The organism is Acidovorax temperans (genome assembly GCF_006716905.1).
Classification (GTDB): Bacteria; Pseudomonadota; Gammaproteobacteria; order Burkholderiales; family Burkholderiaceae_C; genus Acidovorax; species Acidovorax temperans.
On the sequence record NZ_VFPV01000002.1, the window covers coordinates 1,001,816 to 1,057,848 of the forward strand.

The 56,033-nt window shown below is 61.1% G+C and carries 55 protein-coding genes (1 of these 55 cut by a window edge); 25 read left to right on the forward strand and 30 right to left on the reverse strand.

From position 1 onward, the window contains the following. Nucleotides 1-190: 190 nt before the first annotated feature. The 13 genes from rpoE to nagZ all read left to right on the forward strand — a co-directional run bounded on the left by rpoE (nt 191) and on the right by nagZ (nt 12,827). The gene (rpoE, locus tag BDD18_RS12830) at nt 191-817 is read left to right on the forward strand and encodes an RNA polymerase sigma factor RpoE (RefSeq protein ID WP_044397888.1); all 627 of its coding nucleotides are present in this window, start codon (nt 191-193) and stop codon (nt 815-817) included. Nucleotides 818-883: 66 nt separating this feature from the next. Continuing rightward, on the forward strand, nt 884-1,483 hold the full coding sequence (locus BDD18_RS12835; protein WP_044397889.1) for a sigma-E factor negative regulatory protein: 600 nt from the start codon (nt 884-886) through the stop codon (nt 1,481-1,483). Further along, a complete protein-coding gene (locus BDD18_RS12840; RefSeq protein WP_244939081.1) occupies nt 1,464-2,567 on the forward strand; it encodes a MucB/RseB C-terminal domain-containing protein in 1,104 nt (367 codons plus the stop codon). The genes BDD18_RS12835 and BDD18_RS12840 overlap by 20 nt, the downstream gene beginning before the upstream one ends. A 181-nt stretch (nt 2,568-2,748) precedes the next feature. Beyond that, nucleotides 2,749-4,212, forward strand: coding sequence for a DegQ family serine endoprotease (locus tag BDD18_RS12845; RefSeq protein WP_142084085.1), 1,464 nt, complete (start codon nt 2,749-2,751; stop codon nt 4,210-4,212). A gap of 417 nt (nt 4,213-4,629) precedes the next feature. After that, complete coding sequence (gene lepA, locus BDD18_RS12850; protein ID WP_066696428.1) at nt 4,630-6,438, forward strand: translation elongation factor 4; 1,809 nt, start codon at nt 4,630-4,632, stop codon at nt 6,436-6,438. Further along, nucleotides 6,438-7,412, forward strand: a complete 975-nt coding sequence (gene lepB / locus BDD18_RS12855; protein ID WP_142083597.1) for a signal peptidase I — start codon at nt 6,438-6,440, stop codon at nt 7,410-7,412. The genes lepA and lepB overlap by 1 nt, the downstream gene beginning before the upstream one ends. A 39-nt stretch (nt 7,413-7,451) precedes the next feature. Continuing rightward, a complete protein-coding gene (locus BDD18_RS12860; protein ID WP_066696431.1) occupies nt 7,452-7,817 on the forward strand; it encodes a DUF4845 domain-containing protein in 366 nt (121 codons plus the stop codon). 3 nt (nt 7,818-7,820) lie between these two features. Beyond that, nucleotides 7,821-8,504, forward strand: coding sequence for a ribonuclease III (gene rnc, locus BDD18_RS12865; protein ID WP_044397894.1), 684 nt, complete (start codon nt 7,821-7,823; stop codon nt 8,502-8,504). Further along, the gene (era, locus tag BDD18_RS12870; RefSeq protein WP_066696434.1) at nt 8,501-9,538 is read left to right on the forward strand and encodes a GTPase Era; all 1,038 of its coding nucleotides are present in this window, start codon (nt 8,501-8,503) and stop codon (nt 9,536-9,538) included. Before rnc ends, era begins: the two co-directional genes overlap by 4 nt. Before the next feature lie 115 nt (nt 9,539-9,653). Next, nucleotides 9,654-10,418 carry a DNA repair protein RecO gene (recO, locus tag BDD18_RS12875; protein WP_142083599.1) on the forward strand — a complete coding sequence of 255 codons (765 nt, stop codon included), beginning with the start codon at nt 9,654-9,656 and terminating at the stop codon, nt 10,416-10,418. Further along, a complete protein-coding gene (locus BDD18_RS12880; RefSeq protein WP_142083600.1) occupies nt 10,415-11,200 on the forward strand; it encodes a pyridoxine 5'-phosphate synthase in 786 nt (261 codons plus the stop codon). The genes recO and BDD18_RS12880 overlap by 4 nt, the downstream gene beginning before the upstream one ends. 64 nt (nt 11,201-11,264) lie before the next feature. Then, a complete protein-coding gene (gene acpS, locus BDD18_RS12885; protein ID WP_142083602.1) occupies nt 11,265-11,687 on the forward strand; it encodes a holo-ACP synthase in 423 nt (140 codons plus the stop codon). Nucleotides 11,688-11,735: 48 nt separating this feature from the next. Beyond that, nucleotides 11,736-12,827 carry a beta-N-acetylhexosaminidase gene (nagZ, locus tag BDD18_RS12890; RefSeq protein ID WP_142083604.1) on the forward strand — a complete coding sequence of 364 codons (1,092 nt, stop codon included), beginning with the start codon at nt 11,736-11,738 and terminating at the stop codon, nt 12,825-12,827. A 34-nt stretch (nt 12,828-12,861) separates the two neighbouring features. On the opposite strand, the gene BDD18_RS12895 is transcribed toward nagZ, so the two are convergent. The 8 genes from BDD18_RS12895 to BDD18_RS12930 all read right to left on the reverse strand — a co-directional run bounded on the left by BDD18_RS12895 (nt 12,862) and on the right by BDD18_RS12930 (nt 21,559). After that, on the reverse strand, nt 12,862-13,500 hold the full coding sequence (locus tag BDD18_RS12895; protein ID WP_142083607.1) for a mechanosensitive ion channel family protein: 639 nt from the start codon (nt 13,498-13,500) through the stop codon (nt 12,862-12,864). A gap of 19 nt (nt 13,501-13,519) precedes the next feature. Further along, entirely contained in the window at nt 13,520-15,076 is a 1,557-nt protein-coding gene (gene lysS / locus BDD18_RS12900; RefSeq protein ID WP_066696452.1) for a lysine--tRNA ligase, read from the reverse strand. Between the two features lie 148 nt (nt 15,077-15,224). Next, nucleotides 15,225-16,445, reverse strand: a complete 1,221-nt coding sequence (locus BDD18_RS12905; protein WP_244939082.1) for a hypothetical protein — start codon at nt 16,443-16,445, stop codon at nt 15,225-15,227. Further along, nucleotides 16,442-17,362: a glycosyltransferase gene (locus tag BDD18_RS12910; protein WP_142083609.1), complete on the reverse strand. Its 921-nt coding sequence runs from the start codon at nt 17,360-17,362 to the stop codon at nt 16,442-16,444. Before BDD18_RS12910 ends, BDD18_RS12905 begins: the two co-directional genes overlap by 4 nt. Beyond that, nucleotides 17,362-18,384, reverse strand: coding sequence for a glycosyltransferase family 4 protein (locus BDD18_RS12915; RefSeq protein WP_142083611.1), 1,023 nt, complete (start codon nt 18,382-18,384; stop codon nt 17,362-17,364). Before BDD18_RS12915 ends, BDD18_RS12910 begins: the two co-directional genes overlap by 1 nt. A 49-nt stretch (nt 18,385-18,433) precedes the next feature. Beyond that, entirely contained in the window at nt 18,434-19,756 is a 1,323-nt protein-coding gene (locus BDD18_RS12920) for an exopolysaccharide biosynthesis polyprenyl glycosylphosphotransferase (RefSeq protein WP_142083613.1), read from the reverse strand. Beyond that, nucleotides 19,753-20,883, reverse strand: a complete 1,131-nt coding sequence (locus BDD18_RS12925; RefSeq protein ID WP_142083615.1) for a glycosyltransferase — start codon at nt 20,881-20,883, stop codon at nt 19,753-19,755. The genes BDD18_RS12920 and BDD18_RS12925 overlap by 4 nt, the downstream gene beginning before the upstream one ends. A gap of 40 nt (nt 20,884-20,923) precedes the next feature. Beyond that, the gene (locus tag BDD18_RS12930; protein WP_142083617.1) at nt 20,924-21,559 is read right to left on the reverse strand and encodes an LON peptidase substrate-binding domain-containing protein; all 636 of its coding nucleotides are present in this window, start codon (nt 21,557-21,559) and stop codon (nt 20,924-20,926) included. 192 nt (nt 21,560-21,751) lie between these two features. Here BDD18_RS12930 and BDD18_RS12935 point away from each other — a divergent pair, with 192 nt between their 5' ends. Then, nucleotides 21,752-22,315 (forward strand): YggT family protein, encoded by a 564-nt coding sequence (locus BDD18_RS12935; RefSeq protein ID WP_142083618.1) that lies wholly within the window; start codon nt 21,752-21,754, stop codon nt 22,313-22,315. Nucleotides 22,316-22,534: 219 nt separating this feature from the next. Here BDD18_RS12935 and accD read toward each other — a convergent pair whose 3' ends face one another. The 18 genes from accD to grpE form a co-directional block, all read right to left on the reverse strand. Further along, the gene (accD, locus tag BDD18_RS12940) at nt 22,535-23,407 is read right to left on the reverse strand and encodes an acetyl-CoA carboxylase, carboxyltransferase subunit beta (RefSeq protein ID WP_044397915.1); all 873 of its coding nucleotides are present in this window, start codon (nt 23,405-23,407) and stop codon (nt 22,535-22,537) included. A 171-nt stretch (nt 23,408-23,578) separates the two neighbouring features. Continuing rightward, entirely contained in the window at nt 23,579-24,403 is an 825-nt protein-coding gene (gene trpA, locus BDD18_RS12945) for a tryptophan synthase subunit alpha (RefSeq protein WP_142083620.1), read from the reverse strand. Continuing rightward, on the reverse strand, nt 24,400-25,683 hold the full coding sequence (gene trpB / locus BDD18_RS12950; protein WP_142083622.1) for a tryptophan synthase subunit beta: 1,284 nt from the start codon (nt 25,681-25,683) through the stop codon (nt 24,400-24,402). Before trpB ends, trpA begins: the two co-directional genes overlap by 4 nt. Continuing rightward, nucleotides 25,661-26,389: a phosphoribosylanthranilate isomerase gene (locus BDD18_RS12955; RefSeq protein WP_142084089.1), complete on the reverse strand. Its 729-nt coding sequence runs from the start codon at nt 26,387-26,389 to the stop codon at nt 25,661-25,663. Before BDD18_RS12955 ends, trpB begins: the two co-directional genes overlap by 23 nt. Nucleotides 26,390-26,457: 68 nt before the next feature. Next, nucleotides 26,458-27,276, reverse strand: a complete 819-nt coding sequence (truA, locus tag BDD18_RS12960; RefSeq protein WP_142084091.1) for a tRNA pseudouridine(38-40) synthase TruA — start codon at nt 27,274-27,276, stop codon at nt 26,458-26,460. A gap of 56 nt (nt 27,277-27,332) precedes the next feature. Further along, nucleotides 27,333-29,879, reverse strand: coding sequence for a motility hub landmark protein FimV (locus BDD18_RS12965; protein ID WP_244939083.1), 2,547 nt, complete (start codon nt 29,877-29,879; stop codon nt 27,333-27,335). Nucleotides 29,880-30,166: 287 nt separating this feature from the next. Further along, nucleotides 30,167-31,297, reverse strand: a complete 1,131-nt coding sequence (gene asd, locus BDD18_RS12970) for an aspartate-semialdehyde dehydrogenase (RefSeq protein WP_142083625.1) — start codon at nt 31,295-31,297, stop codon at nt 30,167-30,169. Nucleotides 31,298-31,611: 314 nt separating this feature from the next. Next, nucleotides 31,612-32,682 carry a 3-isopropylmalate dehydrogenase gene (gene leuB, locus BDD18_RS12975; RefSeq protein WP_142083627.1) on the reverse strand — a complete coding sequence of 357 codons (1,071 nt, stop codon included), beginning with the start codon at nt 32,680-32,682 and terminating at the stop codon, nt 31,612-31,614. Nucleotides 32,683-32,751: 69 nt separating this feature from the next. Beyond that, nucleotides 32,752-33,567, reverse strand: coding sequence for a PDZ domain-containing protein (locus tag BDD18_RS12980; protein ID WP_142083629.1), 816 nt, complete (start codon nt 33,565-33,567; stop codon nt 32,752-32,754). Nucleotides 33,568-33,637: 70 nt separating this feature from the next. Then, entirely contained in the window at nt 33,638-34,114 is a 477-nt protein-coding gene (locus BDD18_RS12985) for a hypothetical protein (RefSeq protein WP_142083631.1), read from the reverse strand. A 266-nt stretch (nt 34,115-34,380) separates the two neighbouring features. Beyond that, nucleotides 34,381-35,031: a 3-isopropylmalate dehydratase small subunit gene (gene leuD, locus BDD18_RS12990; RefSeq protein ID WP_142083633.1), complete on the reverse strand. Its 651-nt coding sequence runs from the start codon at nt 35,029-35,031 to the stop codon at nt 34,381-34,383. A gap of 12 nt (nt 35,032-35,043) precedes the next feature. After that, nucleotides 35,044-35,169: an entericidin A/B family lipoprotein gene (locus tag BDD18_RS12995; protein WP_044397931.1), complete on the reverse strand. Its 126-nt coding sequence runs from the start codon at nt 35,167-35,169 to the stop codon at nt 35,044-35,046. 21 nt (nt 35,170-35,190) lie between these two features. After that, complete coding sequence (gene leuC / locus BDD18_RS13000; RefSeq protein WP_142083634.1) at nt 35,191-36,612, reverse strand: 3-isopropylmalate dehydratase large subunit; 1,422 nt, start codon at nt 36,610-36,612, stop codon at nt 35,191-35,193. Nucleotides 36,613-36,644: 32 nt separating this feature from the next. Then, nucleotides 36,645-37,619, reverse strand: coding sequence for a LysR family transcriptional regulator (locus BDD18_RS13005; protein ID WP_044397933.1), 975 nt, complete (start codon nt 37,617-37,619; stop codon nt 36,645-36,647). Between the two features lie 254 nt (nt 37,620-37,873). Further along, nucleotides 37,874-39,238, reverse strand: coding sequence for an MBL fold metallo-hydrolase RNA specificity domain-containing protein (locus BDD18_RS13010; RefSeq protein WP_142083636.1), 1,365 nt, complete (start codon nt 39,236-39,238; stop codon nt 37,874-37,876). Nucleotides 39,239-39,476: 238 nt separating this feature from the next. After that, complete coding sequence (gene dnaJ / locus BDD18_RS13015; RefSeq protein ID WP_142083637.1) at nt 39,477-40,616, reverse strand: molecular chaperone DnaJ; 1,140 nt, start codon at nt 40,614-40,616, stop codon at nt 39,477-39,479. 106 nt (nt 40,617-40,722) lie between these two features. Continuing rightward, nucleotides 40,723-42,660 carry a molecular chaperone DnaK gene (gene dnaK, locus BDD18_RS13020; RefSeq protein WP_142083639.1) on the reverse strand — a complete coding sequence of 646 codons (1,938 nt, stop codon included), beginning with the start codon at nt 42,658-42,660 and terminating at the stop codon, nt 40,723-40,725. A gap of 96 nt (nt 42,661-42,756) precedes the next feature. Beyond that, the gene (gene grpE, locus BDD18_RS13025) at nt 42,757-43,308 is read right to left on the reverse strand and encodes a nucleotide exchange factor GrpE (RefSeq protein ID WP_066690788.1); all 552 of its coding nucleotides are present in this window, start codon (nt 43,306-43,308) and stop codon (nt 42,757-42,759) included. Nucleotides 43,309-43,570: 262 nt separating this feature from the next. Here grpE and rpsF point away from each other — a divergent pair, with 262 nt between their 5' ends. The 6 genes from rpsF (at nt 43,571) to tnpA (ending at nt 47,201) form a co-directional block, all read left to right on the forward strand. After that, nucleotides 43,571-43,948, forward strand: a complete 378-nt coding sequence (gene rpsF / locus BDD18_RS13030; RefSeq protein ID WP_142083640.1) for a 30S ribosomal protein S6 — start codon at nt 43,571-43,573, stop codon at nt 43,946-43,948. A 15-nt stretch (nt 43,949-43,963) separates the two neighbouring features. Next, nucleotides 43,964-44,254, forward strand: a complete 291-nt coding sequence (priB, locus tag BDD18_RS13035; RefSeq protein WP_044397944.1) for a primosomal replication protein N — start codon at nt 43,964-43,966, stop codon at nt 44,252-44,254. 17 nt (nt 44,255-44,271) lie between these two features. Further along, entirely contained in the window at nt 44,272-44,553 is a 282-nt protein-coding gene (gene rpsR, locus BDD18_RS13040) for a 30S ribosomal protein S18 (RefSeq protein ID WP_044397946.1), read from the forward strand. A 12-nt stretch (nt 44,554-44,565) separates the two neighbouring features. Further along, a complete protein-coding gene (gene rplI, locus BDD18_RS13045; RefSeq protein WP_066690791.1) occupies nt 44,566-45,018 on the forward strand; it encodes a 50S ribosomal protein L9 in 453 nt (150 codons plus the stop codon). Between the two features lie 171 nt (nt 45,019-45,189). Further along, the gene (gene dnaB / locus BDD18_RS13050) at nt 45,190-46,611 is read left to right on the forward strand and encodes a replicative DNA helicase (RefSeq protein ID WP_142083642.1); all 1,422 of its coding nucleotides are present in this window, start codon (nt 45,190-45,192) and stop codon (nt 46,609-46,611) included. Nucleotides 46,612-46,769: 158 nt separating this feature from the next. Continuing rightward, nucleotides 46,770-47,201, forward strand: a complete 432-nt coding sequence (gene tnpA / locus BDD18_RS13055) for an IS200/IS605 family transposase (protein WP_026437438.1) — start codon at nt 46,770-46,772, stop codon at nt 47,199-47,201. 167 nt (nt 47,202-47,368) lie between these two features. Here the strand turns inward: tnpA and BDD18_RS13060 are convergent, their stop codons facing one another. From BDD18_RS13060 to BDD18_RS13070, 3 genes are all read right to left on the reverse strand, one after another. Then, nucleotides 47,369-47,743, reverse strand: a complete 375-nt coding sequence (locus BDD18_RS13060) for a hypothetical protein (protein ID WP_338071816.1) — start codon at nt 47,741-47,743, stop codon at nt 47,369-47,371. A gap of 14 nt (nt 47,744-47,757) precedes the next feature. Continuing rightward, entirely contained in the window at nt 47,758-49,503 is a 1,746-nt protein-coding gene (locus BDD18_RS13065) for a PhoH family protein (protein ID WP_066690798.1), read from the reverse strand. Nucleotides 49,504-49,686: 183 nt separating this feature from the next. Further along, nucleotides 49,687-50,172 (reverse strand): peroxiredoxin, encoded by a 486-nt coding sequence (locus BDD18_RS13070; RefSeq protein ID WP_044397955.1) that lies wholly within the window; start codon nt 50,170-50,172, stop codon nt 49,687-49,689. Between the two features lie 181 nt (nt 50,173-50,353). On the opposite strand from BDD18_RS13070, the gene BDD18_RS13075 reads away from it, so the two are divergent. Beyond that, nucleotides 50,354-51,355, forward strand: a complete 1,002-nt coding sequence (locus tag BDD18_RS13075; protein WP_011805960.1) for an IS1595-like element ISCsp2 family transposase — start codon at nt 50,354-50,356, stop codon at nt 51,353-51,355. A gap of 123 nt (nt 51,356-51,478) precedes the next feature. Here BDD18_RS13075 and BDD18_RS13080 read toward each other — a convergent pair whose 3' ends face one another. Beyond that, nucleotides 51,479-51,856 carry an Mth938-like domain-containing protein gene (locus BDD18_RS13080; RefSeq protein ID WP_066691971.1) on the reverse strand — a complete coding sequence of 126 codons (378 nt, stop codon included), beginning with the start codon at nt 51,854-51,856 and terminating at the stop codon, nt 51,479-51,481. Nucleotides 51,857-52,002: 146 nt separating this feature from the next. Here BDD18_RS13080 and BDD18_RS13085 point away from each other — a divergent pair, with 146 nt between their 5' ends. From BDD18_RS13085 to thrC, 4 genes are all read left to right on the forward strand, one after another. Then, a complete protein-coding gene (locus BDD18_RS13085; RefSeq protein ID WP_142083643.1) occupies nt 52,003-53,238 on the forward strand; it encodes a pyridoxal phosphate-dependent aminotransferase in 1,236 nt (411 codons plus the stop codon). Nucleotides 53,239-53,336: 98 nt separating this feature from the next. Then, nucleotides 53,337-54,671 carry a homoserine dehydrogenase gene (locus BDD18_RS13090; RefSeq protein WP_066691974.1) on the forward strand — a complete coding sequence of 445 codons (1,335 nt, stop codon included), beginning with the start codon at nt 53,337-53,339 and terminating at the stop codon, nt 54,669-54,671. A 73-nt stretch (nt 54,672-54,744) separates the two neighbouring features. After that, complete coding sequence (locus BDD18_RS13095; protein ID WP_066785402.1) at nt 54,745-55,059, forward strand: response regulator; 315 nt, start codon at nt 54,745-54,747, stop codon at nt 55,057-55,059. Between the two features lie 19 nt (nt 55,060-55,078). Continuing rightward, on the forward strand, nt 55,079-56,033 hold the 5' portion of the coding sequence (thrC, locus tag BDD18_RS13100; RefSeq protein WP_044397961.1) for a threonine synthase. It continues 491 nt past the right edge of the window; the window shows 955 of its 1,446 coding nt (coding positions 1-955); the start codon lies at nt 55,079-55,081; its stop codon lies off the right edge, out of view.

Here is a 56,033-nt window from a genome sequence, read left to right on the forward strand (position 1 = left end):
GGCTCTGGGTCATGGCGGTGCATGGCGACTTGCGCCGCTCTTGGATCTGGCTTGAGCGTTCTCGTCAAACCGAGCGCTGGGGTGATTTACGGCGTGCGGTATATTCGCCCGCCATGCAGGCAGCCGCCCCGGCTTCCCTATTCCATCCGGCCCAAGGCCGGGAGCCCTGAGGCGTGATTCCTGAGTGTCCATGACTGCAACCCCGCCTTCTTCCTCTACTGACAGCGATCTCCAACTGGTGGAGCGCACAGTTGCAGGCGATCAGCGAGCATATGAGCTGTTGGTCATCAAATACCAACGGCGCATTGAGCGCCTGATCGGACGGATGGTGCGTGATGTTGACCTGGTGCAGGACATTGCCCAGGAAACCTTCATTCGCGCCTATCGCGCCCTTCACCAGTTTCGGGGTGATGCCCAGTTCTACACCTGGCTTTATCGGATCGCTGTCAACACGGCCAAAAAGGCGTTGATGGACATGAAGCGCAATCCGGTCGTTTCTGAGAACGCTCTGCGCGGTGGTGACGAAGAAGATGAAACTTCCCGTGTGGATCATGAACTAACCACACAAGAGACCCCGGAAACCGTTTTGGCGGCCCAGGAGATTGCCCATGTGGTGAACGCCGCCATGGAAGCTCTGCCTGAGGATTTGCGACAGGCGGTCACCCTTCGTGAAATCGAAGGTCTCAGTTACGAAGAAATCGCCAGTGCCATGAATTGCCCTATCGGAACCGTACGATCCCGCATCTTTCGGGCGCGAGAGGCAATCTCGGCGAAGGTACGCCCCTTGCTGGAGAATCAATCTGGCAAGCGGTGGTAGTGCTCGTGAGTGAGCAGGCCCTAGAACGTATTTTGTGTGGTTGCTGGTTGTTTGACAGGTGAAATCATGGACAGAGATTTGACGCAGGATGAACAGTTGTCGGCGCTGATGGACGGAGAGCTTGACGATGCTTCGTTGGCGGAGGCGCTGTCTTTCGCTGCAGACAAAGGGCAAGCTACTTGGGAGCTTTACCATTTGGTTGGTGATGTGTTGCGCTCGCCTGAACTGGCTGCCCACGCCACCAGCCCGTTGCTCGGCCGTCTGCGTGAGCAAATAGCGCAAGAACCCCGGTTCCCGGTGCAAAAACCTGAAGAAGCAGTGGTTGTAACGCACAGCGCTGTCGTCAACACGGAGCGTCCTGCTGCCAATTCCTCCGTATTTCGTTGGAAGATGGTCGCCGGTTTCGCGTCATTGGCTGCCGTGGCAGCCATTGGCTGGAATTCTCTCAGCGCTCTGCAAGGGCAGGGCAAGCAGCTTGCAGCGGCCCCGGTACCGCAACCGACGGAGGTGTTGGCTGTGTCCGAGGGCGCAGGTCAGCCTGTGATGTTGCGTGATCCCCGTCTGGATGAGTTGCTGCAGGCTCATAAGCAGTTCGGCAGCACCTCCGCTTTGCAGATGCCTGCTGGCTTCCTGCGCAATGCCACCTTTGAAGAGCCTTCCCGATAAGTTGCTCATGGTATTCGGCCAGCAAAAACGTTTGGTCGCAGACCGCCCATCGGCCAGTTTTTTACTCACCTTAGCCTCTCGCATGCGAGGCTTGGTGCTGGTAGCGGGTGTGGTCATCGGAGCGCATGCCCACGCATCCAGTGAGGGAGCATCTGCCCCTGCGCAGCCCAACCGCGATGTGTCTCAATGGGTCGAGCACATGCGAGGGGCGGTGTGTCAAAGCCCTTACTCCGGGACGTTCGTGGTGATGTCTGCCTCAGGGGCCATGTCCAGTTCGCGCATCACCCAGGCTTGCGATGGCGGTGTGCAAATTGAGAAGGTAGAGAGCCTGACGGGCGCCCCGCGAACGGTGTACCGGCGCAACGGCGAGATGAGAACCTTTTTCGGCTCCACCCGCACTGTGCGTACCGACCGTGCAGATACCCTGGCGGTCTTTCCACAGCCTTCCGTAGTGCCTGGGGCTCAGCTATCGCAGTATTACTCTGCCAAGCGGCTCGGCTCAGAGCGGGTTGCGGGCCGGATGGCTGATGTACTCTGGTTCAAACCGCAGGATGACTTGCGCCTGGGCTATCGCATCTGGTCTGATCAAGCCACGGGCTTGGTGATGAAGCTGCAAACTCTGGCGGTTGATGGCCGAGTGGTGGAGCAGGCGGCATTTTCTGAGATAGATTGGAATGCACCAGTGCGGGCTGAGGATCTTTCTCGCTCCATGGATGCGATCGCCGGCTTCCAAGTAGTTACCGTCAATGTGCGAAAAACCTCTGCACAGTCTGAGGGATGGGGGCTGCGCCAGCCGGTCGAAGGATTTGTGCCTGTGCAATGTTATCGCCGCACTTTGGCGACTCAGGCCGATACGCGAAGTGTTTTGCAGTGCTCGTACTCTGATGGGCTGGCTTCCGTTTCGCTGTTTCTGGAGCCACTCGATGCGGTTCGGCATGCCGACCTGCAATCGCAGGAAGTGAGCATGGGGGCGACCCAGTTGCTTGGCCGCAAAGTGGGTGAAGATGCCTGGCTCACCGTGGTCGGCGAAGTGCCCCGTAAAACGCTGTACAGGTTCTCTCAGGCTTGGGTAAGGTTGCGCTGACGAGCGGGGCGGCGGCTGTTCCATACAGGTGCTCACTTTTTTGAGCGAGATGGTGGTGAGTCAAACGTCGCCGCCAGCTGGGTTAACGCGAAAACTTGCGTACATCAAGGGAACCAATCGCTGCCCATGCCTTTCACAGCATCATTCGTATAACGCCCTGTCACCTTTTTTTGAAAGGCCAATGATGTCCGTTTTGAATTGGAAATTGCTCCGTTCTGTCGCTCTGGCGGGAGTGTTCACCAGCATTGCGGGATGGACCGCTGTCTCTCCCTCGGTGGCCCTGGCGCAAACTGCGGTGGTTCGAAATCTGCCCGACTTCACCGATTTGGTGGAGCAGGTCGGCCCTTCGGTGGTCAATATTCGTACCACTGAGAAGTCACTGGGCCGCGCAGGTGGCGCAGCCATGGACGAAGAGATGGCTGACTTCTTTCGTCGCTTTGGTGTTCCCATCCCGAACATGCCTCGTCAGCAGCGGCCTCAGCAACAGCCAGAAGATCAGCCCCGAGGGGTGGGATCCGGGTTCATTCTTACACCCGATGGTTTGGTGATGACCAATGCGCACGTGGTGGAAGGCGCTGATGAGGTGATCGTCACCCTGACCGACAAGCGTGAGTTCAAGGCCAAGATTGTGGGCTCCGATAAGCGAACCGATGTGGCGCTGGTGAAAATCGACGCTACGGGTTTGCCGGCAGTCAAAGTGGGTGATGTCAGCCGCCTCAAGGCAGGTGAGTGGGTGATGGCGATTGGCTCGCCCTTCGGTCTGGAGAACACCGTCACTGCAGGGATTGTCAGTGCCAAACAGCGTGATACGGGGGACTACCTTCCGTTCATCCAGACTGATGTGGCAATCAACCCTGGAAACTCAGGGGGGCCACTGATCAACATGCGTGGCGAGGTGGTCGGGATCAATAGCCAGATCTATTCCCGCTCGGGTGGGTTCATGGGAATTTCATTCGCCATTCCGATGGACGAAGCCATGCGTGTGAGCGAGCAGTTGAGGACTGCCGGGCGCGTGACACGTGGTCGGATCGGTGTGCAGATCGGCCCGGTGACCAAGGATGTGGCGGAGTCCTTGGGGTTGGGCAAAGCCCAGGGCGCGCTCGTCACTGGGGTGGAGTCTGGCTCGCCCGCTGAAAAGGCAGGGGTGGAGGCCGGTGACATCATCACCAAGTTTGAAGGCAAGCCCATCGAAAAGGTGGCTGATTTGCCTCGGTTGGTAGGGAATGCCAAGCCTGGCAGCAAGAGCAGCTTGACGGTGTTCCGTCGTGGTCAAAGTAAGGATCTGGCTGTCACCATCGCCGAGATTGAGCCTGACAAGGTCGCGACGAAAACGGCTGACAAAGAAGAGCGCGCCAAGTCATCCAATGCGGGGCAACATGTGGGCTTGGCGGTGAGGGATCTGACCGATGCGCAAAAGCGTGAGCTCAAGCTCAAGGGGGGCGTGGTGGTCACGGCTGCGTCGGAAGGTGCTGCGCGCGCGGGTTTGCGCGAGGGAGACATCATTCTGGCTTTGGCGAACTCTGAAGTGCTGAGCGTCAAAGACTTTGAAGCGGTGTTGGGCAAGGTGGATAAAAGCAAAACCCTGAGCGTGCTGTTCCGCCGGGGGGAATGGGCCCAGTACGCCTTGATCCGTCCTGTTCGCTGAAGCTGGGATATCCAAGTCACTGCAGGGTCGCGGAGCCTTGTGGTGACTTGAAAGTTAGTGTGTGCACACCTGTAATTTATGCATCGGCCGATTTCGATAGAATACAGACCGACCACCGGCTACTGCAATCATCGAGTTGGGTAGCCGGTTTTGTGCGCAGCAGCTCCAAGTTCCACCACATCTTGTCCACTCAGGCAGTGTTGCTCTGTGAATAAGTTGTGCATAAGCGATCTGTTGCACTGCGGCAACGACCCCAGAGTGCATTGGTGCGGAGTCTGTAGCGAAGGCTTTTTGCCTACAATGCAGGTCCAGCCATCGCAGTTGCCAATGATTGTTGGTTCAGGGCGCGTCGCCATTCGACGCGCCCTTTTTTCTTGTGCGGGCCGTTCTCCTTCAATTAATTGACGCTTTTCGTTGATGAATCACATCAGAAATTTCTCCATCATTGCGCACATCGACCACGGTAAGTCGACACTGGCAGACCGACTCATCCAGCGTTGTGGTGGCCTTGCTGACCGGGATATGGAAGCCCAGGTGCTTGACTCGATGGACATCGAGAAAGAGCGGGGCATCACCATCAAGGCACAAACAGCGGCGCTGCAATACAAGGCCAAGGATGGTCAGGTCTACAACCTCAACCTCATCGACACGCCCGGGCATGTGGACTTCTCGTATGAAGTGAGTCGCTCGTTGTCTGCTTGCGAAGGTGCATTGCTGGTGGTGGATGCATCCCAGGGTGTGGAAGCCCAGACGGTGGCCAACTGCTACACCGCGCTGGACTTGGGCGTCGAGGTTTTGCCTGTGCTCAACAAGATGGATCTGCCCAATGCCGATCCCGATAACGCCAAAGCAGAGATCGAGGATGTGATCGGCATTGATGCCGCTGATGCCATTCCTTGCTCTGCCAAAACCGGCATGGGCATTGATGACATCCTGGAGCTGATCGTGGCCAAGGTGCCGGCACCCAAGGGCAATCCCGATGCGCCGCTGCGAGCGATGATCATTGACAGCTGGTTCGACACCTACGTGGGTGTGGTGATGCTGGTGCGTGTCGTGGATGGGCGCCTGGCCAAGGGCGAGCGTTTCAAGATGATGGCGACCAATGCCACTTACAACGCCGATAACCTGGGCGTCTTTACACCTGCCAACCTGCCGCGCGAATCGTTGGAGGCGGGCGAGGTGGGTTACATCATTGCAGGCATCAAGGAGTTGCAGGCTGCCAAGGTGGGCGACACCATCACCCTGGAAAAGAAGCTGCCCAACAATCTCGGCCCTGCCAGTGAGCCGTTGCCTGGTTTCAAGGAAATACAACCCCAGGTGTTTGCAGGTCTGTACCCCACAGAGGCTAATCAGTACGACTCGTTGCGTGATGCACTGGAAAAACTCAAGCTCAATGATGCAGCGCTGCATTACGAGCCGGAGGTGTCGCAAGCGCTGGGCTTTGGCTTCCGCTGCGGCTTCCTGGGTCTGCTGCACATGGAGATCGTGCAGGAGCGTCTGGAGCGCGAGTTTGACCAGGACCTGATCACCACCGCGCCGAGTGTGGTGTACGAAGTGGTCAAGGGCGATGGCGAAGTCATCATGGTGGAGAACCCCTCCAAGATGCCCGATCAGGGCAAGATGCAGGAGATTCGCGAGCCCATCGTCACCGTGCACCTGTACATGCCCCAGGACTATGTGGGCCCGGTGATGACACTGGCCAACCAGAAGCGGGGCGTGCAGATCAATATGGCCTACCACGGTCGCCAGGTGATGCTCACTTACGAGTTGCCCCTGGGCGAAATCGTTCTCGACTTCTTTGACAAGCTCAAATCTGTATCGCGTGGCTATGCCTCCATGGACTATGAGTTCAAGGAATACCGCGCCTCGGACGTGGTGAAGGTGGACATCCTGCTCAACGGCGAAAAGGTGGACGCGCTTTCCATCATCGTTCACCGCACCCAGGCTGCCTACCGCGGGCGTGCCGTGGCGGCGAAGATGCGCGAGATCATCTCTCGCCAGATGTTCGACGTGGCGATTCAGGCTGCGATTGGCGCCAACATCATTGCGCGTGAGACCATCAAGGCGCTGCGCAAAAACGTGCTCGCCAAGTGCTACGGCGGTGACATCACCCGCAAACGCAAGCTGCTCGAAAAGCAGAAGGCCGGCAAGAAGCGGATGAAGCAGATTGGCTCGGTGGAAGTGCCGCAAGAAGCGTTTCTTGCGATTTTGCAGGTGGAAGATTGATGCAGTTCATGCAAGTGATCACGTCGTTGCTGCTGGCGGCGTTTGCCGGGTACATCGGTGCCTGGTACTTTGGTGCTCTGGAGGGCAATTTCGCACTCCTGCTGTTCCTTGCCACCGTGGTGACGGGGGTTTATTGGCTGGGTGAGCGTTTTTACTTCCTGCCGCAGCGGCGCAAAGCTGCCCAGGCACTGGAAGACGCTGCTGTCGAGCGGCGTGCTGAGCTGGATCGCATGGGCATCCAAAAAGTGGATGTGGATGCCCAGGAAGCCAAAAGCCGCATCCTCATGCAGCCTTGGTGGCTGGATTGGACGGCGGGCCTCTTTCCCGTGATCGCGGCTGTGTTCGTGCTGCGCTCATTCCTCTTTGAACCCTTCAAGATTCCTTCGGGCTCGATGGTCCCGACGCTGCGGGTCGGTGACTTGATCCTGGTGAACAAGTTCACCTACGGGGTGCGCCTGCCCGTCATCCACACCAAAATCATCGAAGGCAACAAGCCTGCGCGCGGGGATGTGTTGGTGTTTCGCTACCCACCACAGCCGAGCCTGGACTACATCAAGCGGGTGGTGGGTGTGCCGGGGGATGAAGTGGCGTACCTGAACAAGCGCCTCATCATCAATGGCAAGCCGGTGCCAATCTCTGCGCAGCCCGACTTTCTGGAACAAGAAAGTATGCGGTACTTCAAGCAATTTGAAGAAACCCTGGGTGAGCATTCCCACCGGCTGCTGAACAACGCTGACGCCCCCGCATTTGTCCAGGGCGTGACCAATTTTCCCTACCGGGAAAACTGTCGCTACAGTGTCGAAGGGGTCGTTTGCAAAGTGCCCGAAGGCCACTATTTCATGATGGGCGACAACCGGGACAATTCCCTCGATTCTCGTTACTGGGGCTTTGTGCCCGAAGGGAATATCGTGGGCAAGGCTTTCTTTGTCTGGATGAACTTTGGCGATTTCAAACGCATTGGGCCATTCAACTGAATGGCCAGTAGCAATCTATAAAACAGGAGGGTGCGAACCATGAAGTTGCAACGCACAACATTTCGCTCGCGGCAGCGTGGCCTGTCGTTTATCAGCTTGATTTTTGTTGGTTTTCTGGCGGTGGCTACCTTTGCCATTGGCGGGCAATCGATTCCGATCTTTCTGGAATACCAGGCCATTCGCAAGGCGGCGCTGAAGGCTTCCAAAGAGGGCTCTACCGTGGGTGAAATTCAAGCGGCTTTTGATCGCGCAGGTGCTATCGACAACATCAGTTCCATTTCTGGCAAGGACCTGGAGATCACCAAACGCGGAGACAAAACCATCGTGAGTCTGAAATACTCTCGCGAGATTGAATTGGCAGGGCCCGCCTTCCTTGTTTACCGTTTCCAATACCAGACCAATTAATTAGTGCATCCCAGTCTCTCTTCGCTGCAAACCCGTCTGCAGCATGTCTTTTCGAATCCCGCTCTCTTGCAGCGGGCTGTGACCCACCGCAGTTTTTCAGCCGACCACAACGAGCGGCTGGAATTCCTGGGGGATTCTGTGTTGAACCTGGCGGTGGCCAGTCTGCTGTACGAGCGGCTGGCGCAGTTGCCAGAGGGTGATTTGTCACGCGTGCGGGCCAATCTGGTCAAGCAAGACACCTTGCACCAACTGGCGCTGCGTTTGAAGGTGTCGGAAGTTTTGCGCTTGGGCGAGGGTGAGTCCAAGTCCGGGGGGCAGCAGCGTCCGTCCATCCTGGCCGATGCCCTGGAAGCCTTGATCGGCGCTGTGTACCTCGATGCCGGTTACGAACAGGCCGAGGCACTGGTGCACCGGCTGTTCCAGGAAGTGGAGATCAACCCCCACATGCAGGCTGTGGCCAAGGATCCCAAGACGGCTTTGCAGGAATGGTTGCAGGGCCGCAAAATGAAGCTGCCGCAGTACCGCGTGGTGGGCACCGTGGGCGAAGCCCATCGCCAGACCTTTGACGTGGAATGCGATATTGCAGAGTTGGGGCTGACCGAGCGTGGCATCGGTGGCTCCCGCAGGGCGGGTGAACAGGCCGCTGCTGCTGCCATGCTGGCCACACTGAAAGCGAAAAAACTATGAATGATGCTACCAAAAATGTAGCTGGTAGCGCTGATTCAGCAAGCGCTCAAGGCCAAAATGATCTGGATGCGATGCTTGCGGCAGCGCGCACGGCAGGCGCTGTCAAGGCGGCGGGGGCTAACCCTTCTGTGCCGGTAGAAGGCCAGCGCTGCGGCGTGATCGCCATCGTGGGCAAGCCCAATGTGGGCAAGTCCACGCTGATGAATGCACTGGTGGGGCAGAAGATCAGCATCACCTCGCGCAAGGCGCAGACCACGCGCCACCGCATCACCGGCATCCGCACGCTGGGAGCCACGCAGTTTGTGTTTGTGGATACGCCTGGTTTCCAGACCAAGCACAGCACCGCATTGAACAAGTCGCTCAACAAGACCGTGATGGGCGCGATTGGTGATGTGGACCTGATCCTGTTTGTGGTGGAAGCAGGCAGCTTCACCCTGGCCGATGCCAAGGTGCTGTCGCTGTTTAAATCCGGCATTCCCACGCTGCTGGTGGCCAACAAGCTGGACATGGTCAACCGCCGCGCTGAGCTGGCCCCCTGGCTCAAGAGCATGCAGGAGCGCCACCCGTTTGCCGAATTCGTACCCATGTCGGCCAAGAACAAGGGCGATATTGAGCGCCTGTTCGGCATCTGCGAAAAATACCTGCCCGAGCAGCCCTGGTGGTACTCGGAGGACGAGCTGACCGACCGCAGCGAGAAATTCCTGGCTGGTGAGACCGTGCGTGAAAAGCTGTTCCGCTTCACTGGCGACGAGTTGCCCTACACCTCCACCGTCGTCATCGACAAGTTCGACGAAGAGCCCAGCAAGACCCACAAGCGCTTTGTGCGCGTGGCTGCCACCATCGTGGTGGAGCGCGACGGGCACAAGGCCATGGTGATTGGCGAGAAGGGCGAGCGCCTCAAGCGCATCAGCACCGATGCGCGGCAGGAGCTGGAAAAGCTGCTGGATGCCAAGGTCTTCCTCGAAGTGTGGGTGAAGGTGCGTTCCGGCTGGGCCGACGACGAAGCCCGCGTGCGTTCTTTCGGCTACGAGTAAACGGCGGCAGGGCTGTTGCGCGCTGCACCAGCCCGTTCATCGCCGGGCCCCCACAGGGCTTGGCTTGCGCGCTCAAAGTCACATACCCCGCTCAACCCCTCACCGCTTTCCTGCCGTGGCCGCCGCCAAGCGCATCTCTGACGAACCCGCCTACGTGCTGCACAGCTACGACTGGAGCGAGTCCAGTCTGATCCTGGAGGTGTTCTGCCGCCGCCAGGGCCGCGTGGCGCTGGTGGCCAAGGGGGCCAAAAAGCCCAGTTCCAACTTCAGGCCCGTGCTGCTGCCCCTGCAGCCGCTGCTACTCACCTACACCCTGGCGGGCGATGGGGCGGGCGATATCCACACCCTCAAAGGCGCCGAGTGGGTGGGCGGGCATGTGATGCCCACGGGCGACGCGCTGCTGTCGGGTCTGTACCTCAACGAACTGCTGCTGCGCCTGCTGGCGCGGGCCGATGCCCATGCGGGGCTGTTTGACGTGTACGCCGGTGTGGTACGTGTGCTGGCCAGCGAGCATGGCGACGCCCTGGAGCCGGTTTTGCGCAGCTTTGAACTGCTGTTGCTGCGCGACCTGGGCCTGCTGCCTACGCTGGGTGCCGAAACCGCCACGCTGGCCAATCTGCGCCCCGAGGGCCGCTACACGCTGGTGGCCGAAGGCGGTTTGCGCACCGCCTCGCAGGCCGACCGTGCCAGCCTGTCGGGCAGCCAATGGCGTGCGCTGCAAAAGGCGCTGGACGAAGCCGCCAGCTACACCGCCACGCTGCGTGCCTGCGCCCCCGTGGCGGCCGAACTCAAACCCCAGCTGCGGGCGGTGCTGCAATACCATTGCGGCAGCCCGGTGCTGCGCACCCGCCAGCTCATGATGGACTTGCAAAGCCTATGACCACCCGACTCCATTCCCGTACCGCCCTGTCCGTCAACGTCAACAAGGTCGCCCTGGTGCGCAACACGCGCCACCTGGGCATCCCCAGCGTGACCCGCGCCGCCACCCTGTGCCTGCAGGCTGGGGCGCAGGGCATTACCGTGCATCCCCGGCCTGATGAGCGCCACATCCGCGCGCACGATGTGTACGAACTGGCCGAGCTGATGAAGGCCTGGCCGGACCGCGAATTCAACATCGAGGGCAACCCCTCGCAGAACCTGATGGAGTTCATTCGCGAGCTTGCGGGCCAGGGCATGCGCCCTCACCAAGCCACCTTTGTGCCCGACAGCGAAGACCAGTTCACCAGCGACCACGGCTGGAGCTTTCCGCAAGACGCGGAGCGCCTGGCCCCGCTGATTGCAGAGTGCAAGGCCCTGGGCGTGCGCGTGAGCCTGTTCATGGACCCGGTGCCCGAGCAAATGGCCGCCGCCAAGGCTGTGGGCGCAGACCGCGTGGAGCTGTACACCGAACCCTACGCCGCTGCCTGGGGCACCGCGCAGCAGGCCGAGCAACTGGCCCGCTATGCCGAAGCAGCCCAGGCTGCGCTGGATGCCGGCCTGGGCGTGAATGCCGGGCACGACCTGAACCGCGACAACCTCGCCGCTTTTGTGCGCGAGGTGCCCGGTGTGCTCGAAGTCTCCATCGGCCACGCGCTGATTGCCGACGCGCTGGAACTGGGCTATGCCGCCACGGTGCAGGCCTACCAGGCATGCATCGATGCAGGCTTTGCAGGCAATCGGTAACTCCTGATTTGATAGCTGCTTGCGCTGATCCATCAAGCGCTAGAGGCCTATTTCACTCAAAACCATGATCTACGGCATTGGCACCGACATCTGCGATGTGCGCCGCATCCGCGAAAGCCTGGAGCGACACGGCGACCGCTTTGCCGAAAAGGTGCTGGCGGCGGGCGAGCTGGCTGTGTGGCGCGAGCGCACCGAGCGCTGGCCCGACCGCGGCCTGCGCTACCTGGCCACTCGCTTCTCTGCCAAAGAGGCCTTCAGCAAGGCCGTAGGGCTGGGCATGCGCATGCCCATGACCTGGCGGCACTGTGAGGTAGCCAAGCTGCCCAGTGGCCAGCCCGTCATCGTGCTGCACGGGGCCCTGAAAGCCTGGTTTGAAGAACGCAGCCTGCGCGCCCACCTGAGCGTGACCGACGAGACCGACTACGCCGCCAGCTTCTGCGTGGTGGAGCGTTTGGAGGCAAATCAGCCTCCAGCGCTTACCCCATAAGCGCAAGCAGCTCTTGATTTGATAGCAATTTATCCCCTCCGATCTTCCATGACCGAACACGCCCCCCTCATCATCGACATCGCTGGCACCGAACTCACCGCCACCGACCGCCGCCGCCTGGTCCACCCACTGGTGGGCGGCATCATCCTGTTTGCCCGCAACTGGGTGGACCGCGCCCAGTTGCTGCAGCTCACCAGCAGCATCAAGGCGGTGCGTGACGACCTGCTGATCTGCGTGGACCACGAAGGCGGCCGCGTGCAGCGTTTTCGCACCGATGGCTTCACCCACCTGCCGCCCATGCGCGCGCTGGGCGAGATGTGGATGGATGACGGCAAGGGGGCTAAAGCCGTGCCCGGCAGCGGTGCACTGCGGGCCACCAATGCGGCCACCGCAGCGGGCTATGTGCTGGGCACCGAGTTGCGTGCGTGTGGGGTGGATTTCAGCTTCACGCCGGTGCTTGATTTGGATTGGGGCGAAAGCGGCGTGATTGGCGACCGTGCCTTCCACCGTGACCCGCGCGTGGTGGCCCTGCTGGCCAAGAGCCTGATGCACGGCCTGCTGCAGGCGGGCATGGCCAACTGCGGCAAACACTTTCCGGGCCACGGTTTCGTCAAGGCCGATTCGCACACCGAAGTGCCGGTGGACAAGCGCAGCCTCAAAGCCATCCTGGCCGACGACGCGGCGCCGTACCCCTGGCTCAGCACCACGCTCACCAGCGTGATGCCCGCCCACGTCATCTACCCCAAGGTAGACAGCCGCCCAGCAGGCTTTTCGCAGCGCTGGCTGCAAGACATCCTGCGCTGCCAGATGCGCTTTGATGGCGCGATCTTCAGCGACGACCTGAGCATGGAAGGCGCGCGGCGCATTGACGGCCAGGTGGTGAGCTACACCGACGCGGCGTTGGCCGCGCTGGAGGCAGGTTGCGATCTGGTGCTGCTGTGCAACCAGAGCCTGGGCGAAGGCAAAGCGGTGGACGAGCTGATCGATGGGCTGGCCGCCGCGCTGGCAAAAGGCCGTTGGCAGCCGAACGTGGACAGCGAGTCGCGCCGCCTAGCCCTGCTGCCCGAAACAATGCCCCAGCCCTGGGATGAATTGATGCTGCAGCCTGCCTACATGCAGGCGCTCGATCTTTTGCCCTGATGGGGGAGTCTCGCGCCGTGTAGACCCGAGAGGGTCAAGGCACGGGCGAGACCGTGGCTTCGGGAGCTGCTGACTGGGCTTCTGGCTCGGCGGTGGTGACTGCCGTTGGGGCAGGGGGCTCCCCGCTCCAGCGCCGCACCACGCGCTGGAAAATCAGCGCGTTCGGGATCTGTATCCACGCACTGCCGGGCGGGGTGTTGAACTCTTCCAGTGTGGTGTAGAGCAGGTTCACGTCCACCACGCGGCCTTTGGCGCCCGGCTTTTCGGCTGTGTCCAGAATCTCCACATGATCCCCAATGCGGAATGGTCGCGCGGTGAGGATGAGCAGAGCGCAGAACAGGTTGGACAGCACGCTCCAGGCCGCGAAAAACGCCACGGCACCCACGGTGGCGAACCCGGTGAACGCCGTCCACAACACGGTGGCAGAGACGCCCAGCCGTTCCAGTGACAACAGCAGTGCGCTTGCCATGATGGTCCAGCGGATAAGCCCGTTGATGGGCACCACCAGTTGCCCTGGCAACTGGTAGCGCACGGCCGCCTTGCGCACCAGGCGCCGCAGCAGGCGCTGCAGCAGGTACGCGACCAGCAAGATGCCCAGAATCTGGCTGCCGGGCACGATCACGTCCAGCCAGTCCTGCACCCACTCCGGCAGGCGGTGTTTGGGAATCGCCATGGATTGCGTGGGCAGCGGATCAGCCTTCGCGGCGCAGCGCCGGGAACAGGATCACGTCGCGGATGCTGGGGCTGTCGGTCAGCAGCATCATGAAGCGGTCGATACCGATACCGCAGCCGCCGGCGGGGGGCATGCCGTACTCCAGAGCGCGCACGAAGTCGTGGTCGTAGTACATGGCTTCGTCGTCGCCACCGTCCTTGGCGGCCACCTGGGCGTGGAAGCGTGCGGCCTGGTCTTCGGCGTCGTTCAGTTCGCTGAAGCCGTTGCCGAATTCGCGGCCGGTGATGTAGAGCTCAAAGCGCTCGGTCACTTCGGGGCGGGCGTCGTTGGCGCGCGCCAGCGGGCTGATTTCTGTGGGGTGCTCCATGATGAAGGTGGGCTGCCACAGCTTGTCTTCCACCGTCTCTTCAAAGTACAGCACCTGCAGGCCAGCGAGGCTGCGGGTAGAGAGCTTGTTCTTGGCTTCCGACATGCCCAGCTTCTTGAGGGCGCTGATCAGCCACTCGGCATCGTCCACATGGGCACCGGCTTCGGTGTACTGGAAGATGGCTTCGCGAATGGTCAGGCGGGCAAAGGGCTGGCTCAGGTCCACCTCGCGGCCCTGGTAGGTCAGCTGCAGGGTGCCCACGGCCTTCATCGCGGCGTCGCGGACGAGGGCTTCGGTGAAGGTCATCAGGTCCTGGTAGTTCCAGTACGCTGCATAGAACTCCATCATCGTGAACTCGGGGTTGTGGCGCACCGAGATGCCTTCGTTGCGGAAGTTGCGGTTGATCTCAAACACCCGCTCGAAACCGCCCACCAGCAGGCGCTTGAGGTACAGCTCGGGCGCGATGCGCAAGAACATTTCCTGCTCCAGCGCGTTGTGGTGGGTGATGAAAGGCCGTGCGTTGGCACCGCCGGGAATGGGGTGCAGCATGGGCGTTTCCACTTCCAGGAAGCCGTGGTGCACCATGAATTCGCGAATGCCGCTCACGGCCTTGCTGCGTGCGGCGAAGCGCTTGCGGGCGGCTTCGTCGGTCATCAGGTCCACATAGCGCTGGCGGTACTTCACTTCCTGGTCGTGAATGCCGTGGAACTTGTCTGGCATGGGGCGCAGGCTCTTGGTGAGCAGGCGCAGCCCAGTGACCTTGATCGACAGCTCGCCGGTCTTGGTTTTCATGAGCGTGCCTTCAGCGCCCACGATGTCGCCCAGATCCCAGTGCTTGAAGGCAGCGTACAACTCTTCGCCCACCGCGTCGCGCGTGATGTAGAGCTGGATGCGGCCACCCGTTTCACCCAGCGAGCCGTCTTGCACAGTCGCAAAGCTGGCCTTGCCCATCACGCGCTTGAGCATCATGCGCCCTGCCACACTCACGCTGACGTGGTGGGTTTCCAGCACGCTGGCTTCCACATGGCCGTGGGCGGTGTGCAGGTCGGCGGCCTTGTGGGCTGGCTTGAAGTTGTTGGGAAACGCCACGCCTCCACCCTGGGCCTGGGCTTCACGCAGAGCGCGGAGTTTTTCCCGGCGTTCGGCGATGAGTTGGTTGTCGTCCTGGGGGGACAAGGGAGCTGCGGCGGCGTTGACTGCGTCAGACATAGAGCGGGACCAGGGTTGGTGGGGGAAACCTTCTATTTTAGGTTTAACGCAGCCCGGCGCCGGTTTCATGGCCCTTTGAGCGGCAGAAAAGGTGCGTACCAAGCGCTTTCAGACCCAAAATGAGCAGGTTGAGCCCACGAAAAGCGGCTTAGCGCCGTGGCAGCGCCAGCATCCAGGCGGACAGCACCAGCAAGCCGATGGCGGATGTGCCCGCCAGCCACCAAAGGTGGACTTCCGCGCTCCATCCCTGAGGCGCCCACAACGGCGCCATCAACACCCCCAGTTGCAAAGCCTGCAGCGCGATGGCCAGCCACGAGTACTGGCGCTCTTGGGCGTGCTGGAATGGTCGGTGGCTGAGTGCAGCGGAAATACAGGCACTTCCTTGCCATAGCACCAGAGGCAGGAGGTAGGGGCGCATGCCCTGCCACGCGGTGGCAAGCGAAGTGGCGTCCAGCACCAAAAAGCCCACCCATCCTGCCAAAGCTGCGGTAGTGGCGGCGCCCAGGCCCACCGCCAGTGATCGCCACTGAGCGGTTTCCACCCGGGCAAGCAGCACCTGCGCCCAGGCGGTGTGAACGACGGCGGGAATAAACCCCAACAATCGCAGCAGCATGGCCAGATAACTGGCATCGGCCAGCCCGTGCAAGCGTTGCCATACCAAAAGCAATGCCGTACCTGCGATGGCGTCTATCGCGGTGTGGGCCAGGCGCAGGCTGGTGCTGCGGCGATCCGCCTGCGCGGTGGTGGCGGGGGGCTCTGGGGAATACTGCTGTGGGGGTTGCGTAGTGCGGTCCTCAAGGCGTGCTGACCGCAGCCACAAGGCACCCACCGCGTAGCCGCAGGCGGCCGCCAACAAAAGACCGTGCGGGCTTTCTGCTGGCCAAGCCCGTGCCGCGGTCACGGTCAGCACCAGCGCCACCACGGGTGGGCCTGCGCGAACCAGCGCGGCCGATAGGGGCGATGCCGTCCTCAACGTCCAGGGCTGGGCCAGGTACCAGGCAAGTTGCAATAGAGCCAGCAAGGCAGCCCAGCCCATCACAGCGAATGGGGCCGCCATGGCAGACCACCACACGGCCAGCGCCACCAGCGGCGCCAGCCCCAACCAGCGCCAAAGGCTGGAGCGAAGAACCGCCCGCAGCGCCGCGCGGGGCGGATGATGGGCGTCTGCCAGGAACTGCAAAGGCCCTTGCGCGAGCGACAGGGACACCCAGAAAAATGCCACCTGCGCCGTGATGGCGAAACCACCAGCGGCCTGGGGGGTAAAAAAATGCAGCATGGCCACGCCCACCAGGGCCTGGGCTGCCAGCGACACCATGCTGCCCAAAGCCATGATGACCGAGGTGGATGCAAAGCGGTATGGCTGCTTCACGGGGCCAGTCCTGCGGCTTTCCAGATGTTCAGTCGCGCCAGGGTATGGGGCCAGGCCCAGCCTTCCATGTGTGGGGATGGCGCGCTCGCCATGTCTCTCGTTTCACGGAAAAAATCTGCATAGGCGCTAGCGCTGGCCTGGGCTGGCAAATACGCGATAGCTGCCTTGTTTGACGCTGCAAAGTTGCGCACCCAGCGGTAGTTCGTGCTGATCACCGGCAGACCAATGGCGCAGTATTCGAGCAGCTTGGTCGAGGTCTGCTCACTGTAAGGAATCTGGTCGGGCACCAGGTTGAGCGCACAGCGCGCCCGTCGCAATTGGGCGGGAACCTCGTGGTGTGGCACCTTGCCCGTCACGGTGATGTGCTTGAAGGCTTGAAACTGGCGCTGCAATGGGGCGGGAATACTGCCGACCAGCAGGGTGCGCATGCCTGCCTGCTCCAGCCCTTCAAAGACGGGGAGAAAGTGCCGCAGCCGCGCCATGTCGCCCAGGTACACCATGTCAAATTCTGCTGCACCCTGGATGGTGGGCGGTGTCAGAAAAGTGGATGAGACGCCCATCTCTCTGAATTCCCACGGGACATCGTCGGCAAATCCCAGGCGCTGTCGAACCCACTCGTTCTGGAAGAGTCGGTAATCGGGCTTGGGCTGGGTCCAGCGCTTGATCTGGTCCTTGGCCCAGGCGAATGGGGGGACGGAGGCTGAGGCATATTCATGCACCTGAAAGGCCTGGGCAAAGCGCTGGTGGTCCGTTGCGCGCACCCGGCCGCACATCCACCAAACGACACGCGCATCTGCGGGCACCGTGCTGGCATTTTGGTGCGTGCGGGCCTCATGCCCCCACGGCCGCAAGTGGGCGGCGTAGGCCTCCAGCTCCGGAAGGTAGGAGTGACCGGGATGGATGAAATGCACTTGCATCAGGCAGTCACCTGTTCAATGAGGTGAGCCCAGGCGCTGGCAAACCGCTGGGGCGTGTATTGCGCAAGTACCTCAGCCATGTCGCGCTGGAGAAGTTCGGCCGGTGGGGACATCACGCGGAGCACTGCCTGTGCCAGTGCGCTGCCGCTGTGGTCTTCCGCCAAGGCGTAGGGCATGTGGCTGCCCAGCATTTCGCGCAGTGCAGGGATCGGCACACCAACGCAGGGCACACCGGCCGCCAGCGATTCCAGTACGGCCATGGGGCAGCCTTCATACGCAGACGTCAGCAGCGTCACATGGTGGGCTTGGTACAGCGCCGGTGTTGCGGGCTGGAAGCCTTGCCATTGAATCCGTCCGGGGGCTCGAACCGCAGATTCATGTTGCAGAGCCCTTGCTAAGGGGCCCTCCCCAGTGATCTGCAACGCGTAGTGCTGCGGCAACTGGGTCAACGTGTCGATCAGCAGCTCGGGGCGCTTTTCTGGTGACAGGCGACCCACATAGCCACATCGCACCGTGTGCGGCGCAGCCGGTGGGGGCGCGGGGCGCGCTGCGGGCCAGGCAGGGTGCGGGTTGGGAATGACCTGCAGACATTGGTGTGCTGACGCGTCGCAACCCATGAATTGCATGAAGGAATCGCACCCATGGTTTGAAACAAACACCAGCCAAGGCAGCCGCCGATACAGCCAGCGTAACCAGCGGCGTTTGGCGGCGGAAGCATGGGCTCTGTCCAGGACCTCCAGCAGCGGGCCATGAAACCAGGTGATCACCGGTTTTCGGTGCCATTGGCCCAGAAGCCAGGCGACATAGGCTGGCAGGAAGTTGTGCGTGGCAATGATCACATCAGCCTGGCTGGCAGCTTTCCACAGGCGGGCGAGGGGTGTGGCGCGAATCACCTGGTTGTCACAGCGGTGTCCTGCTGCTTCCAGCGCGTGCGCCAGCGCATCGGAAACGGTGTGCACTCCTCCTGTTTCGAGATTTTCCTTCAGCAGCAGAATGCGGCGGTGCGTGTGGGGAGGCAACATCGAAAAGATCACACCATGGGCCACAGGGCGGGATGGAAGGGCGAGTGCGTCACCGTGCACCAAATCCCGTGAACAAGATACGTGCGGTCTTGTAGGCGATCAGCAGATCCAACGCCAGCGAATAGTGGGCCACGTAGTACAGGTCGTAGCTCAGTTTCACTGCAGTCTGCTCCTCACCTTCCGCGTAACCCTGCTGCACCTGTGCCCAACCCGTCAGGCCTGGGCGCACCAGATGACGGTAAGGGTAGGCGGGAATCCGATGGGCGAACACCCGAACAAACTCGGCCTGTTCCGGTCGGGGGCCGATCAGGCTCATGTCGCCCTTGAGCACATTCCAGAGTTGAGGCAGTTCGTCCAGGCGGGTTCTGCGGATGATTTTGCCCACGGAAGTCACCCGGTCATCGTTGGGTTGGGCAAATCGCGCAGTGGTGGCTTCTTCGTGCCGCATGCTGCGCAGTTTCCAGATACGGAACTCGCGGCCGTTGCGACCGATGCGAATTTGGGAAAACAGCATCGGCCCTGGCGTGTTCAGCTTCACGGCCAGGCCAGCTGCCAGACACAGCGGAAGCCACAGGGGCAACGCAGCCAGCGTCAAGCCAATGTCGGTCAGGCGCTTGACGGTGTCGTATGCCGGATTGCCGTCCAGCGCCCATAAGTCCTGGGCTTGCAGGTTGGACAACATTTTTCGGCCGCTGATCAGTTCTGCCACGGCTTCCACGCTGTAGAGCCTCACATGCTGCAGGCGCAAGTCGCTGATCAAGCGTTCGCGAACCGCGTCGGTGGGCGCTTGCGGGTCGATCACCACGCCAGCCAGGGCAGATGTGTCATCCGTGACTTGGGGGGCTGCATCCGATGCGGCTGGAATGGCCAAGGGCCGCAGCTGGATGTCTTGCTGGCTGAATTCCGAGGCATCCCCCAGCAGTTCTTTCAGCCGCATGGGTACAGAGGAATCCAGATAGGCGAGTGACAACGCATAGCGCCCTCGCTCTCGCCAGTGCCCCAAAGTAAACCAGGCGGCAGACAGCAGGTAGACCAGCAGCACAGCGCCGCGCGAATAGGGTTGCTGCAGCAGTGCAAACCCCAGCGGGGCCGCCAGGTACGGTGCCGCCGTGGCCACCAGAAGAAAGCGCCGTTCTTCGAACTGGGGCAGGTACGCTCCGTTGTAGAGCCAGTAGGAGGTGATGGCGTAAGGCACGCTGCACCACAAGACCGTCTGAGGGAACTGGTACGTTGCCCACTGGTATTGCTCCAGCACCCATCCGATGGCGTAGCTCAACAGCAGCACCAAGATGCCTTTCAAGGCCCAGCCCAGCACGGCACCTTGGCGGTGTGCTGTGGAAGAGTCGAGGGGGCTGTGAGAGTGGCTCTTCATGGATGGCTTGGAGAAGGGGAGAGGGCGCTTTGGTAGGTTGCCATCACCTCCATGCCCATGCGTTTTGCGGTGTAGTGCTGCTCATAGCGTTGTCTTGCTGCGCGGCCAAGGCTGGTGCGTAGCGCGGGCGACTCTACCAGTTGTCGCAACGCCAGCGCCAATGCAGTTGCGTCATTGGGAACCAGGCGGGCTTGGGTGGCGTCGGGCAACAACTCGTGCATCCCGGGCAGGTCGCTGGCCACAATCGCCAGCCCGCCGCGCATCGCCTCGATCACGGAAATGGGTAAGCCTTCGTGGTCCGAGGTCAGCACAAAAATGCTGTGCTTCATCAGCTGTGCAGAAATATCGTCCACATCTCCGGCGAACACAACGGATTGCAGTCCCAGCTGCCTGGCCATGGCCTGGTGGCTGGCAAGTTGAGGGCCTCCGCCAAAAAACGTGGCTGGCACCTCACACCCCAAATCATCACGCAAATGTGCGAGTGCTTGCAGTAGCAGGTCTGGGCGCTTTGGTGGGGCCATGCGTGCCACCATGGCGATGCGGGGTGGGGCGGCCGCCAGCTCGGTGGCGAGGTGCGTGGATGCGGGCACCTCTTCAATACCGTTGTGAACGACCACCACCCGCCCGGATGGAAGTGGCAGTGCGCGTGCCAGCCTGCGCTCGTGTTCTGACACACACACCATGCGCCGTGTCAGGGGGGCGAGCAGCCATTCGACGGCAAAAGCGGCCACGCGCCGCTTCCAGGGGTTTCCTGCCTTGAACGCAAATCCGTGCACGGTGTAAATCACCGGCTTGCAGGTTCGCGCTCCCGCCAGTCGTGCCGCCACACCCGCCATCGCGCTGTGGGCGTGCACAAGGTCTGGAGACTGCTCTCGCACGATGTCTTGAAGGCGCCCTACGGCTTGCGCCAAGCCAGCGACGCCTGCAGCGTTGCCCAGTGAAGGAATGGAATGCACCCGAATGCCCGCAGCGTTCAGCGCGCACGCCAGAGGCGACTGCAGGCAGTCACCGCCGATGGCCACCTGCACCTCGATGCCTTGTCGGTCGCGCAATTCGCGGCACAGCGTCAGTACGTGGCTTTGGGCGCCTCCCACCTCTCCTTTGGTGATGACCTGAAGCACTTTCATGGCACCGGGGCTGCGGGCAAGGCCGTTGCCCTGCGGGCGGTCACTGTGCAATTCCCGTGCGCTCCAGTACATCGCCCACCAGCTCCAGCCGTACCAGCGGGTTGTCCAGTTCCATCAGCCGCTGTTTCAACTCCATGGGCACGGGCAGCAGTTCACACCAGCGGTTGGCCACCCAGCCACAGTCGTCCAGTTGTTCCGGCGTGGGCAACTTGGCTGCTGGGTTCAGCGCATCGCGCGCATGCAGGGTGTGCAAGACCTGGGTCAGGGCCGTGGCGGTTTTCTTCAGGTCTTCAGGGATGGGGATGGACAAATCCCTGTCCAGTTGCGACACGCTGGCAATCCACAGGCCATGAACCAGGTGGTTGCGCTGGGTGATCCGAAACCGCTCAGTGCCTTTGCACACCAGGGTGATCAATCCAGGCTGGGGGCTTGCGAGTTGCTCGATGACCGCCAGCGTACCCACGTCGTGAAACTGCTCATCCGGCGCCCCAGCCCGGCGCACTTCGCTGCCCTGTGTCAGCGACACCACGCCGAACGGGGCGCCTGTTTGATGGCATTTGCGCACCATGTCGAGGTAACGCACCTCAAACACGCGCAAGGCCAGCACCCCGTCGGGGAAAAGCACCGACGCCAGGGGAAACAAGGGCAGGGATGAAAGGGTCAGGGTCTGGGTCATGGGCCTGGGTGGAACGCCTGGTCAAGATCTGCCGGGCTTGGCTGGATTGCTGGCCCTGGGCTGCCCAGCGGTCAGAATGGGGTGGGGCCCATGGCCCAATCCCCCAGGCGGTCTGGCGCTGAATCTTGGGCCGCTATCATCCCACGGCGCAGCCGGTTTTCCGCCGGGGCACCCCTTCATTTGTGGATTTCCATGTTGTATCAAATCGCTACTTTGCTGCTCGATGTCATTGGTGGGCTGTTGACCGGTGCTTGCCTGTTGCGCCTGTACATGCAGTGGCAGCGTGTGCCTTTTTCCAACCCGGTGGGGGCTCTGGTGTTTGCGTTGACCGACTGGTTCATCATGCCGCTGCGCCGGCTGATTCCGCCCACAGGCCAGTGGGACATCTCCAGCCTGGTGGGGGGCTTGCTGGTGCAGCAGGTGCAATATGGCCTGCTGTGGCTCATTGCGGGCGGCGCCATCTCGGGCGCAGTGGTGCCGTTGCTGGCAACCTTCGGTCTGGTGCGGGTCGCGATTTCGGGCTTGATTGGCCTGCTGATCGTTCACGCGATCCTGTCCTGGGTGCAGACGCGCTCTCCCATGTCGGATGTGATGGGGCGGCTGTGCGCGCCGCTGCTCAGGCCTGTGCAGCGGGTCGTCCCACTGGTGGGCGGTTTGGACCTGTCACCCCTGGTGTTGCTGGTGCTGCTGCAGATCGCCATGATCGTGCTGGGCCACTTGCAAGCTGCGGTGTTGACGGGGGCTTTGCAGGGCTGAGGCTGGGCAGGGGCCACGCTGCCCTGCTGCTTCAACCCGTGTGTGGCCATCGGTTGCTGGGTCGCAAAGGCGCTTGGTTGACGTTTTGCGACTCATTTTCTTGAATATCAATAAAAATAGCTGCTAGCGCTTACTGGATAAGCGCTAGCAGCTATTGATTTGATAGCGTTTGCGGTAGGGCGATCACTCAAAATCGCCCCGCACCGCAGTAGCGTGGGCTTACACCACCGCGTCGGCTGGCAGGCGCTGCAGCATGGCCAAGCTGCTGGCCACGGTGCTGCGCAGTTCACGGCGGTCACAGATGAAGTCCACAGCACCCTTGGTCTGCAGGAATTCAGCACGCTGGAAGCCCTCGGGCAGTGTCACGCGCACGGTGGATTCGATCACGCGGGGGCCCGCAAAGCCGATGAGGGCTTTGGGCTCGGCAATCACGATGTCGCCCACGAAGGCAAAGCCAGCGCTCACGCCGCCCATGGTCGGGTCGGTCAGCACGCTGATGTAGGGCAGCCCCTTCTTGGCAAGGCGGGTCAGCGCTGCGTTGGTCTTGGCCATCTGCATGAGCGACAGCAGGCCTTCTTGCATACGGGCACCGCCGGTGGCGGTGAAGCAGATGAAGGGCACCTTTTGTTCGATGGCAGTTTCGACGCCGCGCACAAAGCGCTCGCCCACCACAGAGCCCATCGAGCCGCCCATGAAGTCGAACTCAAAGCACGCAGCGACCACATTGATGCTCTTGACCGCACCACCCATGACGATGAGGGCATCGGTTTCGCCCGTGTTCTCCAGGGCTTCTTTCAGGCGCTCGGGGTACTTGCGGCTGTCCTTGAACTTGAGGGCGTCCACCGGCAGCACTTCCTGGCCGATTTCATAGCGGCCTTCAGCGTCCAGAAATGCGTCCAGCCGTGCGCGGGCGCCAATGCGATGGTGGTGGCTGCACTTGGGGCAGACGTTCTGGTTTTGCTCCAGGTCGGCCTTGTAGAGCACGGTTTCGCAGCTCGGGCACTTGATCCACAGCCCTTCTGGCACCTGGCGGCGCTCGGTGGGGTCGGTTTGCTGGATCTTGGAGGGCAGGAGTTTTTCGAGCCAGGACATGGTTTCCTCTGTATGAATGAGCCTGTGGCGGCGCGCCCTTAACGCTAGCGCTGCCCATCAATCAGGGCTCCCGCGCAAGGGCCGCCCCGCCGCGCTGGGAGCGTCCCCCTTCCTGTGCGCAGCACAAGGAGAAGGGGGAAGCGGCAAAGCCGCTCAGGGGGATGCCCTCTATTATGCGTCGAGCGCCTTGCGCACGCCGCGCAGGAAATCCATGGTCATGGGGACGACCTTGGCGTGTTCCTGGTCTTCAATCAGCTGGATGATGCGGCTGCCGATCACTACGGCATCAGCCACCTTGCCAATGGCCTGGGCGGTGGCTGCGTCGCGGATGCCGAAGCCCACGCCCACCGGAATATGAACGTGCTGGCGAATGCGGGGCAGCATCTGTTCGACAGCCGCTGTGTCCAGCGCACCCGAACCTGTGACACCTTTAAGCGACACGTAGTACACGTAGCCGCTGGCCACGCGTGCCACCTGGGCCATGCGTTCGGAGGTAGAAGTGGGGGCCAGCAAAAAGATCAGATCCATGCCGTGGGCGCGCAGGTCGGCGGCAAAGGCCTCGCATTCCTCGGGCGGGTAGTCCACGATGAGCACGCCATCCACACCGGCTGCGGCGGCGTCTCGCACAAAGGCGCTGCCGGTCGTGCCCGGCGTACCGTGCTTCTGGTCGTAGCGTTCCACGGGGTTGGCGTAGCCCATCAGTACCACAGGGGTGGTGTTGTTGCGCTTGCGGAATTCGCGCACCTGGTCCAGCACCTGCACCATGCCAACGCCCAGGCTCAGAGCCTTCTCGCCCGCCTTCTGGATCACTGGGCCATCGGCCATGGGGTCTGAAAAAGGCACACCCAGTTCGATCACGTCAGCGCCCGCTTCCACCATGCCGTGCATGAGGGCGGGCGTGATGTCGGCGAACGGAAAGCCTGCGGTCACATAGGGAATCAGCGCCTTGCGGCCTTGGGCCTTGAGGGCGGAGAACGTTGCTTCGATGCGGCTCATTTGACCACCTTGACGGGTTGCTCGCCGCCCTTGACGGACTGCCCCTGGCAGCTGGGGCGGCAGTAGAAATCGGCACCACTGAGGTCGGCCACGGTGCCAATATCTTTGTCACCGCGCCCGGAGAGATTGACCAGGATGGATTGGTCAGGGCGCATGGTCTTGGCCAGTTTCATGGCGTAGGCCACGGCATGGCTCGATTCAAGGGCGGGAATGATGCCCTCGGTACGGCACAGGTAGTGGAAGGCGTCCAGCGCCTCTTTGTCGGTGATGCCCACGTATTCGGCACGGCCGATCTCTTGCAGCCAGGCGTGCTCGGGCCCCACGCCAGGGTAATCCAGGCCCGCGCTGATGCTGTGGGTTTCGGTGATCTGGCCGTTGTCATCCTGCAGGATGAAGGTGCGGTTGCCGTGCAGCACGCCGGCGCTGCCTTTTTGCAGCGATGCGGAGTGGCGGCCAGAGTCCAACCCCTCGCCCGCAGCCTCCACACCAATCAGACGGGTTTTCTCGAACGGAATGTAGGGGTGGAAAATGCCCATGGCATTGCTGCCGCCACCCACGCAGGCGATCACGGCGTCGGGCTGCTGGCCCAGCACTTTCTGTTCGGCCAGCATGGCTGGCATCTGCTCAATGCATTCCTTGCCAATCACGCTCTGGAAGTCGCGCACCATCATCGGGTGCGGGTGTGGGCCCGCCACGGTGCCGATGATGTAGAAGGTGTTGTCCACATTGGCCACCCAGTCGCGCATGGCGTCGTTCAGGGCATCCTTCAGGGTCTTGCTGCCAGATTCGACGGGCACCACGGTGGCACCCAGCAGCTTCATGCGGTACACGTTGGGGCTCTGGCGCTTCACGTCCTCGGCGCCCATGTACACCACACATTCCAGGCCGTAGCGGGCGCAGATGGTGGCCGTGGCCACACCGTGCTGGCCTGCGCCGGTTTCGGCAATCACACGGGGCTTGCCCATGCGCTTGGCCAGCATGGCCTGGCCAATCACGTTGTTGATCTTGTGCGCGCCGGTGTGGTTCAGGTCTTCGCGCTTGAGGTAAATCTGCGCGCCACCCATTTCGCGGCTGGTGCGGGCCGCGTGGTAGATGGGCGAGGGGCGGCCCACGAAATGCTTGAGTTCGTACTGGAATTCCGCCAGGAACTCCGGGTCGTTCTGGTAGCGGGCATATGCCTCGCGCAGTTCCTGGATGGCGTGGGTCAGGGTTTCGCTGACGAAGCTGCCACCATAGGGGCCAAAGTGCCCGGAGGCGTCAGGTTGCTGATAAGAGCTCATGGGGATTCTTTGCAAGTTGGGCATCGGCCGCACGCACGGCGGCAACGAAGCGTTGGATTTTTTCGGCGTCTTTGATGCCCTTGATGGGTTTGCCATCAGGGCCATCGGCTTCAACGCCAGAACTGACATCAACCGCCAGCGAGAGGCCTCGCGGGCGGACTTGCAAAATGCCATCGGTCACGTTTGCAGGCGTGAGTCCACCAGACAAAACGAGGTGAGAGCTGACGCTTGGTGGAAGGAGTGACCAATTGAATGCCTTGCCGCCACCACCATAACCGTCGACATGGGCGTCGAGCAGGATGGCCTGGGCGTGTGAAAAATCCTGCGCGTATTTTACGAGGTCGAATCGTTCAGCCCCATCGCCTATGGGTATGCGTGCTGCCCGCAAAAATGGACGCAACCCGTGGCCTGTGGCCAGCAGGCAATCGGCCGGCGTTTCATCACCATGAAATTGCACAATAGCGCCCGCCACCATTGCGCAGGCAGCTGCAATATTGGTAGCACTTTCGTTCACGAACAGCAGCACCGGGGTAACGAATGGCGGGAGTCTGCGTGCCAATTGCGCAGCGCGCTCAGGGGTGACTGCTCGGGGGCTGGGCGCATACAGCACAAAACCCACAGCGTCGGCACCCGCCGCCACGGCGGCATCCACATCCTGTTCGCGGGTCAGGCCGCAGATTTTGATGCGCGTGCGTTCGCAGGTCATGGCACGGGGTTTTGTTGGGAAGCCATGCGGGTGGGGTGTGGAGGCGGTTTTAGCAGAGTGGTGGGTGGTCATGGCAGCCAGGCAAAGGGAGGGGTGCTTTCAGGAAGCTTCCACTCCGCATCGTAGACCGGGCCCAGAAAATACAGCCCGTCTGGGGAAAAGGTGGGTGCTGCCGCATCGCGCGACCGCGCATTGAGCACGCTCTGCATCCAGCTTACTGGCTGCTTGCCACTTCCGACGGCGATCAGGCAGCCCATGATGTTGCGGATCATGTGGTGCAAAAAGGCGTTGGCTTCGAACTCGAAACGCCAATAGCAGGGGCTCCATCCCAGCTCGGGGTGCGGCGCTGCGGCACGGCTGTCAGTGATCTCTATGCGTTTGATCGTTTTGACCGGCGTCTTGGCCTGGCAGGCAGATGCCCTGAACGATGTGAAATCGTGTTCACCGAGCAAGATGCTGGCGGCTTGCCGCATTGCATCGCCGTTGAGTGGCGTGTGTACCCAGCCCACGCGACCAGACTCGACACTGGGGCGCACGGGTGATTGCAGCAGCACGTAAGCGTAGCGCCTGGCCGTGGCACTGGCGCGCGCGTGAAAGCTGTCAGGCACCTGCTGCGCCCATTGCACCGCAATGTCGGGTGGCAAAAAGGCGTTGGTGCCCCGAACCCACGATGCATTGGGGCGGCGCAGGGGGGTGTCGAAGTGCACGACCTGCATCAGCCCATGCACCCCACTGTCGGTGCGGCCCGCACACAAGGTGCTCACTGCATGCGTAGCAAAGCGGCCCAGGGCCGCTTCGAGCTTGTCTTGAACAGTGTTGCCAGATAACTGGCTTTGCCAGCCGTTGTAGCCTTGCCCGTTGTAGCTGACGCCCAACGCCATCCTCACGGTGGCGTTGGAGGGGCAGGCGTTGGTCGGGCTCTCGGGTGTCAGCTCTGGCGGCATCAGCCCAGATCAGCCAGCAAGCGCTGGGCGCGGGTTTTGAGTGCGCCTGTCGCCTCTGCCACCACTTCCTCGATCAGGGTGCGGGCACCATCGGTGTCGCCGATCGCGTTGAACTCTTCCGCCAGCGCCAGTTTGGTCGCCAGAGGATCGTCATGAGCAGCAGCCTCGCCATCATCGTCATCGTCACCCATTGGTGCAGATGCCGTGGTGATTTCTTCGCTGACCGATGGTGTACTCGGCGTGAGCGTGCTGAGGGTGGAAGGCGCTGTCAGGTCGAGCGAGAGATCTCCCAGATCGAATTCCAGCGTGTTGTTGTCTGGGGTGTCAGACGACAAAGGCGCGAGGCCAGAGGGTGCAATGCTCAGATCATCTGCGGCGCCCAGTGGGTCGAGCGTCGGAGCGGCTTCAGCCATAGGGGGGCGGGCCGTTTCTGGCTCGTCATCCAGCGAAGGCGGTTCCATTTCTGGAGCCAGGCCAGAGGCCGCAGCCGCTGCGGCGAACCCACCGGCGGCGGGGGCATCCGTCAGGGCATCGTCTGGCAGGTCGAGATCCAGGTCCAGGTCGAGATCAGAAGGCAGTGCAGCAGCCGCAACGGCACCCATCGCGGCGGGCATCGTGCTCGCAAAGCCGCCGGCGGGGGCGGGCTGAGCGACTTCACCGCCGGGGCGTCCACCGGGTTGGTACAGGGCATTTTCCGGATCCAGGCCGCGGCCCAGTTCGGTGATGCGGGCCCAGTCGGGGCCCTCACCCTGGGTGAGCTTGAACACGTCGCCTGCCACTGCTTCCAGGGCCTTGCGGTCCTGGCGTTTGGCGTAAATTTCGCCCAGCTTGACGTGGACGGAAACCCGTGCGGGGTTGTGGCGAATCGCCTCTTTCAGAATCTCTTCCGCTTGCAGGTCGCGGCCATAGGCCAGGTAGACGTCGGCTTCTGCAACAGGGTCCACATCGCCGCCAGCATCCAGCTGGCTGGGCGAGTAGGCCATGGAAGAGCCGCCCGTGGTCATTTCGCTGTTGGCGGTGTCGATGCGTTGACCACCGCTGGCGCCGAAGAACGAGTCAGGCTGAATGCGGCTTTCCATGAAGGAACTGTCTACGCCGCCAGCGCCACGGCGGCGCTGCACGACACGGTAAGCGCCATAACCGATCAACAGAGCCAGCAGGCCGCCACCGGCCAATGGAATCATGGGGTCTTCCATCAGCCCATCAAGGAAGCTGGGCTCTTCGATGGGTGGTGGAGGGGGCGCGACCACCTTGGGTGCGGGCGCTGCTGGTGCAGATGCCTCGGCGGCAGGGGCAGACGCAGTGGCATCGGGGGCTGATGCAGCATCCGCAGGGGTGCTGGCCGCTTCGGCTGGCACCTCGGGTGTCGAAGCAGGTGCTTGCGGGGCTGTCGGGGTGGCGGGAACGCCGGGCACTTCTGCCTTGATCGCCGCAGGCGTACTGGCCGCTGGGGCGGTGGCTGGAGCCGCGCCTGCAGCAGAGGCCGCGCTGACCTTGTTCAGGTCGCTGATGTTCTTGGACAGCTCGGCCATACGGGCATTGGCCTCGCTGGCTTGCTTGTCTTTCGCCAACTGGTCTTCAGCAGCCTTTTGGCCCTTGAGCGAACCCTTCGAGAGGGTCAGCTTGTCTGGGGCAGCTGTTGCGGGCTTGCGGTCTTCCACCTGGGCCTGCACCTTGCCACTGGCCGAGCGCTCGGCCGAGGCCACTGTTGCGCTCGGTGCGGCATCAGCCAACTTGCGGCGGAAGGTGTTGAAGTCGCGGCTTTGGGCTGCCAGGATTTGGCGAGCCTCGGTGTTGGACACCGACTTGGCGGTGGCTTCATCCGGAATCTGCAGCACAGAGCCGGCACGCACACGGTTCACATTACCCTGGATGAATGCATCGGGGTTGGCGCGCATCATGGCCACCAGCATCTGGTCCAGAGACACATCTGCAGGGCGGTGGGCATTCGCAATGCGACCGGCCGTGTCGCCAGGCTTGACGGTCACGCCGTCGGCGGGGGCGGGGCGCGATGCTGCGGGTGCACGCACGGCGGGGGCGGCTGGAGTCGCTACACGCGCAGGGACGGGGCGTTGCTGTGCCGCGGCGGCTGGCACTGTGATCTGGGGCGCTGCTGTGGCTGTAGGTGCTGCACTGCGCAATGCCGGTGGGTCCAGCAGCAGGGTGTAGCTGCGAACAATCTTGCCTGTGCCCCAGGTGGTGTCCAGGACCAGATCGAGAAACGGGTCGTTGACCGGGCGGTCGCTGGTTACCCGCAGCACGGCGCTGCCATCCGCACGGCGTTGCAGCTGGATCTGCAGGGCGTTCATCAGCGGATTGAACTCCATGCCTTGGGATCGGAACACCTCGGGCGACGCCGCTGTGGCACGCAGGGTCTCAGCTTCCGCCGCAGTGATTTGGGGCACGTCGATCTCGGCGCGCAAAGGTTCACCCAGCGCCGATTGCACCGTGATTCGCCCCAAGGCCAAAGCAGACGCCTCGCCTGCGTGCAGGCCGACGCAAAGCACGGCAGCAGTCGCCAGAGCTGAAAATTTCCAACGATGCATGTTTGCCATCAACTGATTAGGTGGTGCGGCTCGGTCGAGCGGTGTTGTTTTTCTCATGTGCTGTTCCCGCCCCGGAGCGTGAAAATATGTAAAAAGCACCATAGCAGCAATGTTTTGCAGTGACAAGCTGAGGTGGCGTCGAAGCTTTGGTGGGCAACCATGGGCTCTCATTTGAGGCGTAAACCTGTTGCCATTCGACAACGTGGCGTAACTGGTTGTTTCTGCGCTCGAGAATGAAAAAAGCGCGCAAAACGTCGGTTTTGCGCGCTGGGTGCAGGCCTTTGAAATCAGGCGGACAACAAAATCCGCAGCATGCGGCGCAGGGGTTCCGCAGCGCCCCACAGCAATTGGTCGCCAATAGTGAAGGCACCCACATACTCGGGGCCCATGGCCAGCTTGCGGATGCGGCCTACAGGGATGGTCATGGTGCCGGTCACGGCCACGGGGGTCAGATCCTTGATGGTGGCCTCGCGTGTGTTGGGCACCACTTTCACCCACTCGTTGTCGGCCGCAATCATGGCTTCGATATCGGCCACGGGCACGTCCTTCTTGAGCTTGAAGGTCAGAGCCTGGCTGTGGCAGCGCATGGCGCCCACACGCACGCAAAAACCGTCCACCGGGATGGCGGCCGAGCCAAAGCCCTCGCCCATGCCGAGGATCTTGTTGGTTTCGGCCATGCCCTTCCACTCTTCCTTGGACTGGCCGTTGCCCAGGTCCTTGTCGATCCAGGGGATCAGCGAGCCGCCCAGGGGCACGCCAAAGTTGGCGGTTTCAGCGGCAGACAGGCTGCGCTGCTTGGCGATCACCTTGCGGTCGATTTCCAGGATGGCGCTCTTGGGGTCATCCAGCAGAGACTTCACTTCGGCATTCAACGTGCCGTATTGCGTGAGCAATTCGCGCATGTGCTGCGCGCCGCCGCCCGATGCTGCCTGGTAGGTTTGGGTGCTCATCCATTCGACCAGCCCCGCCTTGTAGAGTGCGCCCACGCCCATCAGCATGCAGCTCACGGTGCAGTTGCCGCCCACCCAGTTCTTGCCGCCGTTGGCCAGCGCGTTCTTGATGACGGGCATGTTGACGGGGTCGAGGATGATGACGGCGTCCTTTTCCATGCGCAGGGTCGATGCAGCGTCGATCCAGTGGCCGTTCCAGCCCGCTGCGCGCAGCTTGGGGAAGACTTGCGTGGTGTAGTCGCCGCCTTGAGCCGTGATGATGATGTCGCAGCGCTTCAAGGCGTCGATGTTGTACGCGTCTTGCAGGGTGGTTTCGTTCTTGGCTTGTGCGGGGGCCTTGCCGCCTGCGTTGGATGTGGAGAAGAACAATGGCTCGATCAGGTCGAAGTCTTTTTCTTCGATCATGCGGTCCATCAACACCGAGCCGACCATGCCGCGCCAGCCGACCAAACCTACCAACTTGCTCATTTCAACGCCCTTTCAGATTAAGAAACAGTGCCAGACCAGACTGTTTGCCCCGGCTCGTCTGGCCAGGGAGGGCGCACGACGGTACCGGAGCTGGATCAGCCCTTAATAATGGTCGTGGTTTTGGTGGTGATTGCGCGCACAGCCACGCCTGCCAGGGCGGCAGTAGCGGTGTTCAGGGTGAACGGGCGAGCGGCAAACATGCTGAGATTCTAGCCGATTGCGTGCATGGGCCAATGCGGGAATTGCATACACCGTTTTCCCCAACAAAAAGGGCGGCCACAGCCGCCCTTGGGGATGACGTTGCGAACCAGCGATCAGGCGAGCGCCTTCACCACGGCATCGCCCATCTGCGCGGTGCCCACCTTGGTGGTGCCTTCGCTGTAGATGTCGGGCGTGCGCAGGCCTTGGACTAGCACCTTTTGCACAGCGGCTTCGATGCGCTGGGCGGCGGCTTCCTGGTTCAGGCTGAAGCGCAACATCATCGCGGCGCTCAGGATGGTGGCCAGCGGGTTGGCCACGCCTTTGCCGGCGATGTCGGGCGCGCTGCCGTGGCTGGGTTCGTACAGGCCCTGGTTGCTGCTGTTCAGGCTGGCCGAGGGCAGCATGCCGATCGACCCGGTGAGCATGGAGGCTTCGTCGGAGAGGATGTCGCCGAACATGTTGCCGGTGACCACCACGTCAAACGCCTTGGGCGCCTTGACGAGCTGCATGGCGGCGTTGTCCACGTACATGTGCTGCAGTTCCACGTCGGGGTACTGCTGGCCCACCTCGGTGACCACGTCCTTCCAGAACTGGAAGGTCTCCAGCACGTTGGCCTTGTCCACGCTGGTGACCTTTTTGCTGCGCTTGCGCGCGGCCTGGAAGGCGACGTGGGCGATGCGCTCGATCTCGGGCTTGCTGTAGCGCATGGTGTCATACGCTTCCTCGGCGCCGGGGAAGTGGCCGTCGGTGGCCACGCGGCGGCCGCGTGGTTGGCCAAAATAGATGTCGCCCGTCAGCTCGCGGATGATGAGGATATCGAGGCCCGCAATCAGCTCGGGCTTGAGGCTCGACGCCCCCACGAGCTGCTCGTAGCAGATGGCGGGCCGGAAGTTGGCAAACAGCCCCATGTTCTTGCGCAGGCCCAGAATGGCTTGCTCGGGGCGCAGCGGGCGGTCCAGCTTGTCGTATTTCCAGTCGCCTACCGCGCCGAACAGCACGGCGTCGGCATCCATGGCGAGCTTCAGGGTGGATTCGGGCAGCGGGTGGCCATGGGCCTCGTAGGCGGCGCCGCCTACGAGGGCGGATTCCATCTCGAACGGGAGCTCCAGCGCTTCCAGAACCTTGACGGCTTCGGAGACGATTTCGGTGCCAATGCCGTCACCGGGTAAAACTGCGATTTTCATGATTGACTCATTTTGGTTTTGATTTTGATGACAGTGCGATTTTTATATTTATATTAATTGGATGGGAAATTATGGGTTGAGCTGGATGGGTAAATTTATGATGCGACCATTACGGAGCAGGCCGAGTAGGATGCGATTTCCTCGGCGTTCTGAAATAAGAGTGGATAGATTGTTGATGTTTGATATTGCGATGCCATCAAGAGATACGACAATGTCGCCGGAGAGGATGTCGCCATTAAATGCAGGTGATCCATCGACGACTAGGCGGACTGCAACACCTCTGTTTGTCTGCAATTCGTTGCGCTCTGCATCATTTAAATCTCTAAAATCGGCGCCAAGTAGAAATTTTTGTTTGACGAAATAACCTGCACTATAGTCGCTCTTATGCACTGTGATTGGAATGAAGCTGGTCGTTGTCCCATAGGTGGTGCTTGTACCGCTGCTATATGCGGTGACTGTGCCACTCTTTCCGTAGGCAGTGGCCGAACCTGTCGAATATGTCGTCGTACTCGTTGGCGTGCTGATTGGTATGATTGAAGACTCCGAACCTGTGTACTGAGGATTTAGAATAACTACGAGATCTGCGCCAACAGTCTTGCCTTGCTCAATGGCGGAATTTTCAGACTCCGATCTGCCGCTATTGAAGGAAGCGCTGCCAATGAGTCTGTATCCACGCTTCGCATATGCATCAATGAGAGCCTGCCCGTTGATTGGGGCTGCTCTCTCTACCAGTGGGGTGACCGGTGGCGGGGCTGCTCGCATTGATGCAATAGTCTCGGGCGTTGCACCATTCTCCGGCTTGTAAAATTGTTTATATCCATTTGCGCAACCGCCGAGTGCAATAACGATTGCTAGGCTGATGATAAATTTTTTCTTTAGGGGCATGCTCAGGATGTCCTTTGGTATTTATTGCAATGAATTTTTAATTGTTATTTGAAAGACGATCGAACTTTGTTCATCTGAAATAAACCCCTCGTCCGGCGCTTGTGAATGGGTCTTTCTTGTATCCGTTGGCTTGATGCAGTTCTCTGATCAAAATGATGGAATCATCTGATACTTGCTCTGCGTTTTCTAAAGTTGCGAATTTTTGCCATGCAGTTGAAGGGATTATCGACATGGGAAGCTGGGTCTCTAGCTGGGTGTCGATGATATCTGTTGTGGTTTTGCTGTGGGCCATGGAGTCCCGAAATTTAAAAAGATCAAGCAATGATTTATGTTGTTGTCTGTTTTGATCAAAGGGTATGTTGACTGCTTCTAAAAAAATTTTGTACTTCTCAAGTTTCGGGATTTTTCGTTCAATTTTTTCCCATTCTTTATTACGCAAACTACCTAAATGATTGAGGTATGCTTCGATCATGAATGCTGACAGCAAGAGAGAGGCGGTGCATGTGTAAATTCGCCCCTCTTCGCTAGCCTTTGCTAAGCTCAGCATATGACGAGATCCTATCCATAGGTAAACAAAAGTTTTTGTCTTTTGGCTTCCTCGGATATTTTGGTTAAGCATTTGGTATGTAGTGCGTTGAATTTGGAGGTATATGAGCAGCGTTCATTTGCATGCTTGGTGTTCGCCGTATTGCTCGTGAGTGCACCGTGTGATCACGACTACATGGTCGCTCAGCTTAAATTTTGATAGCTACTGGCGCATGCTTGATAAGCGCTAGAGGCCAATTTGACTAATATTTCTGGTGATGCGCCGTCTTACGACACCATGGTGTGCGCCAGCCACGGCTTGGTCGCCAGGCGCTGGGCTTCAAAGGCGCGGATTTTGTCAGACTGGCGCAGGGTCAGGCCGATGTCGTCAAAGCCGTTGAGCAGGCAGTACTTGCGGAAGGCCTGCACCTCGAACGGGATCTCTTCGCCCTGCGGTCTAACAATCACCTGGCGTTCCAGGTCGATGGTGAGCTGGTAGCCGGGGAAGGCCAGCACTTCGTCAAACAGCTGGGCCACGGTGGCTTCGGGCAACTGGATTGGCAGCAGGCCGTTCTTGAAGCAGTTGTTGAAGAAGATGTCGGCAAAGCTGGGCGCGATGATGGCGCGAAAGCCGTACTGGTCCAGCGCCCAGGGCGCGTGCTCGCGGCTGGAGCCGCAGCCGAAGTTCTTGCGGGCCAGCAGGATGCTGGCGCCCTGGTAGCGTGGCTGGTTCAGCACGAAGTCGGGGTTGGGCTTGCGCTGGCTCTCGGGGATGCCGGGCTCACCCTTGTCCAGATAGCGCCACTCGTCAAACAGGTTGGGGCCAAAGCCCGTTTTCTTGATCGACTTGAGGAACTGCTTGGGGATGATGGCGTCGGTGTCGACGTTCTCGCGGTCCATGGGGGCGACGAGGCCCTTGAGCAAGGTGAATTTCTGCATGGTGGCCTTGTGTTACTTGGCGGCGCGCTCAATGGCGTTGCCTGCGCGTTCAATGTCTTGGCCCACACCCTTGACGGTGTTGCAGCCCGCCAGCACAAAGGCCAGCGCAAGGGTGATGAAGGCGACAGTCTTGTTCATGGTGTGCTCCTTGGTTGAGGGTCAGGCGAATTGACGGATGTCCACAAAGTGGCCATGAACGGCAGCCGCTGCGGCCATGGCGGGGCTCACGAGGTGGGTGCGGCCGCCGTTGCCCTGGCGTCCTTCAAAGTTGCGGTTGCTGGTGGATGCGCAGCGCTCGCCGGGCTCCAGGCGGTCGGCGTTCATGGCCAGGCACATGCTGCAGCCGGGTTCGCGCCATTCAAAGCCTGCGGCCTTGAAGATCTGGTCCAGGCCTTCGCGCTCGGCCTGCTCTTTGACGAGGCCCGAGCCTGGTACCACCATCGCCAGCTTCACATTGCTGGCCACCTTGCGGCCCAGGCTTTTCACCACGGCAGCGGCTTCGCGCATGTCTTCGATGCGGCTGTTGGTGCAAGAGCCGATGAACACCTTGTCGATGGTGATGTCGTTGATCGGCCTGCCAGGCTGCAGGCCCATGTACGTCAAGGCGCGCTCAATGGCGCCGCGCTTGGTGGCGTCCTTTTCCTTGTCAGGGTCGGGCACGCGGGCGTCCACGCCCAGCACCATCTCGGGGCTGGTGCCCCAGGTGACTTGCGGCACGATTTCAGAGGCGTCGAGCTTGACCACGGCGTCAAACTTCGCGTCGGCGTCAGAGTGCAGCGTCTTCCAGTACGCCACGGCCTGATCCCATTCCACGCCGGTGGGCGACAGGGGGCGGCCCTTCACGTATTCAATGGTCTTGTCATCCACCGCCACCAGGCCTGCGCGGGCACCGGCTTCGATGGCCATGTTGCACACGGTCATGCGGCCTTCCATGCTCATGGCGCGGAAGACAGAGCCTGCAAATTCAATGGTGTAGCCCGTGCCGCCAGCGGTGCCGATCTTGCCGATGATGGCCAGCACCACGTCCTTGGGCGTGACGCCTTTGGCCAGCGTGCCATCGACCTGCACCAGCATGTTCTTGGCCTTCTTGGCCAGCAGGGTTTGCGTGGCCATCACGTGCTCGACTTCCGAAGTGCCAATGCCGTGGGCCAGTGCGCCAAACGCACCGTGCGTGCTGGTGTGGCTGTCGCCGCACACCACCGTCATGCCGGGCAGGGTGGCGCCGTTTTCAGGGCCAATCACGTGCACGATGCCTTGGCGCTTGTGCATGAAGGGGAAGAACGCGGCGGGCGTGATCTGCGCCATGTTCTTGTCCAGCGTGGTGATCTGCTCTTTGCTGATGGGATCGGTGATGCCGTCGTAGCCCTTTTCCCAGCCGGTGGTGGGCGTGTTGTGGTCGGCGGTGGCCACGATGGAGCTGGTGCGCCACACCTTGCGGCCGGCTTCGCGCAGTCCTTCAAAGGCTTGCGGGCTGGTCACCTCGTGCACCAGATGCCGGTCGATGTAGAGGATGGACGTGCCATCTTCTTCGGTGTGGACAACGTGCTCGTCCCAGATCTTGTCGTAGAGGGTGCGTCCCATAGCGTGGTCTTCTTTCAGGTGGGTCAATGATTCTAGTGTTGCGGTGCCAATTCCGGGGTGGCCACGGTGGCTGGTGTCGGGGCTTGGCGCGGTGCTGTCAAGTGTTCTACCAGCAGGCGCGATGTCACGGGCAGAGCGTCAAAGTCGCGTGCCACCACGCGCAGTTCGCGGCGGGCCCAGGCGTCGGTCAGGGGCACGGCCGTGAGGCGGCCCACGCTGCGCATCAGCGCAAAGGCGCGGTCGGGCAGCAGCCCTACGCCCAGGCCGTTGTCAATCATGCGGCACATGGCATCGAGCCCCGTGACCTGGATGCGCTGGCGCAAGGGGCGGCCAGCGGCAGCGGCTGCTGCGCGCATCGCCAGGCTGATGCTGCTGTTGGCATGCAGGCCCACGATGTCCCAGTCCAGAACTGCTTCAAAATCAATAGCGTCCAGCGCTGCCAGCTCGTGCCCTGCGGGCACTACAAGCATCAAGCGATCAGATCGGTAAGGGCGGCTGGGCAGCTCTTGCGTGCCGCCACTGCCCATGCCCACGTTGCAAATCCCCAGGTCAGCGGCGCCTTCCTGCACGGCGTGCAGCACGGCCGTGCTCAGGTGTTCCTGCAGGTCGATCTTGATCTGGCTGTGCTGGCGCGCAAACGCGCCCAGGTCTTCGGGCAGAAACTGGAAGATGGCCGAGATGTTGGCGTGCACCCGCACATGGCCCCGCACGCCTTCGGCGTATTCGCTCAATTCGCCCTGCATGCGCTCCAGCCCGAAAAGCACGGTGCGCGCATGGTGCAGCAGGCTTTCGCCCGCGGGGGTGAGGGTGACCCCGCGGCTGTGGCGGTAGAGCAGGGCGGTGTCTACCGCGGCTTCCAGATCGGACAGGCGCTTGCTCACGGCCGATGCGGCGATGAATTCTCGCTCCGCCGCGCGGCCAATGCTGCCCAGCTCACACACCGCCACAAACAGTTGCAGCGAGGTGAGGTCAATTCGGCGCGCAAAGTTGCGCTCTGAGCTTTTCATGGCGGGCGTTGAAAGGGCTTGCCTTCTTGTTCGGAGAAGGCTTTCTATTTTCTACCCAATTTTCACCGAAAGCCATCGCCAAACGCGATGACTTGCATCGTTGTCGGGTTTTGACTGGGACGCCACGGCCAGAGGCAAATTTCTAGTGAAATATGCCACCAAGCCGCACTGGATAAGCGCCAGGCGCTCTCTTTTTTGAAAATTTAGGCAGTTGGGTGCGATGTTGCCGCACCCAACGCAGGCCAAGCCCCAGCCTACAGCTCGACGGTGCAGCCGTGCTCGGGCACTTGGGCTTGCCAGTGCAGCTCGTGCGAGATGCGTTGTCGCAACTGGTCTGATGCACTCATTTCGCCATGCACGACAAACACCCGGTCGGGTGCGTGCTCCATGCTGCGCAGCCAGGCGATGAGCTGGTGGCTGTCTGCATGGGCGGAAGCGGAGTTGAGCTTCACCACTTCCGCCCTCACGGCAACGTCTTGCCCGTGAATACGTATGGATCGCTCACCGTCGGCAAGGCGTGCGCCACGGGTTCCGGGGGCCTGGTGGCCTGTCAGGATGATCATGTTGCGGTGGTCGCCAGAGTGCAGCGCCAGGTGGTGCAGCACACGGCCGCCCGTGGCCATGCCGCTGGCTGCCAGGATGACCATGGGGCCATGCAAGCGCGCCAAGCCTTTGGATTGTTCTGGGGTTTGCACCATCGTCGCGCCATGCTCCAGTGCGTTCACTTCCCGGGCATTGAGGCGGTGTTCGCCCAGGTGGTGCTGGTACAGCCCCGTGGTGCTGACGGCCATGGGACTGTCGAGAAACACCTTGAGTGAGGCTGGAATTACGCCCTGCGCTTTAAGTAAGCCGATGGCATGCAGCACTACCTGTGCGCGCCCCACGGCAAACACCGGCACCACAGCCACGCCCCCGCGTGCAGCCAGACGCGCCAGCGCGGGGCCGAGTTCGCTCAACAAGTCTTCGGCCGGGTGTTCCCGGTCGCCGTAGGTGGATTCCACCAGCACCGTGTCGGCCTTGGGTGGCGCGTCGGGCGGGTTCATCAGCATGTCATCGGGCCGCCCCAGGTCGCCCGAGAACAGAATGCGGCGCCCACCCACTTCCAGCAACACACTGGCCGCGCCCAGGATGTGCCCGGCGTTCGAAAACGTGGCGTACCAGCCGGGCAGGGGCTCAAAGCGCTGGTGCAGGCCGTGGGGCTTGAATTGCTTGAGGCAGTGCAGGGCATCCAGCCGGGTGTACAGCGGCAGCGCAGGGCTGTGGCTGCTGAATTTGTGGCGGTTCAGGAACGCCGCGTCTTCTTCTTGCAGGTGGCCGCTGTCGGGCAGCAGGATGGCGCACAGGTCGCGAGTGCCCCGCGTGGCATGGATGTCGCGGTGGTAGCCGTCGCGGGCGAGCAGGGGCAGGTAGCCGCTGTGGTCCAGGTGGGCGTGGGTGAGAACCACCGAGTCGATCTCGTGGGGCGACAAGGGCAGTGGCTGCCAGTTGCGCAGGCGCAGTTGCTTGTAGCCCTGGAACAGCCCGCAATCCATCAGCATGCTTTTGCCGTTGTGGCGCACCAGGTACTTCGACCCGGTCACGGTGCCGGATCCGCCCAGAAAGGTGATGCTCACGCTCATGTGTGTTTCTCCCGTTGCTGCAAGCCTCCATGGTATGCGCTGTGTCGATGGCTCTCAGCGGGGCCGGTTACTCAGTCCTTGGGGAGTCTTGATGGTCATCAACGATGAGACTTGGGATTGGCGGTTCGTTCTTGGGGGCGATGCATGAAAAAAGCGACCCGGCGTAAACCGGGTCGCTTTTTGTGAAGGCTACAGCGCTGCCGCCTGGCTGTGCGCTGGTGCAGCGCACAGAAACCGATCAACTGAAGAAGTTCTTCAGACGGTCTGTCCAGCTCTCGCCGCTGGGCGAATGGCGGGAGCCGCCTTTTTTCAGAGACTCTTCCAGTTCGCGCAACAGCTTGCGCTGGTGCTCGGTGAGCTTGACCGGCGTTTCCACCGCGATGTGGCAGTACAGGTCGCCAGGGTAGCTGGAGCGCACGCCCTTGATGCCCTTGCCGCGCAGACGGAACTGCTTGCCAGCCTGCGTGCCCTCGGGGATATCAATGGCCGCCTTGCCCGCCAGCGTGGGCACTTCGATCTCGCCGCCCAGGGCCGCCGTGATGAAGCTCACGGGCACCTGGCAGTGCAGGTCATCGCCATCGCGCTCGAAGATGTCGTGCTTCTTGATGCGGATTTCGATGTACAGGTCACCGGGTGGCCCACCGTTGGTGCCTGGCTCGCCGTTGCCGGTGCTGCGAATGCGCATGCCATCGTCGATGCCCGCAGGAATCTTCACTTCCAGCGTCTTCTGCTTCTTGATCTTGCCCTGGCCATGGCACGCGGTGCAAGGCTCAGGAATGATCTTGCCGGTGCCGCGGCAGTGCGGGCAGGTTTGCTGCACGCTGAAGAAGCCCTGGCGCATCTGCACGGTGCCAGAGCCCTGGCAGGTGCCGCAGGTCTTGGCGCTGGTGCCTGGCTTGGCACCGCTGCCGTGGCAGGTGTCGCACGAATCCCAGGACGGGATACGGATTTGCGCATCCTTGCCGCGTGCTGCTTCTTCCAGCGTGATCTCCATGGCGTAGCTGAGATCGCTGCCACGGTACACCTGGCGGCCACCCGCGCCACGGCGTCCGCCCTGCTGGCCGAACATGTCGCCGAAGATGTCGCCAAACGCCTCGGCAAAGCCGCCAAACCCTTCTGCTCCACCCCCGGGGCCGCGCATGTTGGGGTCTACCCCCGCGTGGCCGTATTGGTCGTAGGCGGCCCGCTTTTGCGGGTCGGAGAGCATCTCGTAGGCCTCTTTGGCCTCCTTGAATTTCTCCTCGGCGGGCTTGGCTGCATCACCCTGGTTGCGGTCGGGGTGGTGCTTCATCGCCAGCTTGCGATAAGCCTTCTTGATTTCTTCGTCCGAAGCGTTTTTGGCAACGCCCAGGACTTCGTAAAAGTCTCTTTTCGACATGGTGATCTCTGGCCCGGTTGGAACAGGAACGCCGCGCAAGCCTGGGAGCCTGTGTGTGCAAGCTCTTTCGGCCCCGCGCGGCGGCTGGGGTCAACGCGAGGGGCGATTAGCCCTTCTTGACTTCCTTGACCTCTGCGTCGACCACGTTGTCGTCGTCAGCGGGCTTGGCCGAGGCGCCTGCACCTTCTGCACCGCCTGCTGCCTGGGCTGCTTGCGCGGCCTGCGACTCGGCGTACATCTTCTCGCCCAGCTTCTGGCTGGCAGCCATCAGCGCGGTCGTCTTTTCGTCGATGGCAGCCTTGTCTTCACCCTTCAGGGCCTCTTCCAGGTCCTTCACGGCAGCGGTGATGGCATCCTTTTCAGCGGCCTCGAGCTTGTCGCCATGCTCGGCCAGGCTCTTGTTCACGCTGTGGACAGCGGCTTCACCCTGGTTGCGGGCCTGGACCAGTTCCAGCTTCTTGTGGTCTTCGGCCGCGTTCAGTTCGGCGTCCTTGACCATGCGCTGGATCTCTTCTTCCGACAGGCCCGAGTTCGCCTTGATGGTGATCTTGTTTTCCTTGCCGGTGCCCTTGTCCTTGGCGCCGACATGCAGGATGCCGTTGGCGTCGATGTCGAACGACACTTCGATCTGTGGAACACCACGGGCTGCCGGTGGAATGCCTTCCAGGTTGAACTCGCCCAGCAGCTTGTTGCCCGAAGCCATTTCACGTTCACCCTGATAGACCTTGATGGTCACGGCAGGCTGGTTGTCATCGGCCGTCGAGAAGGTCTGTGCAAACTTCGTCGGGATGGTCGTGTTCTTGGTGATCATCTTGGTCATGACGCCGCCAAGGGTTTCGATACCCAGGGACAGGGGAGTCACGTCCAGCAGCAGCACGTCCTTGCGGTCGCCCGACAGCACTTGGCCCTGAATGGCGGCGCCCACGGCCACGGCTTCGTCAGGGTTCACGTCCTTGCGGGGCTCCTTGCCGAAGAATTCCTTGACCTTCTCTTGCACCTTGGGCATACGGGTCATGCCACCGACCAAGATCACGTCGTTGATGTCCGACACGCTGATCCCGGCATCCTTGATGGCCGTGCGGCAAGGCGCAATGGTGCGCTCGATCAGCTCTTCCACCAGGGCTTCCAGCTTGGCGCGGGTCAGCTTCACGTTCAGGTGCTTGGGGCCTGAGGCGTCAGCGGTGATGTAGGGCAGGTTGATGTCGGTCGATGCGGAGTTCGACAGCTCGATCTTGGCCTTTTCAGCGGCTTCCTTCAGGCGTTGCAGGGCCAGCACGTCCTTGGACAGGTCAACGCCTTGTTCTTTCTTGAACTCGCCAATGATGTAGTCGATGATGCGCTGGTCGAAGTCTTCGCCGCCCAGGAAGGTGTCGCCGTTGGTCGACAGCACTTCGAACTGCTTTTCGCCATCCACATCGGCGATTTCAATGATGGACACGTCAAATGTGCCGCCGCCCAGGTCATACACGGCAATCTTGCGGTCGCCCTTTTCCTGCTTGTCCAGGCCAAAGGCCAGGGCTGCGGCAGTGGGTTCGTTGATGATGCGCTTGACTTCCAGGCCGGCAATGCGGCCAGCGTCCTTGGTGGCCTGGCGTTGTGCGTCGTTGAAGTACGCAGGCACGGTGATCACGGCCTCGGTCACGGGCTCGCCCAGGTAGTCCTCGGCGGTCTTCTTCATCTTGCGCAGGATGTCGGCCGAGACTTGCTGGGGCGACAGCTTCTTGCCGCGCACTTCCACCCAGGCGTCACCGTTATCGGCGGCCACGATGGAGTAAGGCATCAGGTCGATGTCCTTTTGCACTTCTTTTTCGGTGAACTTGCGGCCAATCAGGCGCTTGATGGCGAACAGCGTGTTCTTGGGGTTGGTCACGGCCTGGCGCTTGGCCGATGCGCCGACGAGGATCTCGCCGTCTTCCTGGTAGGCGACGATGGAAGGCGTGGTGCGTGCACCTTCGCTGTTTTCGATCACGCGGGTGGTGTTGCCCTCCATGATGGCGACGCAGCTGTTCGTGGTGCCCAGGTCAATGCCGATGATTTTTCCCATGATTTTTCTCCGAATGCTTGAATAGTTTGGATGGCTAGTAACTTGTGGATAACTTGCGTTAGTTCAAGTCGTCCCTCTCGATTTACCTTAAAAAATTTATTTGGGGGCGCTGACAGTGACCAGTGCAGGGCGCAGCACACGCTCCGCAATCACATACCCCTTTTGCAGCACAGTCACGATGGTGTTGGGCTCTTGCTCAGAAGGCACGACGCTGATCGCCTGATGCTGGTGTGGGTCGAACTTGGAGCCCGCTGCGGGATTGATGGCCAGCACCTTGTTGCGTTCCAGAGCTGAGGTGAGCTGGCGCAGGGTCGCGTCTGCTCCTTCGCGAAGTTGCTGGGGCGTGGCTTCCTTGATGGCCAAGGCTGCATCCAGGCTGTCTGCCACGGGCAGAAGGCTTTCGGCAAAGCTCTCGATCCCGAACTTGCGGGCTTTGGCTACTTCGTCTTCGGCGCGGCGGCGGGCGTTTTCCGCCTCTGCCTTGGCGCGCAGGAACTGGTCTGCCAATTCAGCACTCTTGGCCTTGAGCTCAGCCAACTCGCCTTGCAGGCGCGCCAGCTCGTCGGAGGCATTGGCGGCCATGGCGGCTTCCACTTCCTCGGGGGACGGGGCGGCTGATGAAGATGTGTTCTGGCTGTTGTCGGACATGTCGTAGTCTTTGTAAATAAAACAGTACGCGCGAGAGCTTGGGGGCTTTCGCTGAATTTCAAGCCGTGGGGGCAAAAGAACCTTGGTTTGGCCCTTGGAGCGGCTGTTTTTCCAGGCGCTTGCCCAGTATGGGAAAGGCAAAAAGCAGCCAGAGTGTACAAGTGTGCTGCCAAAGGCTATAATTTCCGGCTTTGCCTTGCCACACCGCACAATCTCGAAAAGATTGGGACGCAGCGGGCGGCTTTATCCAAAAGGAGTATGCATGCGTCATTACGAAATCATTTTGTTGATCCATCCGGATCAAAGCGAACAAGTTCCAGCCATGCTGGAGCGCTACAAGGGCATGATCACCGCTGGCGGCGGTAAGGTGCACCGCGTGGAAGACTGGGGCCGTCGTCAACTGGCGTACCTGATCAACAAGCTGGCCAAGGCCCACTACCTGTGCGTGAACATCGAAGCCGACCAAGCTGTGATGGCTGAGCTGGAGCATGCCTTCAAGTTCAACGACGCCGTGCTGCGCCACCTGACTGTCAAGAAGAAGAAGGCTGAAACCGGCCCATCTTCCATGATGAAGACTGTTGAGCGCGAAGAGGCCCGCAAGGCCAGCCAAGCCGAGTACGCAGCTGCTGGCGAGCGCTGATCCATCCACTTTGGAGTGGAGAACCGCGTCGTCTTGACAGCATGCATTGCAGAGGCTGAGTCCCTGCGATACACCCCCGCCGGTTTGCCTGCCATCAACCTGCGGCTCGAACACGAGTCGCAACAGACAGAAGCAGGTCACCCCCGGGCCGTCAAGGCTGCCATCAAGGCCGTTGCCTTTGGTGCAATGGCCGAGCGGCTGGCGAGGCAGAACATCGGAAGTCTCTGGACTTTTTCGGGTTTTCTGGCCACCCCGCGCAACGGCAAAAACGCAGTGCTCCACATCCAGGATATTCAACAAAATTAATTTTCAAGGGGTCCGCAATGGCCACGTTCAAGAAGTTCAATAAAGACAAGCGCCCAAAGCGCAACACCCAGTCCCTGCTGTTCAAGCGCAAGCGTTTCTGCCGCTTCACAGTGACCGGTGTGGAAGAGATCGACTACAAGGATGTCGATACCCTGCGTGATTTCATCGCCGAAAACGGCAAGATCATTCCCGCGCGCCTGACCGGCACGCGCGCCATCTACCAGCGTCAGCTGAACACCGCCATCAAGCGCGCTCGCTTCCTGGCCCTGGTGCCTTACAGCGACCAGCACAAGATCTAAGGAGCACAACCCATGCAAATCATTCTGCTCGACAAGGTTGTGAACCTCGGCAACCTCGGCGAAATCGTCAAGGTGAAAGACGGCTACGCCCGTAACTTCCTGATTCCTTCGGGCCGTGCTCGTCGCGCCACCGAAGCTGCCAAGGCAGAGTTCGAAGCCAAGCGCGCTGAACTCGAAAAAGCTGCTGCCGCCAAGCTGGCAGAAGCCCAAGCCCAAGGCGAAAAGCTGGCTGGCACCACCATCAAGCTGACACAAAAAGCTGGTGTGGACGGCCGTCTGTTTGGTTCTGTGACCAACCATGACATCGCTGAAGAGCTGAACAAGCAAGGCTACAAGGTTGCCAAGTCTCAGATCCGCCTGCCCAACGGCCCTATCAAGGTCGTGAGCGAAAGCACTGTGAGCGTTGCTCTGCACACCGACGTGGTGGTGGACGTGACGGTTTCGGTCTACGGCGAAACTGCCTGATTTTCTTCAGGCAATCCAAGCAAAGCCGCCCTCGGGCGGCTTTTGTCATTGGGTCGGCCTGATTTGTACAGGATTGCCCACCTGCAGTCCACAGATTGCTCACAGGCTTATCCCCGCAGGTCATGTGCCTGTGTGAGGAATAGCATCCAGACATCGTTCGGAGAATTTCCTATGTCCGCAGTCTTTCCTCCCCTAGATGACCAGGGCTTTGCTGCACCCAGTGTTCAGGACAGTGAGGTAGCTCGTTTGCGCATTCCACCCCATTCGGTGGAAGCTGAGTCCAGTGTGCTGGGTGGGTTGCTGCTCGACAACAATGCCTGGGATCGCGTGGGAGACTTGCTGACCGAAAGCAACTTCTATCGCCATGAGCATCAACTGATCTTCACAGCGATTGCGAGCCTGGTGAATGCCAGCAAGCCCGCCGATGTGATCACTGTGTTCGAACACCTGCGCAGCCTGGGCAAGGCGGAAGAGGTGGGAGGGCTGGCGTATTTGAATAATCTGGCGCAGTACGTCCCCAGTGCCAGCAACATCCGTCGCTATGCCGAAATCGTGCGTGAGCGATCCATCCTGCGCAAGCTGGTCACCGCCAGCGATGAGATTTCCACGAATGCGTTTGATCCGCAGGGCAAGACCGTCGAGCGCATTCTTGATGAAGCAGAAGCCAAGATTTTCGCCATCGGCGAGGAAGGCTCGCGCAACAAGCAGGGGTTTCAGTCGCTCGATACGCTGGTGATCGACCTGCTCGACAAAGTGCAGGAGATGGCTGACAACCCGGCGGATGTGACGGGGGTGCCCACAGGCTTTGCTGATCTGGACCGGATGACTTCGGGGCTGCAGGCGGGCGACATGATCGTGTTGGCGGCTCGCCCTTCGATGGGGAAGACCTCGTTCGCGGTGAACATTGCCGAGCACGTGGCGCTCAACGAAGGCCTGCCTGTCGCCATCTTCTCCATGGAAATGGGCGCTGCTCAATTGGCCGTGCGTATCGTGGGTTCGATTGGACGTGTGAACCAGGGCAACTTGCGAACCGGCAAGCTCACAGACGACGAGTGGCCGCGCTTGACCGAGGCGATTGAAAAGCTGCGCACAGTGTCGCTGCACATCGATGAAACCCCTGGCCTCACACCAGGCGAATTGCGCGCCAACGCTAGGCGCTTGGCGCGCCAATGCGGCAAGCTCGGGCTCATCGTGGTGGACTACCTGCAGCTCATGAGCGGCTCGGGCGCGGGCAGCGCCGACAACCGTGCGACCGAACTGGGGGAAATCTCCCGGGGTTTGAAGATGCTGGCCAAGGAACTGCAATGCCCGGTGATTGCACTCTCGCAGCTGAACCGTTCGGTGGAGCAGCGCACTGATAAGCGCCCGATGATGTCCGACCTGCGTGAATCGGGCGCCATCGAGCAGGATGCGGACATCATCATGTTCATCTACCGCGACGACTACTACAACAAGGACAGCAAGGAGCCGAACGTGGCCGAGGTCATCATCGGCAAGCAGCGTAACGGCCCCACCGGTACCGTAAAACTGTTCTTCCAGAAGAACCAGACCCGCTTCGAGAATCTGGCCATGGGTTCGGGTGACGACTATTGATAAAAATAGCTGCTGGCGCTTGCTGAATAAGCGCTAGCTACCAAAAGGAGGCCCCCCGGCTCTGCCGGGGAGGCAGTAGAAGTTTGACTTTTCAGGAGGTTGTCCACCGTAGAGACTTTCAATCGTGAGCCGCCAAGCAAACGAAAGGAAGAAACACGATGGACAAGTATGAAAGTTTGAGTCACACGGCCTGGGATTGCAAATATCACGTGGTCTTCATCCCCAAGTGTCGAAGGCGAACGCTGTACAAGCAGCTACGCGAACACCTGGGTGAGGTATTCAGAAAGTTGGCCGCGCAAAAGGAATGCAGGGTTGAAGAGGGGCATCTGATGCCCGATCACGTGCACATGATGCTGTCGATCCCACCGAAGTACTCGGTGTCGCAGGTGGTGGGCTTTATCAAAGGCAAGAGCGCAATCCACCTTGCGCGGGTGTACGGAGAGCGAAAGCGCAACTTCGTGGGTCAGCACTTCTGGGCGCGAGGGTACTTCGTCTCGACGGTGGGACGCGACGAAGCGGTGATACGGGAGTACATCCGAAACCAGGAGAAGGAAGACGAGAGGTTGGACCAACTCGGTCTATGGAGGTGAGTAGCCACCGATAGGTGGCCCCAAGAATGAGGGGCCGCGTTAGCGACCCCTTACAGCCGCTTTGAGCGGCTCACATCCCGAATGCCCCCGGCTTTGCCGGGGGATGGTTACTAGCTATAAAAATTATAGCTAGCGGAATCGAGGTTGGGCGCGTAGCCCGTTCGCCTCTACTGCTTGAGCGCCCACACCAGTAGCCCCGCACAGGCGCACGCCACGATGGTAAGGGCCAAGGTCAAGCGGCGGTTGTGCTGGCGCAAGTCTTCTACCGCCTGGATCACCTGGGCATTTTGCTGAGCGAGGGACTGGATCAGCGCCGCCCCGTCCAGTTGTTCCTGCTCCAGCTGCAGCACGCGTTCACGCAAATGCTGCAGCTGTACGTCGGTAGGCAGGGCGGCTTCTGTCCCGGCGTCTGCGATAGAGCCCGCTGCCGTGGCCTCTGCTTTGCCCTTTCGGGTGGCGCCCAGCAGCTTTTTGGCGGCTTGCAGAATCTGGGGTGTGGCCTCAATGACATCGCCCCAGGGCACCAGTTTGAGTGCAGTCACCCAGCCGACCATGGTCAAAGCACCTCGCTGGCGAAGTCTGCGAGGCGCGAACGTTCGCCGCGTGCGAGCGTAATGTGCCCGCTGTGAGGCCAGCCTTTGAATCGATCCACTGCATAGGTCAGGCCGGACGAGCCTTCGGTCAGGTACGGTGTGTCGATCTGTGCCAGGTTGCCCATGCAGATGATCTTGGTGCCAGGGCCTGCGCGGGTGATGAGCGTCTTCATCTGCTTGGGCGTCAGGTTCTGTGCCTCGTCGATGATCACGTACTTGTTCAGGAACGTGCGCCCTCGCATGAAGTTCATGCTCTTGATCTTGATGCGGCTGCGGATCAGTTCGTTGGTAGCAGCACGGCCCCATTCGCCTGCATTGCCGCCGTCTCCTTTGGCCAGAAATTCCAGGTTGTCGTCCAGCGCACCCATCCAGGGGCCCATCTTTTCTTCTTCGGTGCCTGGCAAGAAACCGATGTCCTCGCCCACACTCACCGTGGCGCGGGTCATGATGATCTCGGTGTAGCGGCGGTCGTCCAGCACCTGGGTCAGTCCTGCGGCCAGGGCCAGCAGGGTCTTGCCGGTGCCGGCAGTGCCGGTCAGCGTGACGAAGTCGATCTCAGGATCCATGAGCAGGTTCATCGCAAAGTTCTGCTCGCGGTTGCGGGTGGTCACGCCCCACACGGCATTCTTGGCTGAGCCGAAGTCCTTGAGGGTTTGCAGCACCGCAGTTTTTTCGCGGATCTCGCTCACCCGGGCGAACAGGCTGGGCTCGCCGGGTGCTTCAAAGTACACAAACTGATTGATCATCAGTTGCGGCACGATCGGGCCACCGATGCGGTAGTACGTGTGTGCGCCGCTTTGCCAGCTTTCGACGTTCTTGCCGCTCTTGGACCAGAAGTCCTGCGGCAGTGCGAGCACCCCCGCGTACAGCAGGTCGCCATCGTCCAGGGTCTTGTCGTTCTGGTAGTCCTCGGCGTTCAGCCCCAGCGCACGCGCCTTGACGCGCATGTTGATGTCTTTGGAAACCAGCACCACTTCGCGCGGTGCGTGCTCTTTGGACAAAGCCGCCACAACGCCCAGAATCTGGTTGTCGGCCTTGCCAGCTGGGAGGCTGGTGGGCAGGCTGTAGTCCAGCGGTGCGGTCTGGAAGTACAGGCATCCACCGGCGGCACGCTGCCCTGTGGAATCCAGCTTGAGCCCGCGTCCGATGTCCGCCCCCTCGACTCCCGCGAGCGCATCCAGTGTCCGGCTGGTCTGGCGGCCATTGCGCGCCACTTCGGTCATGCCCTTCTTGTGGGCATCCAGCTCTTCCAGCACGATCATCGGTAAGAAGATGTCGTGCTCTTCAAAGCGGAACAGGCTGGTGGGATCGTGCAGAAGGACGTTGGTGTCGAGCACAAACAGCTTGGCTGGGCCTTGCGTTTTTTTGCTGCGTGGCAGGCTCTTGCCCTGGCTGCCCTGGCTGCCGTTGCTTGCGGTCACTGGGGTATTGCTGATGGTTTTCTTCGCAGCAGCCTGGCGCGTAGAAGTCGTAGATTTGGGCGTCGCCACGGCAGGGGCTGTGGCCTTGGTGGCAGCCTCCGCCGTGTTGCGCGTGCGTCGGCGCATCGGTGCAGCAGCAGTGGGGGCCTCCAGTGCAATGGTCTCAGTGACTTCTTCAGGCTCTGCAGCGACTGCGCGAGAGCTTGCGCGGGCCGGGTTTACCTTGTTTTCATAGGCTTCGGGCGAGAGACGGGCGGCGCGGCGGCCAGGGGCGGGTGGCAATGGCATGGTGTGCGAAGGCCTCAAGCAAAAGTGTTCAGAAAGCAAAAAGCCGCCTGGAGGCCAAGGCGGCTTTTAAGGAGGGAATGGGTCGTTGCAAGGTGCAAAGGCATCGACCCATTATGCCCATCTCGTGTGACGGAGCGTTGTGCGCGCAAGCACTCCGTAGGGTGTTGCCAATACAAGTGTCGATCAGGCAGCTTTTTTGAGGGCCTTGATGGATTTCACGGCCTTGAGCACTTCGTCCACATGCCCGGGCACTTTCAGGCCGCGCCACTCTTGCAGCAGCAGGCCATCAGGGCCGATGAGGAAGGTGCTGCGCTCAATGCCCTTGACCTTCTTGCCGTACATGATTTTGTTCTTGACCACGCCGAACATGTGGCACATTTTTTCTTCGGTGTCTGCGATCAGTTCGAAGGGCAATTCCAGCTTTTCCTTGAAGTCGTCGTGGGACTTCATGTTGTCGCGAGAAACGCCAAATACTGCAGCGCCAGCCTTGGCAAAATCTTTGTACTTGTCGCGGAACTGCATGGCTTCAGTGGTGCAGCCGGGCGTGTTGTCCTTGGGATAGAAGTACAGAATCAGAATCTGGCCCGTGTGAGACGTGTTGGAGACTTTGATCCCGCCGGTCGCGTTGGCTTCAAATTCAGGGAGGGGTTTGTTGACAACGATCGCCATATCACTTCAATCTCTCAGGATGTAGTCGTTGATAAGCCGGGGGAGCAGGTGTGTTATTGTTTTTGGTGGTGCCCCCGACCGCAACCCGCAATTTTACTCTGAAAATGCTACAAGACCAAATGCAGGGCCTGTATGTATGTAAGGGGTATCTATTTAGCTCCAGTGACGTGAGAATAGCTGGATGGAAACCCAGATGCTAACGCCAACTCCTGGACGGGACTACCCCCGCACCTGGAACGAATTTCTTGACTGGTTTGCCACCGAAGAGGCTTGCCAGGCGTTCCTGGAGAAGCTTCGGTGGCCCCAAGGCTTCGTCTGCCCGCGTTGCGGCAACGCTGGCGATGTGTACCGCGCCAGCCGCACCCGCCTGATGTGCCGCTCATGCCAGTACCAAGGCACAGTGACATCTGGAACCATCTTTGACAAGACGCGCACACCGCTGCGTGTCTGGCTGGCTGCAGCTTGGTACCTGACCAATCAGAAACAAGGCGTGAGCGCCCTGGGGCTGCAGCGCGTATTGGGTTTGGGGAGCTACCAGACCGCCTGGACCATGCTGCACCGGTTTCGACGTGCCATGGTCCGCCCGGGCCGGGACAAGCTCAAGGGGCTTGTGGAGGTGGATGAAACGTACCTGTCCATCACGGATCGCAAGAATCCCGCCACCCCTGCAGGGCGCAAGAGCAGCACCACCAAAGTGTTGATGGTCATGGCGGTGGAGATCGTGGAGCCCAAGGGGTTTGGGCGCATCCGGTTACGCCGCATTGACCGAGACGCCGCCACCCACGTAATCCCCTTTGTGCAGGAGGTGGTCGAGCCTGGAGCCCAGGTACGCACGGATGGTTCGGCGGCATACCGCGCTCTGGGAGAACTGGGTTACACCCACCAGCGCACCGTCATGCTCGGCTCAGGCGTACCTGCCCATGTCTCCATGGCGGGAGTGCACCGGGTCGCCTCACTGGTACAGCGCTGGGTGCTGGGAACACATCATGGCTCTGTACAGCCAGACCACCTGGACGCCTATCTCGATGAATTCGTGTTCCGTTTCAACCGGCGCACATCCAGCTCACGCGGGATGCTGTTTTACCGCTTGCTGCAGCAAGCGGTGGTTACGCCGCCAGTGACGTATGGGGATGTCGTGAGCAAGAACACCGGGGAGAGCCAATCGGATACCATTGCTGGATGAAATCACAGTATTAATGGGGCTACTGGAGCTAAATAGATACCCCTTATGTATGTACATGCCTGCATATGCATGTCCGCTGGCGAAAGGGCATGCGGCGGTGTTTTTGGGCTGCGCGCCCAGCGCTCAGGCGCCGGTTTCAAGAATAAGTGCCGCCACTACATTGCGGCCCTCGCCGGCCAGGATGTTGTAGGTTCGGCATGCGGCTGCGGTATCCATCGTCTCCAAGCCCAGCCTTCTCGCCATCAGAGGCTGCAGCCATGCGGGGTTGGGAAAGCGGTTGCGGTTGCCACTTCCGAAGATGATCAGTTCGGTGTCGAGTGTGGCCAAGTGTTCGAAGTGAGCGGGTGTCAACTCTTCAAAGCGCGAGCAGTTCCACGGCTGCAGGAGCCCGCTCGAGCCCACGATCAAGCTCTGGGTGTGCTTTTCGCCATCCACGCCAATCCAGTCGGGGCCATATCCGTGGATGGTTTGGGCGTCGGAACGGTCGGGCTGGAATTTCATGGTGTGCCTGAGTGCGAGGTGCGTCATGTGCCTTGGCTGGCGGGACACCTGGGGAGTGGGTAGGTTCTGAACTGTGGTCAAATTATAGGTTTCGCCAAGGCACGCCGTGCCTGGGTTGGCCTTTGTCCCCGTCATTCCCGCCCGCCATGAAAACCGTTCACAAATCCGCCAAGCTTGCCAATGTTTGTTACGACATCCGGGGTCCCATCATGGACGCGGCCAAGCAGATGGAGGAAGACGGTCACAAGATCATCAAGCTCAATATTGGCAATCTGGCGGTCTTTGGTTTTGATGCCCCCGAGGAAATCCAGCAGGACATGATCCGCAACCTGCCCAACTCGGCGGGCTATTCGGACAGCAAGGGGATTTTTGCCGCGCGCAAAGCCGTGATGCATGAAACCCAGAAGCAGGGCATCAAGGGTGTCACGCTGGATGAGATTTATCTGGGCAATGGGGCCAGCGAACTGATCGTGATGGCCACCAACGCCTTGCTGGACAACGGCGACGAACTGCTGCTGCCGTCCCCTGACTATCCGCTGTGGACGGCCGCCGCCAGCCTGTCGGGGGGCACCCCGGTGCACTACTTGTGCGATGAGGCCAATGGCTGGATGCCGGATCTGGACGACATCCGCGCCAAGGTGACGCCCCGCACCAAGGGCATTGTGGTCATCAACCCCAACAACCCCACCGGTGCTTTGTATTCCGAAGAACTGCTGCGAGGCATTCTGGCCATCGCACGTGAGCATGGCCTGGTGGTGTTTGCGGACGAGGTGTACGACAAGGTGCTGTACGACGGTGCCAAGCACACCGCGCTGGGCTCGCTCAGTGAAGACGTGCTCACGCTCACCTTCAATTCGCTGTCGAAAAGCTACCGCTCGTGCGGCTACCGCGCTGGCTGGCTGGTCGTCTCCGGCGACAAGAAACCTGCCAAGGACTACATCGACGGTTTGAACATGCTGTCGAACATGCGCCTGTGCGCCAACGTGCCGGGGCAGTGGGCCATCCAGACTGCGCTGGGCGGTTACCAAAGCATCAACGACCTGGTGTGCGAAGGCGGTCGCCTGCGCAAGCAGCGCGATCTGGCGTATGAGCTGATCACTGCCATCCCGGGCGTTACCTGCGTGAAGCCGCGCGCCGCGCTGTACATGTTTCCCCGCCTCGATCCCGCGGTGTATCCGATCAAAGACGACCAGCAGTTTTTCCTGGAGTTGTTGCAGGAGACCAAGGTCATGCTGGTGCAGGGCACCGGCTTCAACTGGGGCGCGCCAGACCACTTCCGCATCGTGTTCCTGCCCCATGAGGACGATCTGCGCGAGGCCATTGGCCGCGTGGCCAAGTTCCTGGAACAGTACCGCAAGCGCAGCCAATTGGCTGCTGCGTAATGTGAACGGGCCGCAGACGGGCCCGCAGGAACGCCTGCCCATGGCGCTGATGAAGAGCGCCGAGTGAATTACCGATTAAGAGCAAAAGAGTTATGACCATGAAACCCATCCAAGTAGGCCTGCTGGGCATCGGCACCGTCGGCAGCGGCGTGTTCAACGTATTGCAACGCAACCAGGACGAAATCAGCCGCCGCGCTGGCCGGGGCATTGAGATTGCCATGGTGGCCGATCTGGATGTGGAGCGCGCCAAGAGCGTGGTGGGTTCGAAGGTTCAGGTGGTCAACGACGCACGTGCCGTCATCGCCAACCCTGACATCGACATCGTGATCGAGCTGATCGGCGGCTATGGCGTGGCCAAGGCACTGGTGCTGGAGGCGATTGCCGCCGGCAAGCACGTGGTCACCGCCAACAAGGCCTTGCTGGCCGTGCACGGCACCGAGATTTTTGCGGCGGCATCTGCCAAGGGCGTGATGGTGGCCTTCGAGGCCGCCGTGGCCGGTGGCATTCCCATCATCAAGGCGCTGCGCGAAGGTCTTACGGCCAACCGCATCCAGTGGATTGCCGGCATCATCAACGGCACCACCAACTTCATCCTGTCCGAGATGCGCGACAAGGGCCTGGACTTTGACGTGGTGCTCAAGGAAGCCCAGCGCCTGGGCTACGCCGAGGCCGACCCGACCTTCGACATCGAAGGCGTGGACGCCGCGCACAAGGCCACCATCATGTCGGCCATCGCTTTCGGCATTCCCGTGCAGTTCGACAAGGCCTATGTGGAAGGCATCACCAAACTGGGTGCGGCCGACATCAAGTACGCCGAGCAACTGGGCTACCGCATCAAGCTGCTGGGCATCACCAAGCGCGCCGAAAAGGGCATTGAGCTGCGCGTGCACCCAAGCCTGGTGCCTTCCAAGCGCCTGATTGCCAATGTGGAAGGCGCGATGAACGCCGTGGTGGTGCAGGGCGACGCCGTGGGCACCACGCTGTACTACGGCAAGGGTGCGGGCTCTGAGCCCACCGCCAGCGCCGTGATTGCCGACCTGGTGGACATTGCCCGCCTGCACACCGCCGACCCTGAGCACCGCGTGCCGCACCTGGCGTTCCAGCCCCACACGCTGACCGATGCCATGGGCGCCCTGCCCGTGCTGCCCATGAGCGAAGTGGTGACCAGCTACTACCTGCGCCTGCGCGTGGCCGATCAGGCGGGCGTGCTGGCCAAGGTGACGGGCCTGCTGGCCGAAGCCGGTGTCAGCATCGACGCCGTGCTGCAGCGCGAGGCGGACGAAGTGGGCGGCGAAGGCTCCACCCAGACGGACCTGATCATCCTCACGCACGACACCCGCGAAGGCACCATGGATGCCGTCATCGCCCAGATGCAGGCGCTGCCCACCGTGCTGGCCCCCATCACCCGCATCCGCAAGGAAGAGCTGAACTGATCCCACCCCGTGGCAAGGCCGCGCACAGCGGCTGACCCGCGGGCACTGACGGCAATCTCCATGCGCACCCGCCATGCCCACCCTGGTTGCAGTTCTCACCTTGGTCGCTTTGCTCAAGCTGTCCAATGTGGACATGCCGCGCTGGCATCTGGCCTTCTGGTTCGGTGTGTTGGTGGGGGCGGCGCTCATGGGGCACATGCCCCGGCTGCACGCGGTGGGGCATGGCCTGCTGAGCTTTGTGCAGGCCTGGGTGTACTTTGTGTTGCTGGACCGCACCGACAACCGCCTGGACCGCGTGTGGCACTGGCTCATCCTCATCGGGGGCTTCGGTCTCATCATCATGGCGCGCATGCTCATCGACATCCGCGCCTACGGCATCAGTTTTTGAACCCTCACGGGACCCTCTCATGAAATACCTCAGCACGCGCGGCCACGCAGACCGCAAACAGTTCTGCGACATCCTGCTCGAAGGCCTGGCGCCCGATGGCGGTCTGTACTTGCCCGAGCACTACCCGCAGGTGGACGACGCCATGCTCACGCGCCTGCGCAAGGCCTACCACGAGCAAGGCTACGCCGAGCTGGCCTTCCAGATCCTGTCGCTGTACATCGACGACATTCCTGCGGCCGATCTGAAGGCCCTGTGCGCCAAGACGTACACCGCTGAAGTATTCGGCACGGGCGAGATCGTGCCCCTGCGCCACCTCGAAAACAGCCTGTGGCTCGAAGCCCTGTCCAACGGCCCCACGCTGGCCTTCAAGGACATGGCCATGCAGCTCTTGGGCAACCTGTTCGAATACGAACTGGGCCGCCGTGGTGCCGAGCTGAACATCCTGGGCGCCACCAGTGGCGACACCGGCAGCGCGGCCGAATACGCCATGCGCGGCAAGAAGGGCATTCGCGTGTTCATGACCAGCCCGCACGGCCGCATGAGCCCCTTCCAGCAGGCGCAAATGTTCAGCCTGCAGGACGAGAACATCCACAACATCGCCATCGAAGGCGTGTTCGACGATTGCCAGGACATCGTCAAGGCCGTCTCCAACGACCTGGAGTTCAAGCGCAAGTACAAGATCGGCACCGTCAACTCCATCAATTGGGCGCGCCTCTTGGCGCAGGTGGTGTACTACTTTGCGGGCTACATCCAGGCCACCGAGACCAACGACCAGAAGGTCAGCTTCACCGTGCCCTCGGGCAACTTCGGCAACGTCTGCGCCGGCCATGTGGCGCGCATGATGGGCTTGCCCATTGCCAAGCTGGTGGTGGCCACGAACGAGAACGACGTGCTCGACGAGTTCTTCCGCACCGGTGTGTACCGCGTGCGCGGCAGTGCGGATACGCACGAAACGTCGAGCCCGTCCATGGACA

Coding starts and splice junctions, on each gene's coding strand:
- trpA (WP_142083620.1), bottom strand. CDS start 24,403: ATGAGCCGCATCGAAGCAACGTTCTCCGCCCTCAAGGCCCAAGGCCGC.
- BDD18_RS12930 (WP_142083617.1), bottom strand. CDS start 21,559: ATGACCCAGACCCTGACCCTTTCATCCCTGCCCTTGTTTCCCCTGGCG.
- leuB (WP_142083627.1), bottom strand. CDS start 32,682: ATGAAAATCGCAGTTTTACCCGGTGACGGCATTGGCACCGAAATCGTC.
- dnaJ (WP_142083637.1), bottom strand. CDS start 40,616: ATGTCGAAAAGAGACTTTTACGAAGTCCTGGGCGTTGCCAAAAACGCT.
- lepB (WP_142083597.1), top strand. CDS start 6,438: ATGCAGTTCATGCAAGTGATCACGTCGTTGCTGCTGGCGGCGTTTGCC.
- dnaB (WP_142083642.1), top strand. CDS start 45,190: ATGTCCGCAGTCTTTCCTCCCCTAGATGACCAGGGCTTTGCTGCACCC.
- BDD18_RS12985 (WP_142083631.1), bottom strand. CDS start 34,114: ATGCTGAGCTTAGCAAAGGCTAGCGAAGAGGGGCGAATTTACACATGC.
- BDD18_RS12895 (WP_142083607.1), bottom strand. CDS start 13,500: ATGGCGATTCCCAAACACCGCCTGCCGGAGTGGGTGCAGGACTGGCTG.
- BDD18_RS13080 (WP_066691971.1), bottom strand. CDS start 51,856: ATGAAATTCCAGCCCGACCGTTCCGACGCCCAAACCATCCACGGATAT.
- BDD18_RS12955 (WP_142084089.1), bottom strand. CDS start 26,389: ATGACCTGCGAACGCACGCGCATCAAAATCTGCGGCCTGACCCGCGAA.
- BDD18_RS12965 (WP_244939083.1), bottom strand. CDS start 29,879: ATGCATCGTTGGAAATTTTCAGCTCTGGCGACTGCTGCCGTGCTTTGC.
- accD (WP_044397915.1), bottom strand. CDS start 23,407: ATGTCCTGGCTCGAAAAACTCCTGCCCTCCAAGATCCAGCAAACCGAC.
- rpsR (WP_044397946.1), top strand. CDS start 44,272: ATGGCCACGTTCAAGAAGTTCAATAAAGACAAGCGCCCAAAGCGCAAC.
- BDD18_RS13095 (WP_066785402.1), top strand. CDS start 54,745: ATGCCCACCCTGGTTGCAGTTCTCACCTTGGTCGCTTTGCTCAAGCTG.
- BDD18_RS12925 (WP_142083615.1), bottom strand. CDS start 20,883: ATGAAAGTGCTTCAGGTCATCACCAAAGGAGAGGTGGGAGGCGCCCAA.
- trpB (WP_142083622.1), bottom strand. CDS start 25,683: ATGAGCTCTTATCAGCAACCTGACGCCTCCGGGCACTTTGGCCCCTAT.
- asd (WP_142083625.1), bottom strand. CDS start 31,297: ATGAGCAAGTTGGTAGGTTTGGTCGGCTGGCGCGGCATGGTCGGCTCG.
- leuC (WP_142083634.1), bottom strand. CDS start 36,612: ATGGGACGCACCCTCTACGACAAGATCTGGGACGAGCACGTTGTCCAC.
- leuD (WP_142083633.1), bottom strand. CDS start 35,031: ATGCAGAAATTCACCTTGCTCAAGGGCCTCGTCGCCCCCATGGACCGC.
- rpsF (WP_142083640.1), top strand. CDS start 43,571: ATGCGTCATTACGAAATCATTTTGTTGATCCATCCGGATCAAAGCGAA.
- nagZ (WP_142083604.1), top strand. CDS start 11,736: ATGACCGAACACGCCCCCCTCATCATCGACATCGCTGGCACCGAACTC.
- BDD18_RS12980 (WP_142083629.1), bottom strand. CDS start 33,567: ATGCCCCTAAAGAAAAAATTTATCATCAGCCTAGCAATCGTTATTGCA.
- BDD18_RS12880 (WP_142083600.1), top strand. CDS start 10,415: ATGACCACCCGACTCCATTCCCGTACCGCCCTGTCCGTCAACGTCAAC.
- dnaK (WP_142083639.1), bottom strand. CDS start 42,660: ATGGGAAAAATCATCGGCATTGACCTGGGCACCACGAACAGCTGCGTC.
- BDD18_RS12995 (WP_044397931.1), bottom strand. CDS start 35,169: ATGAACAAGACTGTCGCCTTCATCACCCTTGCGCTGGCCTTTGTGCTG.
- rpoE (WP_044397888.1), top strand. CDS start 191: ATGACTGCAACCCCGCCTTCTTCCTCTACTGACAGCGATCTCCAACTG.
- BDD18_RS13090 (WP_066691974.1), top strand. CDS start 53,337: ATGAAACCCATCCAAGTAGGCCTGCTGGGCATCGGCACCGTCGGCAGC.
- BDD18_RS12935 (WP_142083618.1), top strand. CDS start 21,752: ATGTTGTATCAAATCGCTACTTTGCTGCTCGATGTCATTGGTGGGCTG.
- acpS (WP_142083602.1), top strand. CDS start 11,265: ATGATCTACGGCATTGGCACCGACATCTGCGATGTGCGCCGCATCCGC.
- BDD18_RS13070 (WP_044397955.1), bottom strand. CDS start 50,172: ATGGCGATCGTTGTCAACAAACCCCTCCCTGAATTTGAAGCCAACGCG.
- BDD18_RS12845 (WP_142084085.1), top strand. CDS start 2,749: ATGATGTCCGTTTTGAATTGGAAATTGCTCCGTTCTGTCGCTCTGGCG.
- BDD18_RS12860 (WP_066696431.1), top strand. CDS start 7,452: ATGAAGTTGCAACGCACAACATTTCGCTCGCGGCAGCGTGGCCTGTCG.
- BDD18_RS13065 (WP_066690798.1), bottom strand. CDS start 49,503: ATGCCATTGCCACCCGCCCCTGGCCGCCGCGCCGCCCGTCTCTCGCCC.
- era (WP_066696434.1), top strand. CDS start 8,501: ATGAATGATGCTACCAAAAATGTAGCTGGTAGCGCTGATTCAGCAAGC.
- BDD18_RS13085 (WP_142083643.1), top strand. CDS start 52,003: ATGAAAACCGTTCACAAATCCGCCAAGCTTGCCAATGTTTGTTACGAC.
- BDD18_RS12910 (WP_142083609.1), bottom strand. CDS start 17,362: ATGCAAGTGCATTTCATCCATCCCGGTCACTCCTACCTTCCGGAGCTG.
- BDD18_RS13005 (WP_044397933.1), bottom strand. CDS start 37,619: ATGAAAAGCTCAGAGCGCAACTTTGCGCGCCGAATTGACCTCACCTCG.
- lysS (WP_066696452.1), bottom strand. CDS start 15,076: ATGTCTGACGCAGTCAACGCCGCCGCAGCTCCCTTGTCCCCCCAGGAC.
- tnpA (WP_026437438.1), top strand. CDS start 46,770: ATGGACAAGTATGAAAGTTTGAGTCACACGGCCTGGGATTGCAAATAT.
- BDD18_RS13010 (WP_142083636.1), bottom strand. CDS start 39,238: ATGAGCGTGAGCATCACCTTTCTGGGCGGATCCGGCACCGTGACCGGG.
- lepA (WP_066696428.1), top strand. CDS start 4,630: ATGAATCACATCAGAAATTTCTCCATCATTGCGCACATCGACCACGGT.
- grpE (WP_066690788.1), bottom strand. CDS start 43,308: ATGTCCGACAACAGCCAGAACACATCTTCATCAGCCGCCCCGTCCCCC.
- BDD18_RS12915 (WP_142083611.1), bottom strand. CDS start 18,384: ATGTTGCCTCCCCACACGCACCGCCGCATTCTGCTGCTGAAGGAAAAT.
- BDD18_RS12920 (WP_142083613.1), bottom strand. CDS start 19,756: ATGAAGAGCCACTCTCACAGCCCCCTCGACTCTTCCACAGCACACCGC.
- BDD18_RS12835 (WP_044397889.1), top strand. CDS start 884: ATGGACAGAGATTTGACGCAGGATGAACAGTTGTCGGCGCTGATGGAC.
- BDD18_RS13075 (WP_011805960.1), top strand. CDS start 50,354: ATGGAAACCCAGATGCTAACGCCAACTCCTGGACGGGACTACCCCCGC.
- rplI (WP_066690791.1), top strand. CDS start 44,566: ATGCAAATCATTCTGCTCGACAAGGTTGTGAACCTCGGCAACCTCGGC.